The organism is Streptomyces sp. SKN60, from assembly GCF_026236535.1.
In the GTDB taxonomy this organism is placed as follows: Bacteria; Actinomycetota; Actinomycetes; order Streptomycetales; family Streptomycetaceae; genus Streptomyces.
The window spans coordinates 1-44,825 of record NZ_JAHTMW010000034.1 but is presented as its reverse complement, the minus strand read 5'-3'; the positions used below and the strand labels follow the sequence as shown (position 1 = coordinate 44,825).

The 44,825-nt window shown below is 71.4% G+C and carries 52 protein-coding genes; 19 read left to right on the top strand and 33 right to left on the bottom strand.

Features of this window, described 5'->3' with window-relative positions; translation table 11 throughout:
* The 14 genes from KV205_RS34630 to KV205_RS34565 form a co-directional block, all read right to left on the bottom strand.
* Window positions 1-665: adenosylhomocysteinase (locus tag KV205_RS34630; protein ID WP_265868960.1), on the bottom strand; the 665-nt coding region annotated here is incomplete at its 3' end.
* Window positions 658-1,530 (bottom strand): methylenetetrahydrofolate reductase [NAD(P)H], encoded by an 873-nt coding sequence (metF, locus tag KV205_RS34625; protein ID WP_265868959.1) that lies wholly within the window; start codon window positions 1,528-1,530, stop codon window positions 658-660. The genes metF and KV205_RS34630, both read right to left, overlap by 8 nt.
* Complete coding sequence (metH, locus tag KV205_RS34620) at window positions 1,527-5,006, bottom strand: methionine synthase (protein ID WP_265868958.1); 3,480 nt, start codon at window positions 5,004-5,006, stop codon at window positions 1,527-1,529. Before metH ends, metF begins: the two co-directional genes overlap by 4 nt.
* Window positions 5,003-5,989, bottom strand: coding sequence for a carbohydrate kinase family protein (locus KV205_RS34615; RefSeq protein ID WP_265868957.1), 987 nt, complete (start codon window positions 5,987-5,989; stop codon window positions 5,003-5,005). Before KV205_RS34615 ends, metH begins: the two co-directional genes overlap by 4 nt.
* Window positions 5,990-6,005: 16 nt before the next feature.
* Window positions 6,006-7,214 (bottom strand): methionine adenosyltransferase, encoded by a 1,209-nt coding sequence (gene metK / locus KV205_RS34610; protein WP_265868955.1) that lies wholly within the window; start codon window positions 7,212-7,214, stop codon window positions 6,006-6,008.
* Window positions 7,211-7,456, bottom strand: a complete 246-nt coding sequence (locus KV205_RS34605; RefSeq protein WP_265868954.1) for an acyl carrier protein — start codon at window positions 7,454-7,456, stop codon at window positions 7,211-7,213. Before KV205_RS34605 ends, metK begins: the two co-directional genes overlap by 4 nt.
* Before the next feature lie 13 nt (window positions 7,457-7,469).
* Entirely contained in the window at window positions 7,470-7,931 is a 462-nt protein-coding gene (acpS, locus tag KV205_RS34600; RefSeq protein ID WP_265868953.1) for a holo-ACP synthase, read from the bottom strand.
* A 1-nt stretch (window position 7,932) separates the two neighbouring features.
* Window positions 7,933-8,841, bottom strand: a complete 909-nt coding sequence (locus KV205_RS34595) for a hypothetical protein (protein WP_265868952.1) — start codon at window positions 8,839-8,841, stop codon at window positions 7,933-7,935.
* Between the two features lie 33 nt (window positions 8,842-8,874).
* Window positions 8,875-9,765, bottom strand: a complete 891-nt coding sequence (locus KV205_RS34590; protein ID WP_265868951.1) for a diiron oxygenase — start codon at window positions 9,763-9,765, stop codon at window positions 8,875-8,877.
* 23 nt (window positions 9,766-9,788) lie between these two features.
* Complete coding sequence (locus tag KV205_RS34585) at window positions 9,789-10,832, bottom strand: class I SAM-dependent methyltransferase (protein WP_265868950.1); 1,044 nt, start codon at window positions 10,830-10,832, stop codon at window positions 9,789-9,791.
* Window positions 10,833-10,914: 82 nt separating this feature from the next.
* Window positions 10,915-11,766, bottom strand: coding sequence for an SAM-dependent methyltransferase (locus KV205_RS34580; RefSeq protein WP_265868949.1), 852 nt, complete (start codon window positions 11,764-11,766; stop codon window positions 10,915-10,917).
* 142 nt (window positions 11,767-11,908) lie between these two features.
* Window positions 11,909-12,454, bottom strand: coding sequence for a MaoC family dehydratase (locus tag KV205_RS34575; protein ID WP_265868948.1), 546 nt, complete (start codon window positions 12,452-12,454; stop codon window positions 11,909-11,911).
* Between the two features lie 117 nt (window positions 12,455-12,571).
* Window positions 12,572-13,750, bottom strand: coding sequence for a PLP-dependent aspartate aminotransferase family protein (locus KV205_RS34570; protein ID WP_265868947.1), 1,179 nt, complete (start codon window positions 13,748-13,750; stop codon window positions 12,572-12,574).
* Window positions 13,751-13,837: 87 nt separating this feature from the next.
* Window positions 13,838-15,289 carry an MFS transporter gene (locus KV205_RS34565; RefSeq protein WP_265868946.1) on the bottom strand — a complete coding sequence of 484 codons (1,452 nt, stop codon included), beginning with the start codon at window positions 15,287-15,289 and terminating at the stop codon, window positions 13,838-13,840.
* Between the two features lie 189 nt (window positions 15,290-15,478).
* Between KV205_RS34565 and KV205_RS34560 the strand changes: the two genes are divergently transcribed.
* Both KV205_RS34560 and KV205_RS34555 read left to right on the top strand, forming a co-directional pair.
* On the top strand, window positions 15,479-16,168 hold the full coding sequence (locus KV205_RS34560; protein ID WP_265868945.1) for a hypothetical protein: 690 nt from the start codon (window positions 15,479-15,481) through the stop codon (window positions 16,166-16,168).
* Window positions 16,169-16,260: 92 nt separating this feature from the next.
* Window positions 16,261-17,274: a hypothetical protein gene (locus KV205_RS34555; RefSeq protein WP_265868944.1), complete on the top strand. Its 1,014-nt coding sequence runs from the start codon at window positions 16,261-16,263 to the stop codon at window positions 17,272-17,274.
* Here the strand turns inward: KV205_RS34555 and KV205_RS34550 are convergent.
* From KV205_RS34550 to KV205_RS34510, 9 genes are all read right to left on the bottom strand, one after another.
* Window positions 17,258-17,725 carry a GNAT family N-acetyltransferase gene (locus KV205_RS34550; protein ID WP_265868943.1) on the bottom strand — a complete coding sequence of 156 codons (468 nt, stop codon included), beginning with the start codon at window positions 17,723-17,725 and terminating at the stop codon, window positions 17,258-17,260. The genes KV205_RS34555 and KV205_RS34550 overlap by 17 nt on opposite strands.
* Entirely contained in the window at window positions 17,722-18,612 is an 891-nt protein-coding gene (locus KV205_RS34545) for a hypothetical protein (RefSeq protein ID WP_265868942.1), read from the bottom strand. The genes KV205_RS34550 and KV205_RS34545 overlap by 4 nt, the downstream gene beginning before the upstream one ends.
* On the bottom strand, window positions 18,528-19,145 hold the full coding sequence (locus KV205_RS34540; RefSeq protein ID WP_265868941.1) for a DUF6875 domain-containing protein: 618 nt from the start codon (window positions 19,143-19,145) through the stop codon (window positions 18,528-18,530). Before KV205_RS34540 ends, KV205_RS34545 begins: the two co-directional genes overlap by 85 nt.
* A gap of 83 nt (window positions 19,146-19,228) precedes the next feature.
* The gene (locus KV205_RS34535; RefSeq protein ID WP_265868940.1) at window positions 19,229-19,627 is read right to left on the bottom strand and encodes a hypothetical protein; all 399 of its coding nucleotides are present in this window, start codon (window positions 19,625-19,627) and stop codon (window positions 19,229-19,231) included.
* Between the two features lie 36 nt (window positions 19,628-19,663).
* Window positions 19,664-19,876 (bottom strand): hypothetical protein, encoded by a 213-nt coding sequence (locus tag KV205_RS34530; RefSeq protein WP_265868939.1) that lies wholly within the window; start codon window positions 19,874-19,876, stop codon window positions 19,664-19,666.
* 228 nt (window positions 19,877-20,104) lie between these two features.
* On the bottom strand, window positions 20,105-20,953 hold the full coding sequence (locus KV205_RS34525) for a helix-turn-helix transcriptional regulator (RefSeq protein WP_265868938.1): 849 nt from the start codon (window positions 20,951-20,953) through the stop codon (window positions 20,105-20,107).
* A gap of 20 nt (window positions 20,954-20,973) precedes the next feature.
* Window positions 20,974-21,498, bottom strand: coding sequence for a DUF6879 family protein (locus KV205_RS34520; protein ID WP_265868937.1), 525 nt, complete (start codon window positions 21,496-21,498; stop codon window positions 20,974-20,976).
* Window positions 21,470-21,712: a hypothetical protein gene (locus KV205_RS34515; protein ID WP_265868935.1), complete on the bottom strand. Its 243-nt coding sequence runs from the start codon at window positions 21,710-21,712 to the stop codon at window positions 21,470-21,472. The genes KV205_RS34520 and KV205_RS34515 overlap by 29 nt, the downstream gene beginning before the upstream one ends.
* 148 nt (window positions 21,713-21,860) lie before the next feature.
* Window positions 21,861-22,130 (bottom strand): GntR family transcriptional regulator, encoded by a 270-nt coding sequence (locus KV205_RS34510; RefSeq protein ID WP_265868933.1) that lies wholly within the window; start codon window positions 22,128-22,130, stop codon window positions 21,861-21,863.
* Between the two features lie 146 nt (window positions 22,131-22,276).
* Here KV205_RS34510 and KV205_RS34505 point away from each other — a divergent pair, with 146 nt between their 5' ends.
* On the top strand, window positions 22,277-22,654 hold the full coding sequence (locus KV205_RS34505; RefSeq protein WP_265868932.1) for a hypothetical protein: 378 nt from the start codon (window positions 22,277-22,279) through the stop codon (window positions 22,652-22,654).
* Window positions 22,655-23,032: 378 nt separating this feature from the next.
* On the top strand, window positions 23,033-23,380 hold the full coding sequence (locus tag KV205_RS34500; RefSeq protein ID WP_265868931.1) for a hypothetical protein: 348 nt from the start codon (window positions 23,033-23,035) through the stop codon (window positions 23,378-23,380).
* 41 nt (window positions 23,381-23,421) lie between these two features.
* Here KV205_RS34500 and KV205_RS34495 read toward each other — a convergent pair whose 3' ends face one another.
* Window positions 23,422-23,823 carry a VOC family protein gene (locus KV205_RS34495; RefSeq protein ID WP_265868930.1) on the bottom strand — a complete coding sequence of 134 codons (402 nt, stop codon included), beginning with the start codon at window positions 23,821-23,823 and terminating at the stop codon, window positions 23,422-23,424.
* Window positions 23,824-23,912: 89 nt separating this feature from the next.
* On the opposite strand from KV205_RS34495, the gene KV205_RS34490 reads away from it, so the two are divergent.
* A complete protein-coding gene (locus tag KV205_RS34490) occupies window positions 23,913-24,380 on the top strand; it encodes a MarR family winged helix-turn-helix transcriptional regulator (RefSeq protein WP_265868929.1) in 468 nt (155 codons plus the stop codon).
* 151 nt (window positions 24,381-24,531) lie between these two features.
* Entirely contained in the window at window positions 24,532-25,782 is a 1,251-nt protein-coding gene (locus KV205_RS34485) for a Cmx/CmrA family chloramphenicol efflux MFS transporter (RefSeq protein ID WP_265868964.1), read from the top strand.
* 31 nt (window positions 25,783-25,813) lie between these two features.
* On the opposite strand, the gene KV205_RS34480 is transcribed toward KV205_RS34485, so the two are convergent.
* On the bottom strand, window positions 25,814-26,524 hold the full coding sequence (locus tag KV205_RS34480; RefSeq protein ID WP_265868928.1) for a BTAD domain-containing putative transcriptional regulator: 711 nt from the start codon (window positions 26,522-26,524) through the stop codon (window positions 25,814-25,816).
* A 319-nt stretch (window positions 26,525-26,843) separates the two neighbouring features.
* On the opposite strand from KV205_RS34480, the gene KV205_RS34475 reads away from it, so the two are divergent.
* The 6 genes from KV205_RS34475 to KV205_RS34450 all read left to right on the top strand — a co-directional run bounded on the left by KV205_RS34475 (window position 26,844) and on the right by KV205_RS34450 (window position 31,700).
* Window positions 26,844-29,279: a S8 family serine peptidase gene (locus KV205_RS34475; protein ID WP_265868927.1), complete on the top strand. Its 2,436-nt coding sequence runs from the start codon at window positions 26,844-26,846 to the stop codon at window positions 29,277-29,279.
* A gap of 21 nt (window positions 29,280-29,300) precedes the next feature.
* Window positions 29,301-29,489: a hypothetical protein gene (locus KV205_RS34470; protein ID WP_265868926.1), complete on the top strand. Its 189-nt coding sequence runs from the start codon at window positions 29,301-29,303 to the stop codon at window positions 29,487-29,489.
* A gap of 42 nt (window positions 29,490-29,531) precedes the next feature.
* Window positions 29,532-29,732, top strand: a complete 201-nt coding sequence (locus KV205_RS34465) for a hypothetical protein (protein ID WP_265868925.1) — start codon at window positions 29,532-29,534, stop codon at window positions 29,730-29,732.
* 45 nt (window positions 29,733-29,777) lie between these two features.
* A complete protein-coding gene (locus KV205_RS34460) occupies window positions 29,778-29,975 on the top strand; it encodes a hypothetical protein (RefSeq protein WP_265868924.1) in 198 nt (65 codons plus the stop codon).
* A gap of 85 nt (window positions 29,976-30,060) precedes the next feature.
* A complete protein-coding gene (locus tag KV205_RS34455) occupies window positions 30,061-30,294 on the top strand; it encodes a hypothetical protein (protein ID WP_265868923.1) in 234 nt (77 codons plus the stop codon).
* Window positions 30,295-30,362: 68 nt separating this feature from the next.
* Window positions 30,363-31,700 (top strand): hemopexin repeat-containing protein, encoded by a 1,338-nt coding sequence (locus KV205_RS34450; protein ID WP_265868922.1) that lies wholly within the window; start codon window positions 30,363-30,365, stop codon window positions 31,698-31,700.
* A 94-nt stretch (window positions 31,701-31,794) separates the two neighbouring features.
* On the opposite strand, the gene KV205_RS34445 is transcribed toward KV205_RS34450, so the two are convergent.
* Window positions 31,795-32,067: a DUF4031 domain-containing protein gene (locus tag KV205_RS34445; protein WP_265868921.1), complete on the bottom strand. Its 273-nt coding sequence runs from the start codon at window positions 32,065-32,067 to the stop codon at window positions 31,795-31,797.
* On the bottom strand, window positions 32,064-32,462 hold the full coding sequence (locus KV205_RS34440) for a hypothetical protein (RefSeq protein ID WP_374214769.1): 399 nt from the start codon (window positions 32,460-32,462) through the stop codon (window positions 32,064-32,066). The genes KV205_RS34445 and KV205_RS34440 overlap by 4 nt, the downstream gene beginning before the upstream one ends.
* Before the next feature lie 21 nt (window positions 32,463-32,483).
* On the opposite strand from KV205_RS34440, the gene KV205_RS34435 reads away from it, so the two are divergent.
* From KV205_RS34435 to KV205_RS34425, 3 genes are read left to right on the top strand one after another with little or no spacing between them, the layout of a single operon-like run.
* Entirely contained in the window at window positions 32,484-33,515 is a 1,032-nt protein-coding gene (locus KV205_RS34435; protein ID WP_265868920.1) for a MurR/RpiR family transcriptional regulator, read from the top strand.
* A gap of 19 nt (window positions 33,516-33,534) precedes the next feature.
* Entirely contained in the window at window positions 33,535-34,506 is a 972-nt protein-coding gene (murQ, locus tag KV205_RS34430; RefSeq protein WP_265868919.1) for an N-acetylmuramic acid 6-phosphate etherase, read from the top strand.
* Window positions 34,507-34,557: 51 nt separating this feature from the next.
* Complete coding sequence (locus KV205_RS34425; protein WP_265868918.1) at window positions 34,558-36,096, top strand: PTS transporter subunit EIIC; 1,539 nt, start codon at window positions 34,558-34,560, stop codon at window positions 36,094-36,096.
* Between the two features lie 13 nt (window positions 36,097-36,109).
* Here the strand turns inward: KV205_RS34425 and KV205_RS34420 are convergent, their stop codons facing one another.
* Window positions 36,110-37,663 carry an alpha/beta hydrolase gene (locus tag KV205_RS34420; RefSeq protein ID WP_374214768.1) on the bottom strand — a complete coding sequence of 518 codons (1,554 nt, stop codon included), beginning with the start codon at window positions 37,661-37,663 and terminating at the stop codon, window positions 36,110-36,112.
* A gap of 85 nt (window positions 37,664-37,748) precedes the next feature.
* Between KV205_RS34420 and KV205_RS34415 the strand changes: the two genes are divergently transcribed.
* On the top strand, window positions 37,749-38,489 hold the full coding sequence (locus KV205_RS34415) for a transporter substrate-binding domain-containing protein (protein ID WP_265868917.1): 741 nt from the start codon (window positions 37,749-37,751) through the stop codon (window positions 38,487-38,489).
* A 15-nt stretch (window positions 38,490-38,504) separates the two neighbouring features.
* Here KV205_RS34415 and KV205_RS34410 read toward each other — a convergent pair whose 3' ends face one another.
* From KV205_RS34410 to KV205_RS34390, 5 genes are all read right to left on the bottom strand, one after another.
* Window positions 38,505-39,083, bottom strand: coding sequence for a hypothetical protein (locus tag KV205_RS34410; protein WP_265868916.1), 579 nt, complete (start codon window positions 39,081-39,083; stop codon window positions 38,505-38,507).
* 3 nt (window positions 39,084-39,086) lie between these two features.
* Window positions 39,087-39,449 (bottom strand): hypothetical protein, encoded by a 363-nt coding sequence (locus KV205_RS34405; RefSeq protein ID WP_265868915.1) that lies wholly within the window; start codon window positions 39,447-39,449, stop codon window positions 39,087-39,089.
* A gap of 102 nt (window positions 39,450-39,551) precedes the next feature.
* On the bottom strand, window positions 39,552-40,553 hold the full coding sequence (locus KV205_RS34400) for a helix-turn-helix domain-containing protein (RefSeq protein WP_265868914.1): 1,002 nt from the start codon (window positions 40,551-40,553) through the stop codon (window positions 39,552-39,554).
* Window positions 40,554-40,660: 107 nt separating this feature from the next.
* Window positions 40,661-40,867 carry a hypothetical protein gene (locus KV205_RS34395; RefSeq protein WP_265868913.1) on the bottom strand — a complete coding sequence of 69 codons (207 nt, stop codon included), beginning with the start codon at window positions 40,865-40,867 and terminating at the stop codon, window positions 40,661-40,663.
* Window positions 40,864-41,088 (bottom strand): hypothetical protein, encoded by a 225-nt coding sequence (locus KV205_RS34390; RefSeq protein WP_265868912.1) that lies wholly within the window; start codon window positions 41,086-41,088, stop codon window positions 40,864-40,866. Before KV205_RS34390 ends, KV205_RS34395 begins: the two co-directional genes overlap by 4 nt.
* Window positions 41,089-41,204: 116 nt before the next feature.
* Between KV205_RS34390 and KV205_RS34385 the strand changes: the two genes are divergently transcribed.
* From KV205_RS34385 to KV205_RS34375, 3 genes are all read left to right on the top strand, one after another.
* Window positions 41,205-42,050: a helix-turn-helix transcriptional regulator gene (locus KV205_RS34385; RefSeq protein WP_265868911.1), complete on the top strand. Its 846-nt coding sequence runs from the start codon at window positions 41,205-41,207 to the stop codon at window positions 42,048-42,050.
* Window positions 42,031-42,291 (top strand): DUF397 domain-containing protein, encoded by a 261-nt coding sequence (locus KV205_RS34380; protein ID WP_265868910.1) that lies wholly within the window; start codon window positions 42,031-42,033, stop codon window positions 42,289-42,291. Before KV205_RS34385 ends, KV205_RS34380 begins: the two co-directional genes overlap by 20 nt.
* Window positions 42,292-43,231: 940 nt before the next feature.
* A complete protein-coding gene (locus KV205_RS34375) occupies window positions 43,232-43,600 on the top strand; it encodes a VOC family protein (RefSeq protein WP_265868909.1) in 369 nt (122 codons plus the stop codon).
* Window positions 43,601-44,825 lie beyond the last annotated feature (1,225 nt).

The window sequence follows — 44,825 nt, the reverse complement described above, 5'->3', positions numbered from 1 at the left end:
TCGAACTTCGACTTCGTCACGGCGTCGTTCACATTGATCGCCGGGAAGAGCAGGGCGCCGTCGCGGTGCATCTCGTACAGGCGGTGCACACCCGTCGTGGTCTCCTCGGTCACACCCCGGATGCCGGCGGCGATCGACGACCAGTCCAGGGTGGTGGTCTCCAGGAGGGCGCGTACGACCGCCAGCTCCTCGTTCGAGGCCTCCGGCAGGACTCCCGTCTTCTGGTACTCCACACCCTTGTGGACGAGCAGCGTCGCGTCGCCGCCGTCGTCCAGGATCATGTTCGGGCCGCCCTGCGGGCCCGGCCAGGTCAGCGCCTGCTCCGTGCACCACCAGTACTCCTCCAGAGTCTCGCCCTTCCAGGCGAAGACCGGGATGCCGGCGGCCGCGATGGCCGCGGCGGCGTGGTCCTGGGTCGAGTAGATGTTGCAGGAGACCCAGCGGACCTCGGCACCGAGCGCGACAAGGGTCTCGATGAGGACCGCCGTCTGCACCGTCATGTGCAGGGAGCCGGTGATACGGGCGCCCGCCAGGGGCTGGGCGGCCGCGTACTCGCGGCGGATCGCCATCAGACCCGGCATCTCGTGCTCGGCGAGGGTGATCTCCTTGCGGCCGAACGCGGCCAGGGACAGGTCGGCGACCTTGAAGTCCGTGAACTCAGACATGAACAAAGCTCCTTGACGCTTGGATCGTTCGGTGGATTTCGAGAGCCGCCGTGGACTTGTTGAGCGTGATGTAGTGCAGGCCCGGCGCACCCTCGTCGAGCAGCCGCAAGCCCATCGCCGTCGCGTGCTCCACGCCGATCCGGTACGCGGCGGCCGGGTCGTCCTTCGCCGCCTCCAGGCGGTGCGCCAGGTCCTCCGGGAAGGCGGCGTTCGACAGCTCGGCGAAGCGGCGGATCTGCCGTACGTCGGTGGCGGGCATGATCTCCGGGATGATCGGGGTCTCGCAGCCGGCCGCCGCCACCCGGTCACGGAACCGCAGATAGTCCTCCGGGTCGAAGAACATCTGCGTGATGGCGTAGTCCGCGCCCGCCCGGCACTTGGCGACGAAGTGCCGGATGTCGCTCGCGGCGTCCGGCGAGCGCGGATGCCCCTCGGGGAAGGCCGCCACACCGATCCGGAACTCCCCCAACGCCCGTACGAGCTCAACGAGTTCGTACGCGTGGGTGAAGCCGTCCGGGTGCGGCGTCCACTCCCCGCGCGGGTCGCCCGGAGGGTCGCCGCGCAGGACGAGGACGTCCCGGACGCCGGCGTCCGCGTAGGCGCCGATGATGGCGCGCAGCTCGGCCACCGAGTGCCCGACGGCGGTGAGGTGGGCGACGGGCCGCAGGGTGGTCTCGGCGGCGATGCGCTGGGTGACGTCGATGGTGCGGTCGCGGGAGGAGCCCCCGGCTCCGTACGTCACGGAGACGAAGGTCGGCGCGAGGGCCTCCACGCGCCTGATCGCCTCCCACAGCGTCCGCTCGCCCCTGTCGGTCTTCGGCGGGAAGAACTCGAACGAGAAGGTGGGGGAATCGGGGGTCGTCACAGGCGTCGCCCTCCCGCGTTGAAGTACGTCGCCTCGGGGTGGTGCACGACGATGGCGTCGGTGGACTGTTCGGGGTGCAGCTGGAACTCCTCGGAGAGGTGGACGCCGATCCGTTCGGGCTGAAGCAGCTCGGCGATCTTGGCGCGGTCCTCCAGGTCGGGGCAGGCGGGATAGCCGAGGGAGTAGCGGCAGCCCTGGTACTCGGTGCGCAGCATGCCGCCCAGACCGGCGGGGTCCGCACCGCCGATGCCCCAGTCGGCGCGCACCTTCGCATGCCAGTACTCGGCCAGCGCCTCCGCCAACTGCACGGACAGGCCGTGCAGTTCGAGATAGTCGCGGTAGGCGTCGGCGGCGAAGAGGCGGGCCGTCTCCTCCCCGATCCGCGATCCGACCGTGACGACCTGGAAGGCGACCGCGTCCACCTCGCCCGAGTCCTCGGCGCGGTGGAAGTCGGCGAGGCAGAGGCGCCGGCCGCGCTCCTGGCGGGGGAAGGTGAAGCGGGTGCGCTCGCTGCCGTCCTCGTCCAGGACGATCAGGTCGTCGCCCTTGGAGACGCAGGGGAACCAGCCGTGGACGACGGCCGCCTCGACCAGGTCCTCGCGCTCGATCCGGTCGATCAGCGCGCGCAGCCGCGGCCGGCCCTCCGTCTCGACGGTCGTGGCGTCCTTCAGTCCCCACTGGCCCTTGAAGAGGGCGGTCTCGTCGAGCCAGGGGGCGTACTCGGCGAGCGGAATCCCGGTGGTGACCTTCGTCCCGAGGAAGGGGGGCTCGGGTACGGGGTTGTCGGCGGCGACGTCGGAACGGCCGGCCGGCTCGGGCTCGCGCACCTCCGTCACGAGCGGCTGCCGGGCCACGCGCCGCTGCTTGAGCGGCGGCAGTACGGCTCCGGGGACGCCCCGCTTGACGCCCATGAGGGCGTCCATGAGCCGCAGGCCCTCGAAGGCGTCACGGGCATAGCGGACCTCGCCGTCATACAGCTCGTGCAGGTCCTGCTCGACATACGCCCTGGTCAGCGCCGCACCGCCCAGGATCACCGGGAAGCGCTCGGCCAACCCTCGGCCGTTGAGCTCCTCCAGGTTCTCCTTCATGATCACGGTCGACTTCACCAACAGCCCCGACATCCCGATCACATCGGCGCGGTGCTCCTCGGCCGCCTCCAGGATCGCCGACACCGGCTGCTTGATCCCGATGTTGACCACGTTGTAGCCGTTGTTCGACAGGATGATGTCGACGAGGTTCTTCCCGATGTCGTGGACGTCGCCGCGGACGGTGGCGAGCACGATGGTGCCCTTGCCCTCCGCATCGGACTTCTCCATGTGCGGCTCCAGATAGGCCACTGCCGTCTTCATCACCTCGGCCGACTGCAGCACGAACGGCAACTGCATCTGCCCCGAACCGAACAGCTCACCGACCGTCTTCATGCCGTCAAGCAGCACCTCGTTGACGATCTCCAACGCCGGCCGCTCGACGAGGGCCGCGTCCAGATCGGCCTCCAGGCCGTTCTTCTCGCCGTCGACGATCCGCCGCTTCAGCCGCTCCTCCAGCGGAAGCGCGAGCAGCTCCTCCGCCTTGCCGGCCTTCAGGGACTTCGCCGTCGCGCCCTCGAACAGCTCAAGCAACCTCTGCAGCGGGTCATAGCCCTCCCGCCGCCGGTCGTAGATCAGGTCCAGCGCGACCTCGACCTGCTCCGGCTCCAGGCGTGCGATCGGCAGGATCTTCGACGCGTGCACGATCGCCGAGTCCAGGCCCGCCTTCACGCACTCGTCCAGGAAGACGGAGTTCAGGACGATCCGCGCGGCCGGGTTCAGACCGAAGGAGATATTGGAGAGCCCCAGCGTCGTCTGCACCTCCGGGTGCCGGCGCTTCAGCTCGCGGATCGCCTCGATCGTGGCGATGCCGTCGCCCCGCGACTCCTCCTGGCCCGTGCAGATCGTGAAGGTGAGGGTGTCGATCAGGATGTCGGACTCCCTGATCCCCCAGTTCCCCGTCAGGTCCTCGATGAGCCGCTCGGCGATCGCGACCTTGTCCTCGACCGTCCGCGCCTGCCCCTTCTCGTCGATCGTCAGGGCCATCAGCGCCGCGCCGTGCTCCCGCGCCAACGCCGTGACCTGCGCGAACCGCGACTCGGGCCCGTCACCGTCCTCGTAGTTGACCGAGTTGAGCACGGCCCGGCCGCCCAGCTTCTCCAGACCGGCCCGCAGCACCCCCACCTCGGTGGAGTCGAGCACGATCGGCAGCGTCGAGGCCGTCGCGAAGCGCCCTGCCAGCTCCGCCATGTCGGCGGCGCCGTCCCGGCCCACGTAGTCCACGCACAGGTCGAGCATGTGCGCACCCTCGCGGATCTGGTCCCGGGCCATCTCCACGCAGTCGTCCCAGCGGCCCTCCAGCATGGCCTCGCGGAACTTCTTCGAGCCGTTCGCGTTCGTCCGCTCACCGATCGCCAGGTACGAGGTGTCCTGGCGGAACGGCACATGGCTGTAGAGCGACGAGGCCCCCGGTTCGACGACCGGCGTGCGGTCCGCCACGGCCGCGCCCCGCACCCGCTCCACGATCGCCCGCAGGTGCTCGGGCGTCGTACCGCAGCAGCCGCCCACCAGGGCCGGGCCGTAGTCCCGTACGAACGCCTCCTGGGCATCGGCCAGTTCGACCGGCGACAGCGGATAGTGGGCGCCGTCCGAGGTGAGGACCGGCAGGCCGGCGTTCGGCATCACCGACACCGGGATACGGGCGTGCCGGGACAGGTGGCGCAGGTGCTCGGCCATCTCCGCCGGACCCGTCGCGCAGTTCAGCCCGATCATGTCGATGCCCAGCGGCTCAAGCGCCGTCAGCGCCGCACCGATCTCCGACCCGAGCAGCATCGTGCCCGTCGTCTCCACCGTCACCTGCACGATCAGCGGCAGGTCCAGGCCGGCGGCGTCGAGCGCCCGCCGGGCGCCGATGACGGCCGCCTTCGTCTGCAGCAGATCCTGCGAGGTCTCGACGAGCAGGGCGTCCGCGCCGCCCGCGAGCAGCCCCTCGGCGTTCTGCCGGTACGCGTCGCGCAGCGGCTCGTACGTGACGTGGCCGAGGGTCGGCAGTTTCGTGCCCGGGCCCATCGAGCCGAGCACCCAGCGCGGGCGCCCGTCGGCCGCCGTGTGCCGGTCGGCGGCCTCGCGGGCGATCCGCGCGCCCGCCTCCGACAGCTCGTACACGCGCTGCTCGATGCCGTACTCGGCGAGCGCCGCCAGGTTCGCGCCGAAGGTGTTGGTCTCGACGCAGTCCACGCCGACCTCGAAGTAGGCCTCGTGGACGGAGGCGACGACATCGGGCCGGGTGAGGTTCAGGATCTCGTTGCAGCCCTCCAGGTTCTGGAAGTCGTCCATCGACGGATCGGCGGCCTGGAGCATGGTGCCCATCGCCCCGTCGGCGACGACGACCCGCCTCGCGAACTCCTCACGAAGGGACGGCCTCGGGGACGGCCTCGCGGACGGACTCATGCCAGCCCCCTCAGATGGGTGACGAGCGTCGCCGTGCAGCCGACGCCGTACGTCGTGCGAATCCGGTCCAGGAGGGTGTCCCGGTGCAGCCGGTACTCCTGCGTCCCCACGTAGTCGAGGACGGTCGCGGCGAGCGCGCAGCCCAGCTGGGCCGCGCACCGCTCGGGCACGCCCCACAGCGTTCCGGCGAGGAAGCCGGCCCGGAAGGCGTCGCCGACACCCGTCGGGTCGACCACGCCCGCGACCGCGGGCACCGCCGGCACGGCGAGCGGGGCCCGGCCCTCGCCCCGGACGCGTACACCTGCCTCGCCGTGGGTGGTGACCCACGTCCCGACCCGGGCGAAGACCTCCGCCTCGCTCCAGCCGGTCTTCTCCAACAGCAGCGCCGTCTCGTACTCGTTGGTGAACAGGAAGCGGGCCCCGTCCACCAGTTCCCGCACCTGGCCGCCGTCGAGCCGCGCAAGCTGCTGCGACGGGTCGGCGGCGAAGGGCACCCCGAGCTCGCGACACGTACGGGCGTGCCGCAGCATCGCCTCGGGGTCGTCCGGGGAGACGAGCACCAGGTCGAGGCGCCCCGTGCGGGCGAGGACGTCCCGCAGGTCGATCTCGCGGGCCTCGGCCATCGCCCCGGCGTAGAAGGTGGCGATCTGGTTCTGCGCCCGGTCGGTGGTACAGACGAAGCGGGCGGTGTGGAGCGACTCGCTGACGCGCACCGAGTCGGTGTCCACACCGTGGTCCTTCAGCCAGAGCCGGTATGGCTCGAAGTCGGCGCCGACCGCGCCCACGAGGACCGGGCGCAGGCCGAGCACGCCGAGTCCGAAGGCGATGTTCGCTGCCACTCCGCCGCGCCTGACCTCCAGGTTGTCGGCGAGGAACGACAGGGAGACCTTGTCGAGCCGGTCGGCGATCAGCTGCTCGCTGAACCAGCCGGGGAAGGTCATCAGATGGTCGGTCGCGATGGATCCGGTGACAGCGATACGCATCTCTTCGCGGCTCCCCTCAGATCCCCGCTGCGCGCTTCAGCGCGTCCACCCGGTCGGTGCGCTCCCAGGTGAACTCCGGCAGCTCGCGGCCGAAGTGCCCGTACGCCGCCGTGGCCGCGTAGATGGGGCGCTTCAGGTCGAGGTCGCGGATGATCGCGGCCGGGCGGAGGTCGAAGACCTCGCTGACGGCCTCCTGGATCCGCTCGTCGGGCAGCGTGCCCGTCCCGAAGGTCTCGACGAAGAGGCCGACCGGCTCGGCCTTGCCGATGGCGTACGCGACCTGCACCTCGCAGCGCTTCGCGAGCCCGGCCGCGACGACGTTCTTCGCGACCCAGCGCATGGCGTAAGCGGCGCTGCGGTCGACCTTCGACGGGTCCTTGCCGGAGAACGCGCCGCCGCCGTGCCGCGCCATGCCGCCGTACGTGTCGATGATGATCTTCCGGCCGGTGAGGCCGGCGTCGCCCATCGGGCCGCCGATCTCGAAGCGCCCGGTCGGGTTGACCAGCAGCCGGTAGCCGTCGGACTCCAGGCTCACGCCCTCCTCGGCCAGCTGCTTCAGGACGTGCTCGACGACGTGCTCGCGCACGTCAGGGGCGAGCAGGCCCTCGACGGATATGTCGGCGGCGTGCTGGGAGGACACGACCACCGTGTCGAGGCGGACCGGCCGGTCGCCGTCGTACTCGATGGTGACCTGCGTCTTGCCGTCGGGACGGAGGTACGGCACGGTGCCGTCCTTGCGCACCTCGGTCAGGCGGCGCGACAGGCGGTGCGCGAGCGCGATCGGCAGCGGCATGAGCTCGGCGGTGTCGTCACATGCGTAGCCGAACATCAGGCCCTGGTCGCCGGCGCCCTGGGCGGCGAGCTCGTCGCCCTCGCCCTCGACCCGGGACTCGTATGCCGTGTCGACGCCCTGCGCGATGTCCGGCGACTGCGCGCCGATGGAGACCGAGACACCGCACGAGGCGCCGTCGAAGCCCTTCGCGGAGGAGTCGTAACCGATGTCGAGGACCGCGTCGCGCACCAGCTGGGCCATCGGCGCGTACGCGCTGGTGGTGACCTCGCCGGCGATGTGCACCTGGCCGGTGGTGATCAGGGTCTCGACGGCGACCCGGGAGTGGGGATCCTGGGCGAGGAGCGCGTCCAGGATCGTGTCGCTGATCCGGTCCGCGATCTTGTCGGGGTGGCCCTCGGTGACGGACTCCGAGGTGAAGAGGCGGCGGCTCATGCCTCCACCGCCGTCTTGAAGAAGTGCTGCTCGATGGCGGCGAGGGTCCGGATGGAGTCGACCTCCAGGGTCTCCATCTGGATGCTGGTGCCGCTCTCCTGCTCCAGCAGGAAGACGAACTCGACGAAGGACAGCGAGTCGATGAGCCGGTTCTCGATCAGGTCGAGGTCGGGGGCGATGTCCTCGCGCTCCGGGTGCCGCTCGAGGATCCAGCTCTTCACCGTCTGCAGGCCGTCGGCCATGATGCTTCTCCTTTTAGCTGCTGGTTACGTAAGGGGTGGTGGCGGAGGGAGGGGTGGGGGCGATGATCGGCGCGGCGACCGCGACCGCGTAGTCCACGTCGTGGCTGATGGACACGGTGATCTCGGAGATGCCGGACTCCCGGGCCATGCCGGCCGCGGGTCCGCGCAGCTCCACCAGCGGCCAGCCGCCTTCGGAGCGGCGTACGACGATGTCCGTCCAGGGCAGGAACCTGCCCCTGACCCGTAACGTCTTGAAGGCCGCTTCCTTGGCCGCGATCCGGCCGCACAGGCTCAGGATGTCGAGCCCGCCGGCCGTGCGGCAGTCGTCGAGTTCGCCGGGGGTGAGCATCCGCTCGAAGAACTTCTCCCCGTACTGCGTGAGGAGTCTGCGGACGCGGTTGACGGACACGATGTCCATGCCGAGGTTCGCCCAGCCCAGGCCGCCCGCCGGCGGGGCCACGGGACGGGCCGGCACGTCAGATCACCGGCCCGGCCGCGAGACTCGCATCGGTGCGCATGCGTGCGTTCGCGTCGAGGACCGCTTCCGTCGCGGCCGCCCAGCTGCCGTGCCGGCGGGTCAGCGCCGACAGCCAGCGTTCCAGGCCGAAGGCGACGCAGCTGGTGAAGGCGGGCCCGCCGGAGGACTCCAGGGTGATGTCGCAGCGGTCGCCGAAGAAGTTCCGGTGCGTGTTGACCGAGGCGATCGCCAGGTCCTCGTACAGGAACTCGTGCTTCACCGGCGTGAGCCGCTGCAGCAGTGCCTTGGAGCCGCCCTTGTCGAAGAACGGGTCGCAGGCGGCCTCCTTGCGCAGCGGCAGGTCGAGCGCCGCGGCGAACTCCTGAATCCGGGTGGTGAAGTCCGCCAGGTGCTGCTCGGCGTGCTCGCGCCCGCCGATGGCCACGATCTCCCGCATGCGGAAGCCGAGTTGGCGCCGCATCCCCTCGTAGTGGGTCTCCTTGCGGAAGCACCAGGAGCAGATCGTGACGAGGGTGTCGTCCGCGACCTGGGTGCCCTGGTGGGTCAGATAGACGGCGTAGCAGGACGCCGAGGGCAGTCCGAGCGCGGCCGGTTCGAGCGCGGCGGTCGGAAAGCAGCCGGTGTCGGTGTGGAAGGGCTCGGTCGCGCGGCGCTCCAGGTCGAGCGGGGCGGCGACGACGGCCTGGTGGGGGAAGTTGTCGTAGTAGTCGAGCCGGGCCAGGTCGGCGGCCGGCAGCAGCGGGGGCATGGTCATCGGGCGGGCGCCCGCGGCCACTCCCCAGCCCTCGAAGGTGTCGTCGAGGAGGCGCAGCAGTCGCGTCCCCTCGGGGCCGAGCACGGGAAGTCCCCGTGTCGCGCCCTTGGTCTCCCCGACGCTCTGCTGCGTCCCGGGGGTCGTCACGGTCATGATCTCTTCACCTCTCGGGGCGGGTCCCGGTGTTCAGAGGACCGGCAGGGTGTCGTCGGAGAAGATCCCGATCTTCTGGAAGAAGGAGAGCGGCTTGCGGATGGCCTTGCGCTCGTGGGCGCGGCGGCGCTCGTCGGCGATCAGCGAGTTGCGCAGGCCGAGCGGGTCGGCGATGCCGGCGTCGCGGTACACGTGGGGGTTGTAGAGGGAGTTGATGCTGTAGACGACGTACCGCTTGAGGTACGCCTCGACCTCGCGCACCCGGTCGGCGCTGACCGCCTGGCACATGCGGGTGTAGAGGAGGGAGACGAGCTCGCGGCCGAAGGCGATGTGGCGGGACTCGTCCTGGTGGTGGATGCGGTTGACCTCGCGGATGGTGTGGCAGAGCGAAGTGTCCTTTGCCATCCGGGAGTTGAAGTGGTCGACCAGCTCCTCGAAGAACAGGATGCGGGTGAAGACCAGGAAGTTCTCGATCTCGGGTTCCCAGGCGGAGTCGGCACTCATGGCGGCGGAACCGTAGATCTTGTTGCCGTAGCGCCGGCAGAACTCGGAGAAGAACCACATGTGTTCGTTCTCCTCGCCGATGAAGTGGTGGAAGAAGTCCGAGGGGACCTCGAAGCCGGGCATGTGGATGCGGCCGACGACCTCGATGAGGAGCTCGCGGATGCCGTGCACATTGAGGCTGTAGAAGTTGACAGACTCCCACTTCGACAGGCGCTGAATGGTTTCCTCACCGAGCGTGTCGTAGTGCTCGGTGCCGTAGACGCTGAGCAGTTCCGGCGTCATCCACAGCGTGTTCTCCTCCAGCGTCTCGGGCCACTGGAAGGTCTGGTACGGGTTGTAGTAGTCCTCGACGGAACGCTCGCTGAGGCGGGCGAGGACTTCCATGAACCGGTCGGTGACGGGCAGGGCGGCGGTGGCCATCGTGCGATCCCTTCGAAGTGGGGTTACGGCCGGACTTCGTAGACCGCGTTGACCGGGGTCTCGGTGGCGCGGCGCCAGCGGGTGAAGCCGGCCTCCTCGGCGATGGCGCGGAAGGCCTTCTCGCCGGAGTGGTTGCCGAGCGCGTGCGGGCCGCGCTGGGCGACCGCGACGGGCAGGCACATCACGGCGGACAGGGCCATGAACATGCGGGCGGCGGGGGTCTGGGTGTCGATGTCGGCGGGCGAGACGTTCGACTCGACGAGCATCCACGTCCCGTCGGCGTCCAGCGACTTGTGCACGTGCTGGGCGGCGGCGACCGGGTCGCCCATGTCGTGCAGGGCGTTGAAGAAGCAGACGAGGTCGTAGCCGGAGCCCGGGTAGTCGTCGGCGGAGGCGACGTCGAAGACGACCCGGTCGGACAGGCCGGCCTCCTCGGCGAGCTGCCGCGCGATGGAGATGGCCTCCTCGGAGTAGTCGAAGCCGTGGACGGTGGCGTTCGGGAAGGCCTTCGCGATGAGCAGGGTGGTGTGGCCGACGCCGCAGCCGACGTCGGCGACGGTGCCGCCGGCGCCGAGCTTGTCGGTGACCTCGTGCAGGGCGGGCAGCCAGTCCGGGACGAGCTTGTGCTCGTACGTCGGCTGGAAGAAGGAGCCCATGCCGGTGTCGAGCGCCGCGTCGTGCTCGGCCCAGCCGACGCCGTCGCCGGTCTTGTACGCCTCGACGAGCAGGTCCTCGGTGGCGTACAGCGCCTTCAGCGCGGTGAAGAAGCCGGCGGCGTACGTGACGGCGGTCGGGTCGGCGAGCACCTCGACGTGGTCGGCGGGCAGGGTGTACGTGAGCGAGCTCGGGTGCCGCTCCACGTACCCGGCGGAGAGCTGGGCGTGCAGCCACTCCTCGATGTAGCGCGGATCGGTGCCGGTGCGCTCGGCGAGCTGCTCGGCGGTGAGGGGGCCGTCGGCGGCAAGGGCCTTGTAGAGGCCGAGGCGCTCGCCGAGGGCGACGGTCAGTCCGCGCACGGCCGCGCCGGCGTCGGTGATGACCTTCTGGTGGAAGTCGTGGGCGCTCATGCCGCCGCCTCCTGCGGGCTCGAAGGGAGGTCACACGTGCTGTGCTTGCCCGGGGGACAACCCCCGGACCCCCGGTAGGCGGTCATGCGGCCACCTCCGAGTCGGTGCTGGTCTGTCCGGGAAGGTCACACGTGAAGAGGAAGGAGCGGGGGACGCGCGGGACGGAGCGGGCCGGCACCGGGTAGGGCCAGCGGCCGAAGTCGGCGCCGGGCTCGCCCGGCTGCTTGACCTCGCGCACCGCCCAGCCGCAGGCGTCGAGCAGCGCCTCGGGCTCCTCGGTGCCGAAGAGCCACGGGTTGCCGTCCTCCTCCAGGGCCTTCATGAAGGAGCGGGCGAGCGGGTTCTCCAGGGCGGCCTTGGAGATGACGTCGCCGAGCAGCACGGAGCCGGGGGCGGCGTGCGCGGCGAGCAGCGAGATGAGGGTGCGGACGGCCTGCTCGGGCAGGAAGAACAGCAGGCCCTCGACGACCCAGAGGACGGGCTCCTCGCTCTTCCAGCCGGCCTCCTTCAGCGGTCCGGTCCAGTCCTGGGTGAGGTCGACCGGGACGGTGATCCGGGTGCGGCCGGCCGGCGCGGGCTCCTGGGCCAGCATCTCGGCCTTGGCCTCCAGGAGCGCCGGGCGGTCGAGCTCGTAGACGGTGACGCCGTCGGGCCAGGGCAGCCGGAAGAAGCGGGTGTCCATGCCGGCGGCGAGGAAGACGACCTGCTTGATGCCGCGCTCCTCGACCGTCCTGACGATCTGGCGGTCCAGGTAGGTGGTGCGGATGGCGAGGAACGGCACGGTGCCGCCGCCGGCGTAGCGCTCGAGCAGTTCGAAGCCGATCTGGTCGGCGACGGTGCGCGCGTAGGGATCGGCGAACAGCCGGTCCTCGCGCTCGGTCTCCAGGGCGCGCGCGGCGGCGGTCCACTGGGCGGTGCGGGATACGGCCTCCACGGGAGGTCTCCCTTCACTGGTGGATTCAGGGTGGTTTCGCGAGTGGGTTCGCGAGTGGTTTCGCGAGTGGTTTCGCGAGTGGGGGGGTGTTCGGACGGCCGTGTTCGGGGCCGGCTCCGACGGAGGACGGTCCGTCGGCGCCTCAGGCGCTCATGGCCGCTGCGGGCGCACTCTTCCTCGTACCGCCGCAGCACCCGGCGGGGTCCGCGGCCGCGGGCATCGACGACAGATGACCGGCCTCGGACCCGGCGGGACGGCGCCGGAAGATGCTGTGCAGGATCATGCTGAACACGGCCGTCCCGTCGGCGGCCACCAGCGTGCAGCGCGGCTTGACGGTGCCGCTGGTGGGGTTGAACGGCGACGGGGTCGCGCCGAGGATCTCGACGCGCGCCGTGAGGACGTCGCCGGGGCGTACGGGACGCAGATAGCGGACCTCGTCGATGCCGGGCGAGCCCATGCAGGCGCTGTAGGCGAGCAGCCCGTCGACGTAGCGGCGCATGAACATCGCCTGGGTGTGGAAGCCGCTGGCGATCAGCCCGCCGAACTGCGATTCCTCGGCGAGCTCGGGGTCCGTGTGGAAGGGCTGCGGGTCGAAGCGCTTGCCGAACTCCAGCACCTCCTCCGCCGTGACGGTGACGGTGCCCAGCTCGTGGACGTCGCCGGGCCGGAAGTCCTCGAAGTAGCGCATCTCGCGCCCTCCTTGACCTAGGAGTGGTCGTTTCCTGGCATCACCTAATCTACGAATCGCTCATTTATTTTGTCAACCCAAAAGAAGCCGGAAGGGGCTGGAATCAAGGAGCTGGAATCACCCCCAGTCCAGGGCCTGTTGGATGTCCGCCCACAGGTCCTCGACGTCCTCGATGCCGACCGACATGCGCACGAGCCCCGGTGCTATCCCGGCGGCCGCCAGCGCCTCGGCGTCCAGCTCGCGGTGGGAGGTGGAGGCGGGGTGGGTGACCAGCGATTCCACGCCGCCGAGGGAGAGCGCGAGCTTCGCGACCCGTACGCCCTCGATGAAGGCCCGGCCGGCCTCCCGCCCGCCCGCGAGCTCGAAGGACAGCAGACCGCCGCCCCCGCCCGCGAGGACCTTGCGGGCGATGGCGTACGAGGGATGGCCGGCCAGCCACGGGTAGTGCACGGCCGTGACGTCGGGGCGCGCGGCGAGCCGTTCGGCGAGCGCGGCGGCGCCCGCGCAGTGCGCGCGCATCCGCAGCGGGAGGGTCGGTATCCCGCGCAGGGTCAGCCAGGCGGCGAACGGGTCGGCGCACGCGCCGAGTTCGACCGTGCGCGGCCAGACGGCGCGGCGCAGCGCGTCGTCGGCGAAGACGGCGGCGCCGCCGAGGACGTCCGAGTGGCCGGAGAGGTACTTGGTGGTGGAGTGCACGACGACGTCCGCGCCCAGCTCCAGCGGCCGGCACAGGACGGGCGAGGCGAGGGAGTTGTCGACGACGCTCGTCACCCCGGTCCGGCGGGCGGCGGCGAGCAGCCCGGGCAGCTCGGGCACCTGCCCGGTGGGGTTGGCGATCGTCTCCAGGACCAGCAGCCGGGTCGCCGGGTGCCGCGCCGCCGCCTCGAACTCCTCCGTGTCGTCGCCGGAGATGTACGTGACGTGGATACCGTAGCGGGCGGCCAGGTCGGACAGGACGGCGTAGGTCCCCCCGTACAGACACCGCTGCGCCACCACCCGGTCCCCGGGCTTGAGCAGCGCGAGCAGCACCCCGCTGATGGCGCCCATCCCGGACGCGAAGGCGATGGCCCCGGCGCCCCCTTCGAGCCCGGCGAGGGTCTGCTCCAGGGCCCGTACGGTCGGATTGCCGCGCCGGCTGTAGACGTACCGCCCGTCGGGCCCGGCCATCGCCTCGGCGAGCTCGTCGGCGGAGGAGAAGGCGAAGGCGGAGGACTGGACGAGGGGCACGGAGAGCGGCCAACTGCCCTCCTGGAACGGTTCGTTGATGACGTGCACGGCACGGGTGTCGAGTTCCACGGGGAATCCTCTCCGGATACGGGAAAGGGGCCGCCCGACCTCCGGCGTGTACCGGACATCGGGGCGGCCCCTCGGGGCACGTGCTGCTTACGCGGAGACCTTGTCGCCCTGCGGGGCGGCGGCCGGGGCGGCGGCGGCCTCTGCGGCGACCGCCTTGTCGGACTTCATCACCAGGAGGGTGATGATTCCGCCGACCGCGGCGATGATCGCGGCGCCGATGAAGGCGGCGGAGAAGCCCTCGGTGAGCTTGGGCAGGTTGCCGAGCTGGGCGGCGCCCTGGGACATGGCGACGGCGGTGAGCGCGGCGAGGCCGAGCGCGGAGCCGACGTTGTAGGTGGTGTTGACGATGCCGGAGGCGAGTCCGGCCTGCTCCTGCGGGGCGCCGGACATGGCGGTCATCATCGTGGGGATGTAGGCGAGGGACATGCCGAGCGCGGCGACGAGCGAGGCCGGCAGGACGTCGACCAGGAAGGTGCCGGTGGGCTCGACGGCGGCCAGCCAGACCAGGCCGGCGGCGAGGACGAGGAGGCCGATGCCGATGAGCGGCTTCGCCCCGAACTTGCCCATGAGGCGGGCGGTGATGGCCGTCATGAAGATCATGAGGAGCACGGTCATCGGGAGCAGCGCGGCGCCGGAGGCGAAGGCCCCGTAACCGAGGACCTGCTGCAGGTAGAGGTTGAGGAAGTACCACATCGGGATCCAGGCGGCACCGAGCAGCGTCATCGCCAGGTTGGCGGAGCCGAGGCGCGGGACCCGCCAGACGCTGAGCGGCATGAGCGGCTCGCGGACGGACGTCTGGATCACGAAGAAGAGACCGATGAGGACGACGGCGCCGATGAGTTCGAGCACGGTGGCGGTGGCGCCCCAGCCGACCTCGGGGGCGCGGACGACGGCGAAGACACCGAGGGCGAGACCGGCGGTGACGGCGACGGCGCCGATCACGTCGACGGAGCCGCGGCGGGACTCGACCTTCGGGAGGAGCTTGGTCGCGGCGAGGGTCGCGAGGCCGATCGGGACGTAGATGATGAAGCACAGCTGCCACCAGGCCCACTCGGTGAACACGCCGCCGAGGAAGACGCCGGCGGTGCCGCCGGCCGGGGCCGCGGCGCCGTAGAGGGCCATCGCCTTGCCGAGCTCACGCGGGTCGTGCATGAAGAGCATCATCAGCAGGGTCATGGCGGAGGGCGCGATGAGCGCGCCGCCGACGCCCTGGACGGCGCGGCCGACGATCTCGACCCAGGCGGTCTGGGCGGCCGCCGCGACGACCGAGCCGGCGATCATGATCGCCCAGCCGGAGACGAAGATCTTGCGGGCGCCGACGAGGTCGGAGAGGCGGCCGCCGAGGAGCAGCAGTCCGCCGAAGACGATCACGTAGGCGTTGAAGACCCACTGCAGCTCGCCCTGGGAGAAGCCCAGTTCCTCCTGCATCTTCGGCAGCGCGACGCCGATGATCGAGGTGTCCATGATCACCATGAACTGCGCGGCGGCAAGCACGGCAAGTGCCCACCAGCGCCGGGGATTGACGGTTGCGGTTGACATTGCCCTGACCCTTCGCTTGCGATGACATACCCCTGGGCATACCCCTGGGGGGTACCTGCACGGAGGACCGTAGCATACCCATGGGGGGTATGTAAGAGCGAGATGAGGGCGGGGTCGCGGCGAGGCCGGGGCGGGTGGGGGCGAGCCGGGGACCCGGCGGGCCCGGGTGCGGGCGGCAGAATGCCCTTCATGACCGCCCCGATGAAGGCAGACCAGGCAGACCGGGAGCAGGAACTGCTCCACCGCTGGACCACGACGCTGCTCGCGGCGCGGGCCGGCCGCGGGGGCCCCGACCCCCTGCCGTACGGCCGCAACCTGCTCGACCGCTGGTCCGAGCCGCAGCGCCGCTACCACACCGTCGACCACCTGCGGGCGGTACTGAGGCGCATCGACGAACTGGCTGACCAGGGCGGCGAGGGCGGGGAACTGGAACTCGTACGCCTCGGGGCCTGGTTCCACGACGCCGTCTACCGCCCCGACCGCAGCGAGAACGAGGAACGCTCAGCCGCCCTCGCCGAACTCGCCCTCACCGAACTCGGCCTGACCCACCACGAGGTCGCCGAGGTCGCCCGCCTCGTCCGCCTCACGGTCACCCACGACCCGTCCCCCGGCGACCTGAACGGCGAGACCCTCTGCGACGCGGACCTCGCGATCCTGGCCGCCGACCCCGATACCTACCAGGGGTATACGGCCGCGGTCCGCGAGGAGTACGCCTTCGTCCCGGACGCCGCCTTCCGCGAAGGCCGCGCCACCATCCTCCGCCAACTCCTCGCCCTTCCCCGCCTGTTCAGGACCCCGTACGGCGCGGCGGCCTGGGAGGAGCGGGCGCGGGAGAACCTGGAACGGGAGCTGGGGGAGCTGACGGAGTCGGCGGGCTGACGGGGCGGGGTGCGGGGTGGTGCGGGTGGTGCGTATCTTCTCGCCGACCGCCCCTGTCGAGGGGTACACGTCAACGAGAGGGCAAGAACCCCGTGCGCTTCAGAACGATCCGTGCCGCCGTCGCGACCGCCGGAGCACTCGTGCTCACCCTCGCGGGCGCGGCCCTCGGGACCGCGCCCGCGAACGCCGCCTCGACCGGCTTCGAATACGAGGTGACCCGCAACGCCGGCGCGTACCTCGACGTGCCCGGCACCGAGATCGCCTTCGACGCCGCGGCCGGGGAGCGCTCGTACCTGTGGTCGCGCTACTTCGCCACCGAGCCGGTCGACGCGCTCTCCGCCGGCGACAACATCGGCAACACCTTCGCCGTCCGCTGCCGCAACGCCGACGGCACCGCCCTGCCCACCGCCACCGAGGCCGGCTCCTACTGGGCCGCCAACCTGGTGCCCACGATCGAGAACAAGCTGACCTCCGCCCTGCGCTGGGTGTTCGTCGCCCCCGCGGCCGGCAGCTACACCTGCCGCCTGTCGATCGTGTCGTACTCCTCGATCATCGTGAACGGCCGCACCGTCACCATGCGCGTCCCCGCCGGCGCCGAACTCGCCCGCCAGACCTACCCCGTCTACACCGACATCTCCCGCTGGACCCTCCTCGCGGGCAGCGGCACCACGGTCGCCCGGGGCACCACCGCCACCACCCTCGGGTACACGGTCACCCCGACCGCCGGCAACCGCCTCTCCCTCTACCAGGACGCGGCCCTGTCGACCTGCGCCGCCGGCTCCTCGATCTGCTCCGGCGGCACCGAGGCGTACGACGGCACCGTCGTCGAGACCTGGGTCGAGGCCCAGCCCCGCAACGCCGACGGCTCCCTGTGCGGCGGCCCGATCGCGGGCCCGGTCTCCCGCTGGGACATCACGAACGCCAAGCACCACCAGAGCGCGGCGAACACCCTCACCCTGACCACCGCCCAGCTCGGCGGCTGCACCCAGGTGCGCACGACGCTGAAGGTGCGCAACGTCGACGGCAACCCCGTCAAGATCCACGACGGTTACGCCTCCGGCACCATCGCCGCCACCCACGGCTCGGCGATCACCTACACCGTCTGACCCGGCGGTACTCGACCATCCCGTCTCGGAGTCCGAGCCGCGTGAACCCCGACTTCGTCAGGACGCGGCCGGACACCGGATTGTCGGGGTGGTGCTTGGCGCCGAGGGAGGTGAGGCCGGCGGTGGTGAAGGCGAAGGCGACCAGCTGCCGGACGGCCGCCGTGGCGTGGCCACGGCGCCAGGTGTCCTCGCGCAGGACGTAGCTGACCCGCCCATGCGCGTTCGGTCGGCGGCCCAGTTTCACCACACCGATGAGATCTCCACCGTGGTCCACGCCGAGGATGTACTGGACCACGGGGTCCGCGGCGGCCCACTCCCCCACACGCGCGACATACTCCACGGCTTCCTCGGCCGTCATCTCTGATCGGCCGAGGAAGTTCACGGCGGCACCGCTGTAGATGCGATGGACGGCCGGAGCGTCGTCCGTCGTCAGCGCCCGGAGCGCGATCATCGCGTAAGCCGGTCGACCACGGCGGCGGCCGTCGGCCGCTGCCCCGGAGCGGGCGCGAGGCACGCGCTGATCACGTCCTCGAACTGCGGGAACGGCCAAGGCCGGACATCCGACAGCGAGTACGTGCTGCCCTTGGCGATGGCCGCGAGCTTCTCCCTGCGCTCGACACCGTCCTCGTAGGCGATGGGGCGTCGCCCCGTCCAGCACCAGAACAGCGAAGCCCCAAGCCCCCAGACGTCGGCGGGCGGCTCGGCTCGTACATGGACGTCGGCGGTGGTCGCCAAGACCGCGTCCGCGATCTCGGGGGCGGTTGTGTGGGTGAGCGCACCGCGATACGGCAGACGCGGCCCGTCGCCCGGGCCGCAGGCAAGGGCGTAATCGATGAGTACGGCGCGGCCGCCGGGCGTGACCAGTGTGTTGGTGGGCTGGACATCCGCGTGCGCCCACCCAACGGCATGCATACGGGCCAGCCCGTCGGCCCACGTCCGGGCGACGCCGAGCAACCACGCCCGCGTGTCACGGGTGTCGCCGTCCCACGCGCGGGCTCGCGCGAACGCCTCCCACACCGGCGCCCCCTCGACCCAGCGCGCCGCGAGCCAACGACCGCCCGCCCAAGCTCCTGCGTCGACCCGGTAGCCGGGGTCCACCGCGCCCGCGTCGATGAGGCGTACAAGATGCACGTCCTCCTGCGCTGTCTCGGCAGCCTTGTCGCCCGCGCTGTCGCCCTCGGGATCGTTCGCCTTCAGGACCACGGCCCCGCGAGGCCCGTCGATCTTCCAGACCCGCGAGCCGCGCCGATCGCTCAGGAGTCGGACCGCGAGTGGTTCGCCGACCCTGCCCTTGAGCCGGTCGACGGCTTCGCCAGGGGGAAGAAGCCCTTCGCCCATCTGCGGATCTCCTGCCAATCGTCGGGAAGGTGCGCGCAGACGTCACGACCGTCGTCGTCGGCGACGGCGAGCGCCGAGGCCAGGCCGGGAGTCGCATGGAGAAATCGAGGGTCGCGCCGACGGATGGCGGCTCTCACCGGGAGGAACGAGACCGGAGCGGCCGGGGTGCGGCCGCCGGCCTGGGTGGTCTCCCGCTCCCCGGCGTAGAACTTGCCGAACATGATCCCGACCTGGGCGTACAGGTTCTTGAGGGCCCAGTGCGGCCACGCCAGCAGATCGCGGTGCCGGACGCCCGGCACCTCACCCAGGACGACGACGTTCTCGCACCGCAGGAAGCCATGGGGCCGGCGGACCAGGGGCCGCAACCACTCGGCGGCCCGCGCCCCGGCGTGGAACAGTTCGGCCTCCACCGCGAGCGCGTCCACACCGCCGACGGGGCGGTAGACGGTCCACGTGGTCAGCCCTCGCTCGACCGAGGGTCTGAGGTAGGGGCAGTGAGCGGTCATCCGCTCCACGTATCCGGCGATGTCCACGGACCGTGGCCTGGCGGTACGCGCCTCGACGAGCCGGAGTGCCCCAGCAGACGGCCGGGGCACTCCAGCCGCGCGCGTCAAGGTCACCGGGTCTCCGGTACGACATCGTCGCCGTCTCCGGTGGTCGGGCCGCAGTCCCACTCGGCCACGACCTCTCCGGTCTCCCGGTAGCGGGCGAGCGCGGCCTCGTCCAGGACGCCCTTCCCGTCGGTGAACCAGACCTCGGGCAGCGGCCCGAACGCCGCCTCGTACGCGGTCACCCAGCCGATGGGTCCGAAACCGCTCATCTCACGATGCCCGAGGAGCCTCCCGGCGCACTCGCCGCTGAGGGCGTCGTACTCCGGAGTTCCGAGCATCCGGTGCCATTCCGCGTCCACGGCCCGGGAGAACATCTCGGCGGGGGCGTGGCCGTCGGCGAACCGCTGTCCGGCGATGGCGAGGAAGCGACCGAGCTCTCGGCGCTCGATGGTGAGGGGACTCATGGTGGTTCTCCTTTTCGACGGTGTTCTTGTGTGCGCTCACGAAACGAGCTGGATGTTGTCCGCGGCCGTGGTCCACTCCACGCCGGACGCGCCACGAATGTGTGCGACCCTGACGGTCCGGCCACCGGTCTTCTCCTGGACGATCGCGGCCAGTTCGCCCTCGCCCCGGCTGGCGATGTCCCGCACGGTCCTGTGCAGCCAGGAGTGACCGTCCTCATGGAAGAGGGACCCGACATCGACGCCGCTCACTCGGCGGACTCCGAGTAGGGCCTGTCGTCCTGCCGACAAGGGAGGGGCACGGTCATCGGCGTCTCCTCGGTGGAGTAGGCGCAGCGGGCCGCGGTGCGACGGCGAGGCGCGGGGCGGCCCGCTGCTTGGGGGCGCCGCCCGGAGGGTCCTTCGGTCTCTGAGCGGCACCCAACACGCTAGAGAGACAGGGGATTTACCCTCAACGAAATTGCACCGACTTGCAGATGCTCACCCGAGCGAGTCAATCGCTGCGTTGATCCGCGCCTTCGCTTCGTCGCCGTAGACAGCCATCTTTGCCAGGTCGGCGAACGCGCGGGCATAGTCGGCGATTTCACGCGGCTGGGTCACATTGATCTCGGCTGTCAGGGTCTCCACGACGGCGCGTCGGTCGTCATACAGGTAGAAGGCTTCCATCGGCCAAAGGGTGCGGGAGGCCGTGGAGGGGATGACACCAAGAGAGACAGACGCGAGAGGCAGCACGGCGAGGAGGTGTCGGAGCTGGCCGGCCATCGTCTCCACGTCCCCGATCCGAGAGCGCAGAACCCACTCCTCCATGACAACAGCGAAGCGGTGGCGTCCCTCGTACAAGAAGCGGCTGCGTGCGACGCGGGAAGCGACCGCCTCGACGACGTCATCGGGGGTGGCCCAGAACCGTGTGACAGCCTGAAGCACGGCCGTTGCGTAGGGCGCGGTCTGAAAGAAGCCCGGCATCACGTTGGACACGTAGACACGGCAGAGGGCCGACTGCTCGTGCAGCGCGTAGAAGTCCTCCTGCACCTTGCGCAAGCCATTGCGCTGAAGTCTGCGCCACTCGACGTACATGAAGTCGACCGCGCGGGCGCTGGCGACGAGATCGGCGGCTTGATCATCCGCCCCGCACGCGGCGCACCAGGCGCGGATGTCAGCGTCCGACGGCTGCGTCTTGGCGTTGATGATGCGGGAGGTCTTTGCGGCGTTCCATCCGCACCGAGCGGCCAGCTCATGCCCTCTGAGTCCCGCCTCCATCATCAGTTCCCGCAGGCGCGCGGCAACAGCCTCGCGTGCGGCCTGGACGCTGGAAGACGGAGAGGAGGGCATGAGCAGTTGGCCGGATTTTGTCAGACGGTGTACTGCTCGTGTGGAATACCGCGCTCCCACACTGACTCGAAAGCGGACGCGCAGAGCTTCACTACGGCAGGGTCCTCGGTGAAGTCGGTGTGCATCCACCGGCTGTCTCCACCGAACACGTTGAACTGCACCAAGCGGTCATCGAACAGCCAGAAGTCGTTTCCGGGCAGTGCAATGTCCGACGCACGCCGGCGTGGAAGCCAACGAACCTGTTCGCCTGCGCCGATAACCACCGTGGTACCCGCGTGCTCGAACCGGATGTAGTCCGTCACCGGTTCCGAGACGATCCGGGCCCGGCGCATCACCACCCCTCGGCCGACGGCCTCCGACACGAGGTCGACCCACAGCGCCCAGTAGGGAGAACCGGGGTCGGTGTTGGCGAAGCCTGCGCGCTTCCACTCCTCGAAGTCGTCCGCCTCTCCGGAGACGGCGTAGGAGTCCCGCATCTCAAGGTGAACCGCAGAGTGACGTGTCTCCTTCAGTAGTTCACCGAAGCTCTCGACGCTCTGCGTCATCACATGCCTCCCTGATAGCCCGCACCATCCTGGCTGGGATCCGAACCACTGTCTCGTGGTCCGGGATCGGACCGAAGGCCAGACATTCCGCCTCCTTCGCCTCGTCGATCTTCCAGCCCTGAAAGACCAGATCCGAGGTCTCCTCGTCCACGAACACCGTGGGAGAGCCGTTCACCCCGGACTTGTCGTCCTTCGCGATAAACCGTAGGGCCATGATTCCCTCCCGTACCAAGACTCTTGCGCGGTCTTGCGCGTCACGTTCCCGAATACCGATCGGAGCCGTCAAGACCGCACGAAGTGTCTGGCCTGGAAACGACGAAGCCGCCACTGGTCCGTGGCGGGTTCAGAGCCGGACGGTCCGATCAGTCGGCGGACTCGTCGTCCTCCAGGCCGGTCGTGGACGGCAGAGGGTCGGAGACGAAGGTTCCCAGGCCGACCTCGCCCCGGGTCCAGCCCTCTTCCCGTACGCGTCGCATGGCCTTCGCCGCCGTCGCGTTCACGACGCCGAACTCCTGGGCGATCTCCAGGGTGGACGGCACACGGCTTCCCGGCGGGTAGGTCCCGCTCTCGATGCGCCGGATGATCTCCGCCGCGATCTGTCGCCAGAGGGGCCGGGTGCGGTCAAGGTCCATGAAGTCAGCGTGGGTGACCGCAGGTTTCCGCGCATCCGTAGATAACCGTGGATAACTGCGGCTACAGTGTGGCCCGACACACAAACGCCCCCGGGCGGCCGGCCAGGGCCGTTCCCAGGGGCTGACCGAAGAATGGAGCTTCGGCTGTGCGAAACCTTATCGCCGCGCTGCTCGCGCGACTGCTGGGCCTGCCCCTGGCGCCCGGTTCCGGGCGGCGGCGGGCCGACACTCGGCCGACCAACCCGACCTCGGTCCTCGCCCGGCGGAGGGAGGAGGTACGACCCGGGCTGTACGACTGGTTCGGTCCGGCCCAGCGGCAAGCTGACGGCCCCCGCTCCCCGTACGGGCTCGGGGAAACGCTCGACGGAGCGGCCACCGCCCTCATCCGTCCCTACCTTGTCGCACTCGAACGACAGGAAGAGCGCACCCTCCAGCGATGGCGGCGCCTCAGCCTCGTCCTCGCGGCAGACTTCGGACTCGACCTGGACACCCGGGACATCCACGCGCCGAGGGTGGCCTGGTGAGCGAGCCGACCCCTGACACTCCGTCGCGGAAGCCGGTCCGCATGTGCGTGCGCTGTCACCACGTCACGGACACGCCCGTGATCGTCGCCGAGGTGCACCAGAACTCGGGGCCCGGGTGGAACGTGTACGCGTGCCGGGAGTGCGCACCGCACTTCCCACCGCAGCCCGATCCGCTGGACCTCCTTCAGAGCAGGCACCGCCCGCGTCCGAGAGAGACGGGGTGAGACCACCGCAGGGCACGCAGTGTACTGCCGGTCCGCACCCCGGGCGGGGTCCGTTGCCCAGGGCGCGGCATCATCTCCGCATCGCGTCGAGAACGGCCCGCCTCGTGCGCCGCGAGCGCGATACCGTGAAGCAGATCTCACCGAGGAGGGCCCGATGACGACCTCGCCCATCAGCGACGCCGCATTGCCGATGCCGCCTCTCACCGAGGCCGCGCTCCGGGTGGCCGTGAACCGTATCGACCTCGCCGCCGCCGTCGAATTTGAGCAGGAGTTCCGGCAGGCATGGCAGGAAGCCATCCAGACCGACAGCACGACGCCCATGCATCTCTTCATCCGCCGGTGGGGCATCTGGGTGGCGCTGCGCCGAACCCCGGAGAGAGCTGCCCGGCTGCATGCGCTGGAGACCGTCTCCGGGACCGCGGAAGACAGGGCCGTGCGGCGGGCCGCGTCGGCGGAGATCGGGAGGATGATCGCCGAGGCGGAGCGCGAGGTCTGGGACTGAGCGGCGGGGCTTAGGAGTACGCCCCGGACCCACAGCAGTTGTCAGTACGACTGCAGCTCGATCAGGCGGCCCTCCGGGTCGCGGAGGTGGGCGGTGCGGAGGGTCGGGCCCCATTCGGGGCGGGCGGCGGGGGTGGTGACCGGGGTGCCGCCGTGCTGCAGGCAGAGGGCGAAGCCCTGGTCCACGTCGTCGACGCGGAGGACGAGCATCGTGGTGTCCTGGGCAGGGTCGGCGGGGAGGGGCGCGGTGCCGAGGGCGGTGGACATCGCGGCGCGGTCGAAGAGGGAGAGGACGGACTGGTCGTCGCGGTCCCAGTTGGCGTACGGGCCGGCCGGGTCGCCCTTCGCGAGACGGGCGCCGGTCAGGGGCGGGAGGACGGCGGCGTAGAAGCGGAAGCAGTCGGGGAAGCGGGTGACGAGCAGGCGGGGGTAGAGGGCATCCATGCCGGGCCTTCCTCATGGGGGCGCGGGGCAACACGCGGGTGATTAGTGGGTGCAGACCCACTATAGGGTTGCACCCTAGAATTCGGGCCATGGATTCCGCACAGCCCGCACCGTCCGCACAGTCCGCGCACGCGACGCCGCCGACGCTGCTCGACCTGAGCACGTACCTCCTCTCCCGCGTCGGCAAGACCGCCCGCGGCCGTCTCGCCGCCCGGCTCGCCCGGCGCGAGCTGCGGCTGTGGGACATGGCGGTGCTCGCCGCGCTCGCCGACTTCGGGCCGCACGCGCAGCGGGAGCTGGTGGTACGGCTCGGGGTGGACGCCAGCGACATGACCAAGGTGATCGACCAGCTGGCCGCCGCCGGCTGGGTCGAGCGGGCCCGCGATCCGCGCGACCGGCGCCGGGTCTCGGTCTCCCTCACCCCCGAGGGCCGCACCGCCCTCACCGAACTCGACGCCGAGGCCCGCGCCGTCCAGGACGAGGTGCTGGCCCCGCTCGACGCGGACGAGCGGCGCGCCCTCCACGCCCTGCTGCTGCGGGTGCACCGGGAGCTGTAGGTCCCCGCCCCGCCCGTACCGTCCCGTATCGCGAGACGATCACTCGCAGAGGAATGACAGGCACAAACCGCAGGTTGCCCATGTCATGCCGTCTTCCTCCGCCGACACCGCAGAAGCCGCCCCGCCTGCCGCCCCGCCCGCCACCACCCGTATGCCCCTGGCCGTCTACATCCTCGGCCTCTCCGTCTTCGCGCTCGGCACGAGCGAGTTCATGCTGTCCGGGCTGCTCCCGCCCATCGCGGAGGACATGAACGTGTCCATCCCGCGCGCGGGCCTGCTCATCTCGGCCTTCGCGATCGGCATGGTGGTGGGCGCGCCGCTGCTCGCCGTCGCCACCCTCCGGCTCCCCCGCAAGACCACCCTGGTCGCCCTGATCACCCTCTTCGGCCTCGGCCAGGTGGCCGGCGCGCTCGCGCCGAACTACGCGGTGCTCTTCGTCTCCCGCGTCGTGAGCGCGCTCGCCTGCGCCGGGTTCTGGGCGGTCGGCGCGGCCGTCGCCATCGCGATGGTGCCGATGGGCGCCCGCGCCCGCGCCATGGCCGTGATGATCGGCGGCCTGTCCATCGCCAACGTCCTCGGCGTCCCCGCCGGCGCCTTCCTCGGCGAGCACCTCGGCTGGCGCTCCGCCTTCTGGGCCGTCGCCGTCGCCTCCGCGATCGCCCTCGTCGGCGTCGTCACCCGCATCCCGCACATCCCGCTCCCCGAGACCAAGCCCCGGCTCAAGGGCGAGCTGGTCATCTACCGCGACCGCCAGGTGCTGCTCTCCGTCCTCGTCACCGCCCTCGCCGCCGGCGGCGTCTTCTGCGCCTTCTCCTACCTGGCCCCGCTGCTCACCGACGTCTCCGGCCTCGACAAGGGCTGGGTCTCCGGCGTCCTCGCGCTCTTCGGCATCGGCGCCCTCCTCGGTACGTACATCGGCGGCCGGGTCGCCGACGCCCACCTCTTCGGCGTCCTCCTCAGCGGCATCACCGCCTCCACCGTCTTCCTGGTCGCCCTCGCCCTGTTCGCGTCCAGCCCGGTGGCGACCGTCGCGCTGACCTTCCTCCTCGGCGTCTCCGCCTTCTACACGGCCCCCGCCCTCAACGCCCGCATGTTCAACGTCGCGGGCGCCGCCCCCACCCTCGCCGGCGCCACCACCACCGCCGCCTTCAACCTCGGCAACACCGGCGGCCCCTGGCTCGGCGGCACCGTCATCGACGCCGGCCTCGGCTTCGCCTCCCCGGCCTGGGCGGGCGCCGCGATGACCCTCCTGGGCCTGGCCGCGGTCATGCTCTCACTGCGCCTGAGCCGTACGCCGGCCGGCCGGGTCGTCGCCCGCAGCAGCTCCCCGGCCTCCACCCCCGCCCCCATGCCCACCCCGGCCACCGCAGCCACCGAGAACGCCGTCGACTGCACCGTCTGAGGCAACTGCGCTGCCTGAGGCCGGCGCCCCCCTACGCGGAGATCGCGTCCTGGACCAGACGGGTCATCAGGGGAGACGGCTCCACCGCCAACTCCCGGCGCAGCAGCCGCCGGTACTCCTGGTAGCGCTTCACCGCGCACGCCCGGTTGCCCTCGGCGAGGAGGATCTCGACCAGGATCCGCTGGGCCGTCTCCCTGATCGGATCGATCTGGCTCGCGGTCAACGCCGTCTGGAACGCGTCCAGATACTCGCCCTCGCGGCGCAGCCGCTCCGCGAGGGCCTCCAGGGCGTGCAGTCTCAGCTGGTCCCAGCGCTCGCGCTCCAGGACCAGCCATTCGTCCGGCCAGTGCGGCAGCAGCTCGTCCCGGAGGCGGGCGACCAGGTCCTCGTGCTCCGCGGGCGGGGCGCCGTCCGTCACCGACCGCTGGGCCGCCCCCCGTACGCAGTGCAGGTCGACGGCCACGACCGGGGCGAGCCGCAGCCGCCGGTCCACGCACTCGACCGCCGTCACGGGCCCGGCGCGCCGGCCGTGACACAGCGCGGTCCTGAGGTTCGCGGACGCTCTGCTCGGGACGCAGTCGGGCCAGAGCAGCTCGGCTGCCGCACCCCGGTACACACCGGCCGTGTGCACGGCGAGCAGCGCCAACAGGCGCTGTGCCCCTGAGGGGAGGGGGATGCGGCATCCGGCGTATGAGAGCTCGAAGGCGCCGAGCAGTTCGAGGTATACGCCGTTCGATGACACATCCCTCACTGTGCAACCGGCCGGTGGATCACGCATCCGCTCCCCGCCCGGACAGCGCCCCCGCGGCACCCCTGTTTCCGGGCTTTCCGGCGCCGGCCCGCCCGGGGCCCGCACCTTTTCCGCACGATTTCCGGCGCTTTCCCGGACCCGCCGGACCAACGCTCTGACCGGCTGCCAAACGCCGTGGAAATGCTCCCGGCCACGCCCCGGAAACGCTCCGCCCACGCGGCTTGGACATTCCGGGTGACGGGCCGGGAACGCGGCGCTCCGACGCTCGTACCGACATGCACCGGCACGGAACGCAGGTCGGGAGGTCGGAATGAAGCCTCGGGCGATCCTCGGCGAGGGCGCACTTCACGCTCAGCCCGGTCAGCCGCTCGGCGACCCGCGGGTGTGCGTGGCGCTGCTCGACGGCCCCGTCGACCTCACCCACCCCTGCTTCGCGGGCGCGGATCTCACGCGCCTCACCACTGTGGTGCAGGAACCCGCCGGTCAGGGACCCATGTCCCGGCACGGCACACACGTGGCGAGCCTCCTCTTCGGCATGCCGGACAGTCCCCTTACCGGGCTCGTCCCGCGCTGCCGCGGCCTGCTCCTGCCGGTCTTCCGCGACGGCGCCCACGGCGGTGACGGCGGCCGGGTGCCCCAGCTGGACCTGGCCCGCGCCATCGAGCGGGCGGTCGAGGAGGGCGCGCACGTCATCAACCTCAGCGGCGGCGAACGGGCCGCCGACGGCCAGGCCGACCCCCTGCTCGCCCGGGCCCTGCGGCTCTGCGAGGACCGCGGCGTCCTGGTCGTCTCGGCCGTCGGGAACGACGGCGCCGACACCCTCCAGGTGCCCGCCGCCCACCCCTCCGTCCTGGCCGTCGGCGCCGCCGCGGCCGACGGCCGGCCACTCGACATCAGCAACTGGGGTGCCGCCTACCGCACCCACGGAATCCTCGCCCCCGGCCAGGACATCGAGGGCGCCGCACCCGGCGGCGGCCTCGCCTCCCTCACCGGGAGCAGTTTCGCCACCCCCCTCGTGGCCGGTACGGCGGCGCTGCTCGTCGCCGCCCAGCTGGCCGGCGGCGGCGCGGCGGACCCCCGGGCCGCGGGGCAGACCCTGCTCACGACGGCCACCGCCCCCGACTGCGCCGACCCGGACGCCCCGGACTGCCGCCGCAGGCTCGGCGGCAGCCTGGACGCCGTCCGGGCGCTCGCCCACGTCACCAGGACCAGGAAAGAGGAGACAGCCGTGACCACTCCCGCAGCCGCTTCCGCGCCCGTGCCGCAAGAGGCCCCCGCACCGCAGCAGGCCGTCGCCCCCGCGGCCGCCCCGCCGCCGCCCGAACCCGTGCCCACGCCCGGGGCCGTACCGCAGGCCCCCGCACCCCAGGCCCCGGCACCGGTGCCGGCCGGCGTCACCGCCGACGGCGGAGCACCCGCCCCGCCCCCGGTGGCCCAAGCCCCGGCACCGGCACCGGTCCAAGCCCAGGCCCAGGTCCAGGCCCCCGTACCGGCTCCGCCCCCGGCCCAGGCCCCGCCGCCCGCGGTCGCGCCCGCGGTCGCACCCGCGGTCGCACCCGCGGTCGCCCCGGCACCCGCCCCCGCCACGTACGCCCCCACGTACGCCCCCGTGCACTCCGGCGTACGCCCCGCGTGCGGATGCGGCGGCAGCGATCCGGCCGCCTGCACCTGCGGGGGCGGAGGCGTTGGTACGACAGGAGGACGCCAGCTGGTCTACGCGATAGGCACCATCGGCTTCGACTACCCGACCGAGGCCCGCCGTGACGGCTTCCGGCAGCAGATGCCGTACGTAGACGCCACGGTCAACGGCGAGAAGGTCGAGCAGGATCCCGACCCGTACAACGTGAACCAGCTCCGCGAGTACCTCATGAGCGCGCCCTGGGCCTCCGACAAGCTCACCTGGACCCTCGTCATGGACGGGGCCACGGTGTACGCCCTTGAGGCGGAGGCCCCCGTGGCCATGGACTGGGGTCAACCGCTGGTGCTCCCCGAAGAGGCCCAGGAGACGCACAAGTCGGTCGCTCAGCTCGCCGCCGCGAAGAAGAAGAAGAAGACCGTCGACGAGATCCACGCGATGCTGGCCTACCCCCCGGTGTCGCCCGTCTACCGCGTGTTCCGCGACGCCATCGCGGGCCAGGCCATCAACGTCGAGAAGCAGAAGGACAAGCGCGCCGAGTACATCTCCCGCGTGTCCATCCCCGGTGTCCTCACCGGCCGCACCACACGCCTCTACTCCGGCCAGATCGTGCCGGTGGTCGAGGTGAAGAGCCGCGGTCTGTACACGTGGCACGAGGCCGTGCTCGTCGACGCCGTCATCAAGAAGATCAAGGAGGAAGCCGCGACGCACCACACCGTGGTCGACAACCCGGACCAACTGGAGCTCACGATCCGCGCGTTCCTCGACAAGATCTACTACCAGTTCCGCAACCTCGGCCAGACCTCCGCCGACCGCGCGCTCAACTTCATGGGCACCAACGCCTACGCGTTCAGCAAGCAGCTCGCGGAAGGCCTGCTGTCGGCCAGCAAGGTACCCGGCTCCAGCGAGAACCTGTACGCGCTCGACACCATCACGGTCACCAAGAGCCCGTACTGCCGCGTCGGTTCGGACTGCCAGGACGTGACCGTGACCTTCTACGACCCGGAGGACGAACGCAGGTCCCGGCTCTCGTACCAGTTCACCGTCGACGTGAGCGACGCGCTGCCGGTCACGCTCGCCCCGGTCCACACCTTCCTCGGCTCCTACTGAGGATCACGAGAGGAGAACCCCATGAACGCCCGAAGCACCCCCCGCCCCGGCCGTCCGGGAGCACTGCCCCTCCAGGCCCGCCCCGTCCGCCGCGACGAGCACGAGGCCGGCGCCGACCCCCGTACCGGCGTCGGGGCCGCCAAGTCCCCCTGCTCCACCATGACCGGCCCGGCCAGGCAGATGTGCTACGCGAGTTACGGCGTGGTCTGACCGGAGCCTTCGAGAAGAGAACACCGTGGAAAGGACATCGTGATGTTCGACGAGACCCGCACCACCCACGACACCGGCAGCGATACGCACCGCCGGTCCCCCGCCGGACAGCTCCGGCTCCAGCTCCCCCAGCAGTCCGCACCCGTCCAGCGCGACAAGCACCCCGAGGGCTCGGACGGCTCCGGCGGCGCGGCGGCCAGCGGCGTGGTCGGCAGCATCCTCGGCCGGCTCCTGCCGTTCTGAGGGCCTCACGCCCCGGGACAGGAAAGAACAGGAAGGGAGAACACCATGCTCAAGGAGACCCAGACCAGGGAAGGCGGCGCCAGAACGCCCCGCCGGTCCCCGGCCGGACAGCTCCGGCTCCAGATGCCCCAGCAGTCCGCACCCGTCCAGCGAGGCAAGCACCCCGAGGGCGCGGACAGCTCCGGCGGCGCGGCGGCCAGTGGCAGGATCGCCGAGTTCCTCGGCGGCCTCCTGCCGTTCTGAGTCCCGCGTCGGTCCCGAGTCATCGGCGGGGCCGGCCCCCACGGATCCGTGACCGGTCCGGCCCCGCCCGATCCTAGGAAGCACCATGCGACTCGATCTGCCGAAACAGGCACCGTCGGTGGACCGGCGGGAGCACTACTTGCCGTTCCGCATCGTCGTCATAGCCCATCCCCCGGGCGAGGACGAGTTCCTGGTGCACCAGCCGCCGAAGGGCCCCTTCGGGTATCTGCCCGCCGACCCCGCGCCCCTCGTGCAGGGGTACGGGCGCGGCTGGACGTGTGCGCCTACGGGGGACTGCCGGTGGACCGGCGTCCTGTGAGGGAAAGGGAAGGGGCCGGGCCGAGCAACCGGCGGCCCGGCCCCGCCGGAAGGAAAGGGACCGAGACCATGGCCACCCTCCGCACGGCCGTCTCCTGGCCGAACGACAAGACGTATCTGTTCTACGACGACGACACCTACGCCCGCTACGACTCGGTGAGCGGCCTCCTTTTGGCCTCCGGGCAGCCGCTGTCCAAGTGGCCCGGGCTGCCCCGCTCGCCGGACGCCTTCGTGTGGTGGGGCGCGGACAAGGCGTACGCCTTCACCGGCGCCACGTACCTGCGCTACGACGATCCCTCCGACCGGGTGGATCCGGACTACCTGCCGCCCCACACGCCCTTCACGGTCGCGGCCGGCTGGCCCGGGCTCCCCGACGGCTCTGACGGCGGCCCCGACTGGCGTACCGGCATCGACGCGGCCGTGAACTGGGGAAACGGCAAGCTGTACCTCTTCAAGGGTGCCCATTACGTGCGGTACGACATCACCGCCGACCGGGTCGACCCCGGCTATCCGCGCCCGATCGCCGGCAACTGGACCGGGGTGTTCCCCTCGGGCGTCGACGCCGTGGCCTACCCGGGCGGGCGGTACGCGTACTTCTTCCGCGGCGGGCAGTACCAGCGCTTCGACGTGGACGCCGACGCGGTCGACGCGAGCGGCCCGCTGGACGCCTCCTTCCGGCTCGCGCCGACGCCCTCGGGCGGGGTGACCGCGGCCCGGCTGCTCACCAAGGAGCAGGCCAACGGGCTGATGGCCGACCTGTTGCGGCGCGGCAAGCTGACCCTCAAGAGCCCGCCGTTCGTCGACGGCACGGGCGGGAGCGGGATCGTGTCGCCCACGCCCGGCCAGCGGGTGGTGGTGAGCCCGCCGTCCTTCGACGGCATCCGCTACACCAACCAGATCGCCCCGGCGTCCACCGTCATCGACAACCTCGACCAGCGCATGCTGATCGCGCTGTACCGCCTCACCCGCTGGATCAACGCCTCGAAGCCGGACGTCGCCGAACTCCTCCACCTGGGCATCGGCCACGGCAACCCCGCCCACCCCAACGACTGCCACAACCAGGGCCGGGCCATCGACCTCTCGGGGATCAGGGGCGAGGTGGACGGGACCGCGTTCACCCGGTCGATCCTGAAGCACTGGGGCGAACTGCCGCCCGGGTTCCAGCAGCCGGGCGTCGTCCGCATCACGCCGGCGCTCGACCCGCTCGCGTACGGGCTGTTCACGACGGCCTTCCGGTTCGGTACGTACGAGTGCGAGGGCAGGGCCATCGGCGCGAACAACAAGTGGCCCATGCCGGAACTGGCCGAGGGCGGCTTCGTGGTCTACCCGGACCACAAGGACCACGGGCTCGCGCAGCAGCACCGGGACCACATCCACATGCAGATCGGCGTCACGAACATGCCGTGACGCCGACCCGGTGGTCCCGGTGATCCCGGTGATCCCGGTGATCCCGGTGATCCCGGTGACCGCGTTGTTCCCGGTGGTGTCGGACGAGGCGGGGTCAGACGACCGGCGGGCGCCCCTTCGGCCGCCGCAGCCCCGCCGCCGTGAGCCTGCGCAGCAGCTCCTTCGAACCGACCTCGACCGCGCCGGCCGCGACCGCCGCCGCGTAGTAGTCGGAGGGCACGTCGTAGTGGTCGCGCTCGAAGGCGCGGGGCGGGCAGCCGATCGACGCGGCGAAGACATGGAGCTCGTCGAAGGAGACGTCGCTGACCAGGTGGGACCACATGCGGCCGTGGCCGGGCCAGGTGGGCGGGTCGATGTAGAGGGTCACGTCAGGCCGCCGACCGGCGCGACCACCACTCCCTGCTTGCCGCAGACCCAGTGCGGGTCCGGGCCCATCTCGGGTTCGACGTCGAGCGCGTGCGGGTCGCCGGAGGAGCAGACGGGGCACAGCGGCCAGCGCCCGTACCGTTCGAGCAGCGCGTCCTGGACGTCCTGGGCGACGAGGCCCGCCACGTACGCCCGGCCCTCCGGCCACTGCTCGACCCACCAGCGGCGGTGCGCGACGGCGTCCTCGACCATCGACACGACCTCGGCCATGGCGACCTCGCGGGCCGCCAGGTCGGCGAGGACCAGGGCGCGGGCGGCATGGAGGCACTGTTCCACGGGGTCGATGTCGTCCATGTTCACATTGTCACCCTTGTTCGGGCCCTTGACGGCCTCCATGCCCGAAAATATCTTTCAGATGTGACCAATGACGTGAAGGAAAGTTTCACCGGCGCACCCGGCCGGCCGTCGACCGGCCGGCCGTCGACCGGGCAACCGGCGACCGGCCCCGCCCAGGCGCCCGCCCAGGCATCCGGCCAAGCCCCCGCCCAGGGCACCCAGGCCCCGGCGCAGGCCCCCGCCCCCGCCGCCCTCGCGGCGAAGGTCCGCACCCTGGCCCCCTCCATGACCCGCTCCATGCAGCGGGTCGCCGAGGCCGTCGCCGGGGACCCGGCCGGCTGCGCCGCCCTCACGGTCACCGGCCTCGCCGAGCTCACCGGCACCAGCGAGGCGACCGTCGTCCGCACCGCCCGCCTGCTCGGCTATCCGGGCTACCGCGACCTGCGGCTCGCCCTCGCCGGCCTCGCCGCGCAGCAGCAGTCCGGCCGCGCGCCCTCCGTCACCGCCGACATCGCCGTCGACGACCCGGTCGCCGACGTGGTCGCCAAGCTGGCGTACGACGAGCAGCAGACCCTCGCGGACACCGCGGCCGGGCTCGACACCGTCCAGCTCGGCGCCGCCGTCGCCGCGCTCGCCGCCGCCCGCCGCATCGACATCTACGGCATCGGCGCGTCCGGCCTGGTCGCCCAGGACCTCGGCCAGAAACTGCTGCGCATCGGCCTGATCGCGCACGCCCACAGCGACCCGCACCTCGCCGTCACCAACGCCGTGCAGCTGCGCTCCGGCGACGTCGCCATCGCCATCACCCACTCCGGCTCGACCGGCGACGTCATAGAACCCCTCCGCGTCGCCTTCGACCACGGCGCCACCACGGTCGCCATCACCGGCCGCCCCGACGGCCCGGTGGCGCAGTACGCCGACCACGTACTGACCACCTCCACCGCCCGCGAGAGCGAGCTCCGCCCCGCCGCCATGTCGTCCCGCACCAGCCAACTCCTGGTCGTGGACTGCCTGTTCACCTGTGTCACGCAGCGTACGTACGAGACGGCGGCCCCTGCCCTCGCAGCCTCGTACGAAGCCCTGGCACACCGCCACACCCCCCGCAGCCGCTGATCCGCCGAAAGAGCCGCCCGTGCCCACGCCGTCCACCTCACCCTCGCCGTCCACTTCACCGGCGCCGTCCACCTCGCCCACGTACGCCGAACTGCGCGCCCAGCTCGCCACCCTCACCACCGAGGCCTTCCGCCCCGAGCTCGCCGAGATCGACCAGTTGCCGACCGCCGAGCTCGCCGCGCTGATGAACCGCGAGGACCAGACCGTCCCCGCCGCCGTCGCCAAGCAGCTCCCGGCCATCGCCGCGGCGATCGACGCCACCGCCGAGCGGATGGCACGCGGCGGCCGGCTGATCTATATGGGCGCCGGGACCGCGGGCCGGCTCGGGGTGCTGGACGCCAGCGAGTGCCCGCCCACCTTCAACACCGACCCCTCCGAGGTCGTCGGCCTGATCGCGGGCGGCCCGACCGCCATGGTCAAGGCCGTCGAGGGCGCGGAGGACTCGAAGGAGCTGGCCGTCGAGGACCTGACCGCGCTCGGGCTCACGGCCGACGACACGGTGGTCGGCATCTCCGCCTCCGGCCGCACCCCGTACGCCATCGGCGCCGTCGAGCACGCCCGCGCCCTCGGCGCGCTCACCATCGGCCTGTCCTGCAACGCGGACAGCGCCCTCGCCGCGGCGGCCGAGCACGGCATCGAGGTCGTCCCGGGGCCCGAACTCCTCACCGGATCCACCCGGTTGAAGGCGGGCACGGCGCAGAAGCTCGTGCTCAACATGATCTCGACGATCACCATGATCCGGCTCGGCAAGACCTACGGAAACCTCATGGTCGACGTCCGCGCCTCCAACGACAAGCTCCAGGCCCGCTCGCGCCGCATCGTCGCGCTGGCCACCGGCGCGCCGGACGAGCAGATCGAGACCGCGCTCGCCGACGCCGACGGAGAGGTGAAGACGGCGATCCTGATGATCCTCGCCGACATCGATGCCAAGGCCGCCGACCAGCGGCTTCGCGATTCCCACGGCCACCTGCGCGCAGCGCTGCACGCGTAAGGCCCCCCGAGGACCCCGTCCCCCTCCCCGCACAGCAAGGCACCACCGCACATGAGCACAGGTACATCAGCTTCAGACGACAAGAACCGCGCCATCGCCGCCGCGATCCTCCCCCTCGTCGGCGGCGCGGAGAACATCGACTCCATCGCCCACTGCATGACCCGGCTCCGGCTCGGTCTGCGGGACCGCTCACTCGTCCAGGACGAGGCCCTGAAGGCCCTGCCGTCCGTGATGGGCGTGGTGGAGGACGACACGTACCAGATCGTCCTCGGCCCGGGGACGGTCGCGAGGGTGACCCCGGAGTTCGAGGCGCTGGTGGCCGAGGCCTCGGCCCAGCCCACCCACACCGCCGAGGAACTCGCCGACCGGGGCGCGGCCCTCAAGGCGGCGCGGAAGGCGAAGAACGCCACCCCCTTCAAGCTGCTCCTCCGCCGGATCGCGAACATCTTCGTCCCGCTGATCCCCGCCCTCATCGGCTGCGGCATCATCGCCGGCCTCAACGGCCTGCTGATCAACCTCGGCTGGCTGCCGGGCGTCACCCCGGCGCTCGCGGCCATCGCGAGCGGCTTCATGGCGCTCATCGCGGTCTTCGTCGGCTACAACACGGCCAAGGAGTTCGGCGGCACGCCGATCCTCGGCGGCGCGGTGGCGTCGATCATCGTCTTCGCGGGCGTCGCGAAGATCGAGGTCTTCGGCCAGACCCTCTCCCCCGGCCAGGGCGGCGTGCTCGGCGCGCTGGGCGCGGCGGTCCTCGCCGTGTACGTGGAGAAGTGGTGCCGCCGCTGGGTCCCGGAGGCCCTCGATGTCCTCGTCACGCCGACCCTGACCGTACTGATCTCGGGCCTGGTCACGGTCTTCGGCCTGATGTACGCGGCCGGCGAGGTCTCCCGGGCGATCGGCGACTTCGCCAACTGGCTCCTGGCCAACGCGGGCGCGGGCGCCGGCTTCGTCCTCGGCGGCCTGTTCCTGCCGCTGGTGATGCTCGGCCTGCACCAGGCCCTCATCCCCATCCACACCACCCTGATCGAGCAGCAGGGCTACACCGTGCTGCTGCCCATCCTGGCGATGGCGGGCGCGGGCCAGGTCGGCGCGGCCATGGCCGTCTACCTCCGTCTCCCCCGCAACGGCTCCATCCGCCGCACCATCAAGTCCGCCCTCCCGGCCGGCTTCCTCGGCGTCGGCGAGCCCCTCATCTACGGCGTCTCCCTCCCCCTCGGCCGCCCCTTCGTCACCGCCTGCGTCGGCGGCGCCTTCGGCGGCGGCTTCGTCGGCCTCTTCAACATGCTGGGCGACAAGGTCGGCTCCACCGCCATCGGCCCCTCCGGCTGGGCCCTCTTCCCCCTCCTCGACGGCAACAAGCCCCTCGGCGAGACCGTCGCGATCTACGCCGGCGGCCTCCTCGTCGGCTACCTGGCGGGCTTCGTCGCCACGTACTTCTTCGGCTTCAGCAAGGAACTCCTGGCGGAGTTCGACGTCGATACGGAGACGGAGACGGGGACGGGGACGGGGACGGGGACGGGGACGGAGACGACCGACGCGGCGGCCCCGGCCACCGGGCCGGAGCCCGAGCCGGTGGCCGCCAAGGTCTGAGGCCCTGGACGCCCTATCGGCAGGTCACATCGGCGGCCGGGCGCTCGCCCGTCAGCAGGAAGCGGGTGACCGTCCGGTCGCCGCAGGCGTTGCCGTTGGACAGGTACATGCCGTGGCCGCCGCGGTCGACGGAGACCATGCGGGCGCGGGAGCCCAGGGCCTCGCGCATCTTGAGGGCGGAGGAGTGGGGGGTCGAGGGGTCGCGGAGGCCCTGGATCATGAGGATGTTGGAGGGCCCGTCGGAGGTCAGCCGGGTGGGCCGCTCGACCGGGGAGTCCTGGCCGGCGTCCTTCCAGGCGTCCTTCCAGAAGGAACACGGGGTGATGTTCACCGGCATGCCCGCCGTCAGCGGGTGCGCGGCGCGGTCGGCGGCGACGGTACGGCGGAAGGTCGGGACCTCGCCGCGCCAGCGCACGTCGTTGCAGACCACGCCGACGGTCACGGTCGCGTCCTCGTCAGGCATCGGACCGGCCAGCATCGGCGGCAGGACCGGGACCGCGTCCGGGTCGGCGGCCTGCTTGACCAGGCGGGCGAAGTCGGCGAAGGCGGCGTCCGAGTAGAGGGCGCTCTGCAGCGCCTGGCGCAGCAGGTTGCCGGTCAGCGGCACCCCGGGCGTGGTCGAGGGCTTCGGCGCGCGGTCCAGGCGGGCGGCGAGGTCGAGGACCAGCGGGCGTACGTCCTCGGGCCGGTCGGCAAGACGCAGACCGCCGCCCCCGGGAAGGTCCCGGTCCGGGTCCCGGCCAAGGTCCCGGTCCGGGTGCGCGGCCCAGGCGGCGAAGTCCGGGAAGCGGTCGTCGGCGCCCCGCGCCATGTCGCGCAGCCACCCCTGGGCGACCGTCGCCGGGTTCGGGTCGGCGCTGCTGTCGAGGACGATCCGGTCGGTGCGGCGCGGGAACTTCTGCGCGTACTGCGCGGTGACGTACGTGCCGTACGAGTTCGCCCACGCCGAGATCCGCCGCTCGCCGAGCGCCTGCCGCAGCCGGTCCATGTCCCGCACTTCATTCGCCGTCGTCAGGCTGCGCAGCACCGCGCCGCCGTTGCGCGCGCAGGCCTCGGCCACCCGCCGCGACCGCTCGACGTTCTCGTCGATCGAGCCGTCGGCGGCGGGCCAGCCGCGCAACGTCACCAGGTGCCGGTCCGCCGCGTCGAGCCCGCAGTGCGCCTTCACGCTGCCGCCGACCCCGCGCGGATCGAAGGTCACCAGGTCGTACGCCCCGCCCAGCTGCTCCTTCAGCGCCGCGCCCTTCGCGCTCAGCCGCTGCACACCGGAGCTGCCCGGCCCGCCGGCGACCACGAGCAGGGTGCCGCGCCGGGCGCCGGGTCCGGTGGCCTTGATACGGGACACGGCGAGGTCGACCTGGGCGCCGCCCGGCTCGGCGTAATCGAGCGGCACCCGCAGCGTGGCGCACTCCTGCCCGAGACCGACGGGCCCGCAAGAGCTCCAGCCGAGGGCGGGAGCGGTGGGGGCGACGGGAGCGGCGGAGGCGGGCGCGCCAGGGGCAAGCCCAAGTGCCAGAGTCAGAGCGGCGGTTCCTGCGATCCCTGCGATTCCTTGGTAAGTCGTCATGCGACAAGACTCATTGACGAAGCATCAGCTCCCCATCCGGCAGGCACGCCGATACGGGGTGGGGCCAGCCCCCTAAGATCCCCGCATGACCGACGCCGTGTACGACGCCCGAACCGCCGCCCTCGCCACCGACCTCGCCCCCACCGGAACGCTGCGCGCCTCCATCAACCTCGGCAACCCGGTCCTCGCCCAGGGCACCCCGGCCGCCCCCACCGGCATCACCGTCGACCTCGCCCGCGAGATCGGCGCCCGGCTCGGCCTGCCCGTGGAACTGCTCTGCTTCGACGCCGCCCGCAAGTCGTACGAGGCGATGGCCACCGGCCGCGCCGACCTCTGCTTCCTCGCCGTGGACCCGGCCCGGGAGGCGGAGGTCGCGTTCACCGCCCCGTACGTCCTCATCGAGGGCGTGTACGTCGTCCCGCGCGACTCCACGCTGCGCACCCCCGCCGACGTGGACGCGCCGGGCGTACGCGTCGGCGTGAAGGCGGGCTCCGCCTACGACCTCCACCTCGGCCGCACGCTGGCGCACGCCACCGTCGTACGCGGCGAGGAGGGCGTCGACACCTTCGCCGAGCAGGGCCTGGAGGCGGGCGCCGGCATCCGCCAGCCCATGACGGCCTACGCCGCCGCGCACCCGACGGAGGTCCGGCTGATCGACGAACGCTTCATGGAGATCCGCCAGGCCGTCGGCACCACCCTCGACCGCTCCCCAGAGACCGTCGCCTTCCTCCGCGCCACCGTGGAGGAGCTGAAGGCCAACGGCTTCGTCTCCGACGCCCTCGCCCGCGCCGGCCAGGACCCGGAACTCCTCGCCCCGCCCGCGTGAAGCGTGGCCGGGCGCTCAGAACCGCAGCGGCACCTCCGCCGGCAGATCGGGATAGACCTTCTGCCACACGCTCGTCACGCAGTCGACCACCCACGTCTCGTCCCCCGCCGAACGGGCGAAGTCCCGGAGGTTCCGCTCCGCCGCCGTCAGCCGGACACCCCGCCGCCGCAGACAGTCACCCACGGCCGTGCGCAACGGCGCCTCCATCACCTGCGGCCGCGCCTCGACGTACGTCGGCGCGACCATCGACAGATGCGCCAGATTGCAGTCCTGCACGGCGTTGTTGTACGTCGTCGGGTCGCCGCTCGGCGTGATCTCGTAGATCAGGGTCAACCGGTCGGCCGGGCTGACGACGGGCTCGGTGACCGGATACCCGGCCTTCCTCACGCACGCCACGAACCGGCCCATGGCCGTGCGGTACTCGGCCGCGTCCACCCGGCCGTCCTTCAGCGCCCATTCCTGCCCGGGCAACGGTATGTCGCCGCTCTCCCGGCCACCGCCGGCCGGCAGCGCCTGCGCGCAGCCGGTGAGGACGGTGGCCAGGAGCAGCGCGACGACGAGCCCGGGGCTCGCTCTGCGCCTGCGCACGGGCATGGGTCAGGAGTAGGTCACGTTGCAGTTGTCACAACCCCAGTGCAGGCCGTTGCGGCCCTTGTAGGAGGAGTTGTAGCTGGCGTACGCGGAGGTGCTGGAGCCGTAGACACGGGTGGTCCAGTAGCCGTCGCTGCGGATGAGAGCCGCGCTCAGCCGGCCCGCGCAGTCGCCCGAGACCTTCTTGGTCTGGGCCCAGTTCTGGCTGCCGTTGAACCCGCTGCCGACGTAGTTCGTGCCGCAACTACGCGACACCACACGGTTGTTGCCGAGCGCCTGCGCGTCGGTCGCGACGAGCAGCGGAGCCACCGCGACGAGCGCGGTCAGACCGGCCGCCGCCATGCTCTTCCGTACCGTCCGAACTGCCATGGACACTCACGATCCTTCCGAAATCCGGGAGTTTCCTTGTCGAGGACGCTACGGAGCGGAGACGCCCGGACGAACCCTTTGCGTCCTGGTGCAAAAGTCCCCTCAACCGCCGTGCACCAGGCTCGTCCCCAGCGCCGTCCGCGTGTGCCGTACGGACGTCCCGAGCCGCTCCGTCGCCACCAGGCCCGCCCCGCGCAGCGCGGAGGCGTGCCGGCTGGCGGCGGAGACGGAGGTGCACAGCCGGGCGGCCAGTTCGCTCGTACTGTGCCCGGTGTCGAGGAGCCGGAGGGCGGCCGCCCGAGTCGGCCCGACCAGCGTGTCGAGCCCCGCCCCGCCGGGGGTCGCCGTCTGGCCCGGGGTCGCCGCCGCGCGCGGGATCCACAGCGGTCCGCGGACGACGGGGAAGACGAGCACCGGCGTCAGCTCGGGGTCGGCGAGCGCGATCGGATGGTTGTGACAGAAGAAGCTCGGTACGAGGAGGAGCCCACGCCCGGCGAGGTCGAGCCGCCGGAACACCGGGTAGTCGACCTCCAGGACCGGCGGCCGCCAGCGCAGCTGCGGCCCGAGCCCGCACAGCAGCGCCTCGCTGCCCCGCTGGAGCACCCGCCGGGCGTGCCGGGCGGCGTCGCCCTGGGCCAGGGCCGCCACCGCGGGTGCGTACGGCGCGAGCGTGGCCGCGTGGTAGCGGCGCAGCGCCCCGCCGAGGTGCCGTAACGCGGCGGGCCGGCCGGCGGCGATCCCCTCGAACCGGACCGGCCGCCGCCCCTCCACCCCCGGCGCGAGCCGGGTGATCTCGTCGCGCAGCCGCTCCTTGCCGGTGGACAGGGCGGTGTCGATGCCGGTCTCCAGGCAGGTGCTGTGCCCCGGCGGGGTGAGGAAGTCGGGGAAGTACGAGCTGGGCGGGACGAGCTCGGTGAGCAGATGAAGGTCCCGGCCGAGCCCCGCCCGCGCCAGCGCCCGGCGGGCGAGGCGGCTCCACGGGCCGAAGAACGGGTCGGGGCTGACGAGTTGGTGCAGACTGAGGGCCGTTTCCCACATGACGTCCGGCTCTGCGGCGAGCCGGATACGCCCGAGATCGGCGCCGCTGAAACGAATGCTGAGCACAAGTCCCCCTTGTGGTCGCGCATGGTCTCCGACACATGAGACATCAAGGCTCTAAACGCCCCATTGACATCTCGTTGCCGGGCCCTCCGCGCGCCCCTCCCTCCCGCTCAGGGCATACGGGCCTCCCGGTTGAGCGCCCGTACGCGAGCCCGCAGCACCTCGCCCGGCGGCGCGGGCGCCAGCGCCTCGGGCGGACAGTCCCACTCCCGCCCGCCGCCGGGCGGCCGCAGCTGCAGGCAGGGCCCTTCGTGCCCCATGACCTGCCCGATCCGCCCGTCGCGGGTGTCGATGACGTACGCGCCGGTCTCCGTCACCGGTCGCCCTCCCGCGTGACCGCGAGCGCGACGACGAGCCGCTGCGCGGTGTCGAGGTTGCAGCGCCCGAGCTCGACGAGGGGATGGGTGAAGGTGCCCCCGGACGCGGCGAGGGTGAGGGCGTCGACGCCGAGGGAGGGGAGCGTGATGCCGTGGGAGGCGAGTCCGGCCTTAAGCCGGCTGACGACGTCCTGGACAGGCTGCTCTGGCGAGGTGGGCATTGTAGCGACCTTTCCACTCTGTGTATCGATTTCGCTTACGGAGAGTGTCGGCCGGGTGCATGCTGGGGAACAGTGAGTTCGCCCCAACAACCCCAGATGCCCAAGCGGGAGTTGATATGGCTGAAGCCAGGAAGAAGAAGGATCCGTCACTGTCCCCCAGGGCGATAATCGGCGCCGAACTGCGCCACGCACGCGAGAACAAGGGCATGAGCCAGGAGGCCTTGGGCGAGCTGGTCTTCGTCAGCGGCTCCTACATCGGCCAGATGGAGGCGGGCACCCGCCGCATCCGCCCGGAGATGGCGGTCCAACTGGACGAGGCGTTGGGTACGAACGGCTTCTTCGAGCGCAACTGCAAGGCGGCGAACAAGTCCAAGTACCCGGACCACTTCGCGGAGGCGGCGGAGGCGGAAGCCTTGGCGACGGGAATCAAGGAGTTCGCCCCACTGCTGATCCCGGGCCTGCTCCAGACCCCGGCGTACGCGAGGGAGGTCTTCCGCGCGTATCAGCCGACGGCGACGGAGGACGAGATCGACGAGCTGATGTCGGCGCGACTGGAACGCGGCCGACTGCTCGAAGACCCAACAAAGCCCTTGTTGTGGGTGGTTCTGGGCGAGGCGGTACTGCGACAAAAGGTCGGAGGCCCGGCGGTGATGGCCGAGGCGTTGCGCCACATCGCGGAGCTGGCGAGGCGGCACAGAGTGATCGTGCAGGTGGTGCCGTTCGCGGCGGGCGCGTACGGTCCGATGACCGGCTCCCTAAAGCTGATGTCCTTCGAGGACGCCCCACCCCTGGCGTACCTCCAGGGTCTGGGTACGGGGCGGCTTGAGGACGATCCGGCCACGGTCGCACAGCACACCCTCACCTACGATCTGCTCGGGGCCACTGCGCTGTCCCCGCGTGAATCCCTGGCCCTGATCGAGTCCGTGGCGGAGGATTACGCCCATGAAGATCAAGATCTGTGAGTACGACCTGAGCACGGCCGTGTGGTTCAAGTCCAGCTTCAGCGACGGCAGCGGCGGCGACTGCGTCGAGGTCGCCACGTGGCGCAAGTCCTCGTACAGCGGCGGCGACGGCGGCGACTGCCTCGAAGTCGCGGACGGCCACCCGGGCATCGTCCCCGTGCGCGACTCCAAGGTCCCGGACGGAGCGAAGCTCGTGTTCCGCACCGGTGCCTGGTCCGTCTTCGTGAACGCCCTGAAATAGGGCACCGTACGGCCGCCCTCTTCCCGAGAGTCGCCCCCTCCACCGCCGCGTCAAGGGCGCCTTCGGCGTCGCTCCGCGATGGGCTTCGCCCACCCTTGACCCGGCGGCTCCGGGCGCGTGAAAACTCTCGGAGGGCGGCCCGGGGGAGCGGGCCGCGCAGGCAGGCCCGGGTATCGGCCGGCCGCCGTAGGCGGGCAGCGGGCCGGTGGTGGGTGGGCCCGGGTATCGCTCCGGAGCAGGGATTCCTCGCGGGCCGGTGGGTGGGGGCTCGGTTCACGGCCGGGGCCGGTGGGACGCCGTCCCCCGGTCAGGGGTGCGCGGACGTGGATTGGGGCGCCCCTTCCCGACCGGGCGACCGACCGCCGTCGCCGAGCTTGCGAACCCCACTCGCGAGGACTCAACCGTCCCACCCGGGTTCGGGGATTACGGACTTTGCACCGCCCGGCAGGGGCCAATGGCGGTGCCGAGCGGGCAAAGTCGGCTCGCGCGAGGCCTTGGGCGCTGCAGGTCGCCACTGGCGTCACACAAGTCCCATCCACCTCATCGCTGGCGCGGATTACGGAGTTTGCACCGTCCGGGCAGGACTCCGCCGGGCCGCCGGGCGGGCAAAGTCCGCTCGCGCGAGGCCTTGGGTGCTACAGGTCACCACTGGCGTCACAGGAGTCCCACATGCCCCGCCCACCGGCGGGGATTCCCGACTTTGCCCGGTCGGGCAGGACTCCGGCGCGATAGGGACCGTGCAAACCCCGGAATCGCGGGCCGTGGATGCCTACAGACCGCCCCGGCAGTCACACAAGTCCCACGCGTCTCGCCTCGGGGCGGGGATTGTGGACTTGGCACCGCCCGGCAGGGTCAGACGGCGTGCCTCTGCGTTGTGCCGATGAGTTCACCGTCCTCGAACGGTCTACCCAGCGACACGACCGTTCTCGACAGGAGTGCCATGTCCACCATCCAGCCAGTGATCTTGACTGCCGACCACGACGCCCTGCTCGGCTTCTATACGAAATTGTTCGGCGCCGAGGAGATCTTTCGGGTACCGGCGGAAGGCCCGGCCTTCTACCTCGGCTTGCGCATCGGCGACACCGACCTCGGGCTGGTGACCAAGGCCGACCTGGGGACTGGGGCGGCACCACGAATCCTGCTCAGCATCGGTGTCGACGACGTCGACGAAACGCTCGGCCGGGTGGAGGCGCTGGGCGGCTCGGTCAGCAGCGGCCCCAACGACATGCCGTGGGGACAGCGCGTCGCCCATATCCAAGACCCCGACGGCAACCCGCTGAACCTCACCCAGCCGATCCCGACTCAGTGACGCCGTTTGCCCCAAGCAGCCGATATCCACCGGACGCCCCCCGCTCGCCGGCGGCCCGCCAGGCGGTGCGAACCACAGAAGTTCACCCCGCCCCCTTCCGACTACGGATCCCCGACTCCGCACCTCTCCGACAGGGTCCGGACCGTGCAAACCCCGCTGCCGCCTCAGAGTCACACGAGTCCCCCATGTCCAGCCCCGGGGCGGGGATTTCGGACTTAGCACCCCCGGGCAGTGTCCGGCGAGGGCGACGGGCGAGCTCAGTCCGCCCGTACGAGGCCTTGGGCCACGGCGGGCGCCTCCGAAGTGACATCCGCCTCACTCTCCCCATCAGCGCTGCGGATTCCCGACTTCGCCCGCCCACCACCCCACCTCCCCCTGCCGGGCGACACAAGGCCCGCAATCCCCGCCAGCGATGGGTCGGGTGGGACTCCTGTGAGACCAGTGGCGGCCTGCAGCACCCAAGGCCTCGCGCGAGCGGACTTCGCCCGCTCATCACCGCCATTCACCCCTACCGGGCGGGACAAAGCCCGCAATCCGCACCCCCGATGAGGTGGATGGAACTCCTGCGAGGCCAGTGGTGACCTGCAGCAACCCAGGCCTCTCCCGAGCCGACTTCGCCCGCTCGTCACCGCCATTCGCTCCTGCCGGGCGACACAAAGTCGGCAATCCCCGGCAGGGATGGGGAGGGTGAGACTCCTGTGATGCCAGAGGTGACCTGTAGTGCTCAAGGCCTCGCGCGAGCGGACTTCCACCGCCCGTCGCCCTCACCGGGCACTGCCGGGCAGTGTGAACTCCGTCATCCCCGCCAGCGATGGGGACGGTGGGGCGGATGTGACGCCAGAGGTGGCCTGCGGCATCCAGGGCCTCGCGGGAGCGGGGTTTGCATCGCCCTCCGGCCGTGATCAGCGGGGCATGCGCCCCGGCCTGACGACGGGCGTCGGCCGCAGGGCCGGGAATGGGCACCCCATCCCACGTCCGCGCACCTCCGATCGGCGGGAACGGCCCCACTCGCCCTCGCCGTGAACCGAGCCCCCACCCACCGGGCGGGAGTGTCACGCTCGGCGGAGCGATACCCGGCCCCACCCACCACCGGCCCGCCACCCGCCCACGGCGGCCGGGCACTACCCGGACCCTTCGCGCGGCCCGCTCCCCCGGCCGCCCTCCGAGTGTGAAAAGGCCCCCGGAGGCACCGGGTCAAGGGTGGGCGCAGCCCATCGCGCAGCGA

Excerpts from the sequence above, each read along its gene's own strand:
- metH (WP_265868958.1), bottom strand. The coding sequence starts at position 5,006 with ATGAGTCCGTCCGCGAGGCCGTCCCCGAGGCCGTCCCTTCGTGAGGAG.
- KV205_RS34615 (WP_265868957.1), bottom strand. The coding sequence starts at position 5,989 with ATGCGTATCGCTGTCACCGGATCCATCGCGACCGACCATCTGATGACC.
- metK (WP_265868955.1), bottom strand. The coding sequence starts at position 7,214 with ATGAGCCGCCGCCTCTTCACCTCGGAGTCCGTCACCGAGGGCCACCCC.
- KV205_RS34605 (WP_265868954.1), bottom strand. The coding sequence starts at position 7,456 with ATGGCCGACGGCCTGCAGACGGTGAAGAGCTGGATCCTCGAGCGGCAC.
- KV205_RS34595 (WP_265868952.1), bottom strand. The coding sequence starts at position 8,841 with ATGACCGTGACGACCCCCGGGACGCAGCAGAGCGTCGGGGAGACCAAG.
- KV205_RS34590 (WP_265868951.1), bottom strand. The coding sequence starts at position 9,765 with ATGGCCACCGCCGCCCTGCCCGTCACCGACCGGTTCATGGAAGTCCTC.
- KV205_RS34585 (WP_265868950.1), bottom strand. The coding sequence starts at position 10,832 with ATGAGCGCCCACGACTTCCACCAGAAGGTCATCACCGACGCCGGCGCG.
- KV205_RS34575 (WP_265868948.1), bottom strand. The coding sequence starts at position 12,454 with ATGCGCTACTTCGAGGACTTCCGGCCCGGCGACGTCCACGAGCTGGGC.
- KV205_RS34565 (WP_265868946.1), bottom strand. The coding sequence starts at position 15,289 with ATGTCAACCGCAACCGTCAATCCCCGGCGCTGGTGGGCACTTGCCGTG.
- KV205_RS34560 (WP_265868945.1), top strand. The coding sequence starts at position 15,479 with ATGACCGCCCCGATGAAGGCAGACCAGGCAGACCGGGAGCAGGAACTG.
- KV205_RS34550 (WP_265868943.1), bottom strand. The coding sequence starts at position 17,725 with ATGATCGCGCTCCGGGCGCTGACGACGGACGACGCTCCGGCCGTCCAT.
- KV205_RS34545 (WP_265868942.1), bottom strand. The coding sequence starts at position 18,612 with ATGGGCGAAGGGCTTCTTCCCCCTGGCGAAGCCGTCGACCGGCTCAAG.
- KV205_RS34535 (WP_265868940.1), bottom strand. The coding sequence starts at position 19,627 with ATGAGTCCCCTCACCATCGAGCGCCGAGAGCTCGGTCGCTTCCTCGCC.
- KV205_RS34525 (WP_265868938.1), bottom strand. The coding sequence starts at position 20,953 with ATGCCCTCCTCTCCGTCTTCCAGCGTCCAGGCCGCACGCGAGGCTGTT.
- KV205_RS34520 (WP_265868937.1), bottom strand. The coding sequence starts at position 21,498 with ATGACGCAGAGCGTCGAGAGCTTCGGTGAACTACTGAAGGAGACACGT.
- KV205_RS34515 (WP_265868935.1), bottom strand. The coding sequence starts at position 21,712 with ATGGCCCTACGGTTTATCGCGAAGGACGACAAGTCCGGGGTGAACGGC.
- KV205_RS34510 (WP_265868933.1), bottom strand. The coding sequence starts at position 22,130 with ATGGACCTTGACCGCACCCGGCCCCTCTGGCGACAGATCGCGGCGGAG.
- KV205_RS34500 (WP_265868931.1), top strand. The coding sequence starts at position 23,033 with ATGACGACCTCGCCCATCAGCGACGCCGCATTGCCGATGCCGCCTCTC.
- KV205_RS34495 (WP_265868930.1), bottom strand. The coding sequence starts at position 23,823 with ATGGATGCCCTCTACCCCCGCCTGCTCGTCACCCGCTTCCCCGACTGC.
- KV205_RS34490 (WP_265868929.1), top strand. The coding sequence starts at position 23,913 with ATGGATTCCGCACAGCCCGCACCGTCCGCACAGTCCGCGCACGCGACG.
- KV205_RS34485 (WP_265868964.1), top strand. The coding sequence starts at position 24,532 with ATGCCCCTGGCCGTCTACATCCTCGGCCTCTCCGTCTTCGCGCTCGGC.
- KV205_RS34475 (WP_265868927.1), top strand. The coding sequence starts at position 26,844 with ATGAAGCCTCGGGCGATCCTCGGCGAGGGCGCACTTCACGCTCAGCCC.
- KV205_RS34470 (WP_265868926.1), top strand. The coding sequence starts at position 29,301 with ATGAACGCCCGAAGCACCCCCCGCCCCGGCCGTCCGGGAGCACTGCCC.
- KV205_RS34465 (WP_265868925.1), top strand. The coding sequence starts at position 29,532 with ATGTTCGACGAGACCCGCACCACCCACGACACCGGCAGCGATACGCAC.
- KV205_RS34460 (WP_265868924.1), top strand. The coding sequence starts at position 29,778 with ATGCTCAAGGAGACCCAGACCAGGGAAGGCGGCGCCAGAACGCCCCGC.
- KV205_RS34455 (WP_265868923.1), top strand. The coding sequence starts at position 30,061 with ATGCGACTCGATCTGCCGAAACAGGCACCGTCGGTGGACCGGCGGGAG.
- KV205_RS34450 (WP_265868922.1), top strand. The coding sequence starts at position 30,363 with ATGGCCACCCTCCGCACGGCCGTCTCCTGGCCGAACGACAAGACGTAT.
- KV205_RS34440 (WP_374214769.1), bottom strand. The coding sequence starts at position 32,462 with ATGGAGGCCGTCAAGGGCCCGAACAAGGGTGACAATGTGAACATGGAC.
- KV205_RS34425 (WP_265868918.1), top strand. The coding sequence starts at position 34,558 with ATGAGCACAGGTACATCAGCTTCAGACGACAAGAACCGCGCCATCGCC.
- KV205_RS34420 (WP_374214768.1), bottom strand. The coding sequence starts at position 37,663 with ATGACGACTTACCAAGGAATCGCAGGGATCGCAGGAACCGCCGCTCTG.
- KV205_RS34415 (WP_265868917.1), top strand. The coding sequence starts at position 37,749 with ATGACCGACGCCGTGTACGACGCCCGAACCGCCGCCCTCGCCACCGAC.
- KV205_RS34410 (WP_265868916.1), bottom strand. The coding sequence starts at position 39,083 with ATGCCCGTGCGCAGGCGCAGAGCGAGCCCCGGGCTCGTCGTCGCGCTG.
- KV205_RS34405 (WP_265868915.1), bottom strand. The coding sequence starts at position 39,449 with ATGGCAGTTCGGACGGTACGGAAGAGCATGGCGGCGGCCGGTCTGACC.
- KV205_RS34390 (WP_265868912.1), bottom strand. The coding sequence starts at position 41,088 with ATGCCCACCTCGCCAGAGCAGCCTGTCCAGGACGTCGTCAGCCGGCTT.
- KV205_RS34385 (WP_265868911.1), top strand. The coding sequence starts at position 41,205 with ATGGCTGAAGCCAGGAAGAAGAAGGATCCGTCACTGTCCCCCAGGGCG.
- KV205_RS34380 (WP_265868910.1), top strand. The coding sequence starts at position 42,031 with ATGAAGATCAAGATCTGTGAGTACGACCTGAGCACGGCCGTGTGGTTC.
- KV205_RS34375 (WP_265868909.1), top strand. The coding sequence starts at position 43,232 with ATGTCCACCATCCAGCCAGTGATCTTGACTGCCGACCACGACGCCCTG.